The 56,629-nt window shown below is 66.2% G+C and carries 52 protein-coding genes and 2 tRNA genes (1 of these 54 cut by a window edge); 18 read left to right on the top strand and 36 right to left on the bottom strand.

The window, feature by feature from the left end; genetic code table 11:
• Window positions 1-672, bottom strand: the 5' portion of a protein-coding gene (locus B0G62_RS28745; RefSeq protein ID WP_103707560.1) for a M48 family metallopeptidase. 591 nt of this gene lie to the left of the window's left edge; the window shows 672 of its 1,263 coding nt (coding positions 1-672); it begins with the start codon at window positions 670-672; its stop codon lies off the left edge, out of view.
• Window positions 673-823: 151 nt separating this feature from the next.
• Here B0G62_RS28745 and orn point away from each other — a divergent pair, with 151 nt between their 5' ends.
• Entirely contained in the window at window positions 824-1,468 is a 645-nt protein-coding gene (gene orn, locus B0G62_RS28740; protein WP_103707559.1) for an oligoribonuclease, read from the top strand.
• A gap of 81 nt (window positions 1,469-1,549) precedes the next feature.
• On the opposite strand, the gene mog is transcribed toward orn, so the two are convergent.
• Entirely contained in the window at window positions 1,550-2,185 is a 636-nt protein-coding gene (gene mog, locus B0G62_RS28735; protein WP_103707558.1) for a molybdopterin adenylyltransferase, read from the bottom strand.
• Window positions 2,172-2,783, bottom strand: a complete 612-nt coding sequence (gene yjgA / locus B0G62_RS28730; protein WP_279629776.1) for a ribosome biogenesis factor YjgA — start codon at window positions 2,781-2,783, stop codon at window positions 2,172-2,174. Before yjgA ends, mog begins: the two co-directional genes overlap by 14 nt.
• 270 nt (window positions 2,784-3,053) lie before the next feature.
• On the opposite strand from yjgA, the gene pmbA reads away from it, so the two are divergent.
• Window positions 3,054-4,424 (top strand): metalloprotease PmbA, encoded by a 1,371-nt coding sequence (gene pmbA, locus B0G62_RS28725; RefSeq protein ID WP_103707557.1) that lies wholly within the window; start codon window positions 3,054-3,056, stop codon window positions 4,422-4,424.
• A 77-nt stretch (window positions 4,425-4,501) separates the two neighbouring features.
• Here pmbA and B0G62_RS28720 read toward each other — a convergent pair whose 3' ends face one another.
• The 11 genes from B0G62_RS28720 to B0G62_RS32410 all read right to left on the bottom strand — a co-directional run bounded on the left by B0G62_RS28720 (window position 4,502) and on the right by B0G62_RS32410 (window position 14,454).
• Window positions 4,502-4,864, bottom strand: coding sequence for a helix-turn-helix domain-containing protein (locus B0G62_RS28720; RefSeq protein WP_103707556.1), 363 nt, complete (start codon window positions 4,862-4,864; stop codon window positions 4,502-4,504).
• A gap of 4 nt (window positions 4,865-4,868) precedes the next feature.
• Complete coding sequence (locus tag B0G62_RS28715; protein WP_103707555.1) at window positions 4,869-5,171, bottom strand: type II toxin-antitoxin system HigB family toxin; 303 nt, start codon at window positions 5,169-5,171, stop codon at window positions 4,869-4,871.
• Window positions 5,172-5,257: 86 nt separating this feature from the next.
• Window positions 5,258-5,755 (bottom strand): dihydrofolate reductase, encoded by a 498-nt coding sequence (locus B0G62_RS28710; protein ID WP_103707554.1) that lies wholly within the window; start codon window positions 5,753-5,755, stop codon window positions 5,258-5,260.
• A gap of 193 nt (window positions 5,756-5,948) precedes the next feature.
• On the bottom strand, window positions 5,949-7,583 hold the full coding sequence (locus B0G62_RS28705) for a sigma-54 dependent transcriptional regulator (RefSeq protein ID WP_103707553.1): 1,635 nt from the start codon (window positions 7,581-7,583) through the stop codon (window positions 5,949-5,951).
• Window positions 7,584-7,600: 17 nt separating this feature from the next.
• Window positions 7,601-9,085, bottom strand: coding sequence for a hypothetical protein (locus B0G62_RS28700; protein ID WP_103707552.1), 1,485 nt, complete (start codon window positions 9,083-9,085; stop codon window positions 7,601-7,603).
• 187 nt (window positions 9,086-9,272) lie between these two features.
• The gene (locus B0G62_RS28695; RefSeq protein ID WP_103707551.1) at window positions 9,273-10,148 is read right to left on the bottom strand and encodes a peptidase C39; all 876 of its coding nucleotides are present in this window, start codon (window positions 10,146-10,148) and stop codon (window positions 9,273-9,275) included.
• Window positions 10,149-10,162: 14 nt separating this feature from the next.
• Window positions 10,163-10,882 carry a C39 family peptidase gene (locus B0G62_RS28690; RefSeq protein WP_103707550.1) on the bottom strand — a complete coding sequence of 240 codons (720 nt, stop codon included), beginning with the start codon at window positions 10,880-10,882 and terminating at the stop codon, window positions 10,163-10,165.
• A 94-nt stretch (window positions 10,883-10,976) separates the two neighbouring features.
• On the bottom strand, window positions 10,977-12,560 hold the full coding sequence (locus tag B0G62_RS28685) for a beta strand repeat-containing protein (RefSeq protein WP_103707549.1): 1,584 nt from the start codon (window positions 12,558-12,560) through the stop codon (window positions 10,977-10,979).
• 27 nt (window positions 12,561-12,587) lie between these two features.
• The gene (locus B0G62_RS28680) at window positions 12,588-13,199 is read right to left on the bottom strand and encodes a hypothetical protein (RefSeq protein ID WP_103707548.1); all 612 of its coding nucleotides are present in this window, start codon (window positions 13,197-13,199) and stop codon (window positions 12,588-12,590) included.
• Window positions 13,196-13,705 (bottom strand): hypothetical protein, encoded by a 510-nt coding sequence (locus B0G62_RS28675; protein WP_103707547.1) that lies wholly within the window; start codon window positions 13,703-13,705, stop codon window positions 13,196-13,198. The genes B0G62_RS28680 and B0G62_RS28675 overlap by 4 nt, the downstream gene beginning before the upstream one ends.
• Before the next feature lie 119 nt (window positions 13,706-13,824).
• The gene (locus B0G62_RS32410) at window positions 13,825-14,454 is read right to left on the bottom strand and encodes a hypothetical protein (RefSeq protein ID WP_244193414.1); all 630 of its coding nucleotides are present in this window, start codon (window positions 14,452-14,454) and stop codon (window positions 13,825-13,827) included.
• A 625-nt stretch (window positions 14,455-15,079) separates the two neighbouring features.
• Between B0G62_RS32410 and B0G62_RS28665 the strand changes: the two genes are divergently transcribed.
• Both B0G62_RS28665 and B0G62_RS28660 read left to right on the top strand, forming a co-directional pair.
• Window positions 15,080-16,471 (top strand): sigma-54 dependent transcriptional regulator, encoded by a 1,392-nt coding sequence (locus B0G62_RS28665; protein ID WP_103707546.1) that lies wholly within the window; start codon window positions 15,080-15,082, stop codon window positions 16,469-16,471.
• 716 nt (window positions 16,472-17,187) lie between these two features.
• Window positions 17,188-18,159, top strand: coding sequence for a thymidylate synthase (locus B0G62_RS28660; RefSeq protein WP_103707545.1), 972 nt, complete (start codon window positions 17,188-17,190; stop codon window positions 18,157-18,159).
• Window positions 18,160-18,282: 123 nt separating this feature from the next.
• Here B0G62_RS28660 and B0G62_RS28655 read toward each other — a convergent pair whose 3' ends face one another.
• Entirely contained in the window at window positions 18,283-20,769 is a 2,487-nt protein-coding gene (locus B0G62_RS28655) for a DUF6600 domain-containing protein (RefSeq protein WP_103707576.1), read from the bottom strand.
• Between the two features lie 220 nt (window positions 20,770-20,989).
• Window positions 20,990-21,709 carry an ArsR/SmtB family transcription factor gene (locus B0G62_RS28650; protein WP_181315658.1) on the bottom strand — a complete coding sequence of 240 codons (720 nt, stop codon included), beginning with the start codon at window positions 21,707-21,709 and terminating at the stop codon, window positions 20,990-20,992.
• Window positions 21,710-21,905: 196 nt separating this feature from the next.
• Here B0G62_RS28650 and B0G62_RS31835 point away from each other — a divergent pair, with 196 nt between their 5' ends.
• From B0G62_RS31835 to B0G62_RS28640, 3 genes are all read left to right on the top strand, one after another.
• On the top strand, window positions 21,906-22,043 hold the full coding sequence (locus B0G62_RS31835; RefSeq protein WP_167401362.1) for a hypothetical protein: 138 nt from the start codon (window positions 21,906-21,908) through the stop codon (window positions 22,041-22,043).
• A 94-nt stretch (window positions 22,044-22,137) separates the two neighbouring features.
• A complete protein-coding gene (locus B0G62_RS28645) occupies window positions 22,138-23,169 on the top strand; it encodes a GlxA family transcriptional regulator (RefSeq protein WP_103707543.1) in 1,032 nt (343 codons plus the stop codon).
• 155 nt (window positions 23,170-23,324) lie between these two features.
• Complete coding sequence (locus B0G62_RS28640) at window positions 23,325-23,828, top strand: acyl-CoA thioesterase (protein ID WP_103707542.1); 504 nt, start codon at window positions 23,325-23,327, stop codon at window positions 23,826-23,828.
• A gap of 107 nt (window positions 23,829-23,935) precedes the next feature.
• Here B0G62_RS28640 and fumC read toward each other — a convergent pair whose 3' ends face one another.
• The 5 genes from fumC to B0G62_RS28615 form a co-directional block, all read right to left on the bottom strand.
• A complete protein-coding gene (gene fumC, locus B0G62_RS28635) occupies window positions 23,936-25,315 on the bottom strand; it encodes a class II fumarate hydratase (protein WP_244193413.1) in 1,380 nt (459 codons plus the stop codon).
• Window positions 25,316-25,545: 230 nt separating this feature from the next.
• Complete coding sequence (locus tag B0G62_RS28630; RefSeq protein WP_407671254.1) at window positions 25,546-27,204, bottom strand: phospholipase D family protein; 1,659 nt, start codon at window positions 27,202-27,204, stop codon at window positions 25,546-25,548.
• 185 nt (window positions 27,205-27,389) lie between these two features.
• Complete coding sequence (panS, locus tag B0G62_RS28625) at window positions 27,390-28,358, bottom strand: ketopantoate/pantoate/pantothenate transporter PanS (protein ID WP_103707539.1); 969 nt, start codon at window positions 28,356-28,358, stop codon at window positions 27,390-27,392.
• Between the two features lie 263 nt (window positions 28,359-28,621).
• Window positions 28,622-30,058: an MATE family efflux transporter gene (locus B0G62_RS28620; RefSeq protein WP_103707575.1), complete on the bottom strand. Its 1,437-nt coding sequence runs from the start codon at window positions 30,056-30,058 to the stop codon at window positions 28,622-28,624.
• A gap of 215 nt (window positions 30,059-30,273) precedes the next feature.
• A complete protein-coding gene (locus B0G62_RS28615) occupies window positions 30,274-30,495 on the bottom strand; it encodes an RNA-binding S4 domain-containing protein (RefSeq protein ID WP_027817334.1) in 222 nt (73 codons plus the stop codon).
• 326 nt (window positions 30,496-30,821) lie between these two features.
• Between B0G62_RS28615 and B0G62_RS28610 the strand changes: the two genes are divergently transcribed.
• Both B0G62_RS28610 and B0G62_RS28605 read left to right on the top strand, forming a co-directional pair.
• On the top strand, window positions 30,822-31,241 hold the full coding sequence (locus B0G62_RS28610; RefSeq protein ID WP_103707538.1) for a hypothetical protein: 420 nt from the start codon (window positions 30,822-30,824) through the stop codon (window positions 31,239-31,241).
• A 227-nt stretch (window positions 31,242-31,468) separates the two neighbouring features.
• Window positions 31,469-33,616 (top strand): ATP-dependent helicase, encoded by a 2,148-nt coding sequence (locus tag B0G62_RS28605; protein ID WP_244193412.1) that lies wholly within the window; start codon window positions 31,469-31,471, stop codon window positions 33,614-33,616.
• A gap of 92 nt (window positions 33,617-33,708) precedes the next feature.
• Here the strand turns inward: B0G62_RS28605 and B0G62_RS28600 are convergent, their stop codons facing one another.
• The 8 genes from B0G62_RS28600 to fdxA form a co-directional block, all read right to left on the bottom strand.
• Window positions 33,709-34,461 (bottom strand): DUF4088 family protein, encoded by a 753-nt coding sequence (locus tag B0G62_RS28600; protein ID WP_103707537.1) that lies wholly within the window; start codon window positions 34,459-34,461, stop codon window positions 33,709-33,711.
• Window positions 34,462-34,637: 176 nt separating this feature from the next.
• The gene (locus B0G62_RS28595; protein ID WP_103707536.1) at window positions 34,638-34,961 is read right to left on the bottom strand and encodes an AzlD domain-containing protein; all 324 of its coding nucleotides are present in this window, start codon (window positions 34,959-34,961) and stop codon (window positions 34,638-34,640) included.
• Window positions 34,958-35,704 carry an AzlC family ABC transporter permease gene (locus B0G62_RS28590; protein ID WP_103707535.1) on the bottom strand — a complete coding sequence of 249 codons (747 nt, stop codon included), beginning with the start codon at window positions 35,702-35,704 and terminating at the stop codon, window positions 34,958-34,960. The genes B0G62_RS28595 and B0G62_RS28590 overlap by 4 nt, the downstream gene beginning before the upstream one ends.
• Window positions 35,705-35,903: 199 nt before the next feature.
• The gene (locus B0G62_RS28585) at window positions 35,904-36,758 is read right to left on the bottom strand and encodes an AraC family transcriptional regulator (RefSeq protein WP_103707534.1); all 855 of its coding nucleotides are present in this window, start codon (window positions 36,756-36,758) and stop codon (window positions 35,904-35,906) included.
• A gap of 52 nt (window positions 36,759-36,810) precedes the next feature.
• Window positions 36,811-37,236: a CreA family protein gene (locus tag B0G62_RS28580; RefSeq protein ID WP_244193417.1), complete on the bottom strand. Its 426-nt coding sequence runs from the start codon at window positions 37,234-37,236 to the stop codon at window positions 36,811-36,813.
• Between the two features lie 221 nt (window positions 37,237-37,457).
• A tRNA-Asn gene (locus B0G62_RS28575) sits at window positions 37,458-37,533 on the bottom strand.
• Between the two features lie 69 nt (window positions 37,534-37,602).
• Window positions 37,603-37,678 (bottom strand) — tRNA-Asn (locus tag B0G62_RS28570).
• A 170-nt stretch (window positions 37,679-37,848) separates the two neighbouring features.
• Window positions 37,849-38,172, bottom strand: a complete 324-nt coding sequence (fdxA, locus tag B0G62_RS28565) for a ferredoxin FdxA (RefSeq protein WP_027817327.1) — start codon at window positions 38,170-38,172, stop codon at window positions 37,849-37,851.
• A gap of 377 nt (window positions 38,173-38,549) precedes the next feature.
• Here fdxA and pncB point away from each other — a divergent pair, with 377 nt between their 5' ends.
• The 5 genes from pncB (at window position 38,550) to B0G62_RS28535 (ending at window position 44,515) form a co-directional block, all read left to right on the top strand.
• On the top strand, window positions 38,550-39,752 hold the full coding sequence (pncB, locus tag B0G62_RS28555) for a nicotinate phosphoribosyltransferase (RefSeq protein ID WP_103707532.1): 1,203 nt from the start codon (window positions 38,550-38,552) through the stop codon (window positions 39,750-39,752).
• 107 nt (window positions 39,753-39,859) lie between these two features.
• The gene (locus B0G62_RS28550) at window positions 39,860-40,531 is read left to right on the top strand and encodes a LutC/YkgG family protein (protein WP_103707531.1); all 672 of its coding nucleotides are present in this window, start codon (window positions 39,860-39,862) and stop codon (window positions 40,529-40,531) included.
• Window positions 40,532-40,534: 3 nt separating this feature from the next.
• Window positions 40,535-41,959, top strand: a complete 1,425-nt coding sequence (locus tag B0G62_RS28545) for a sodium:proton antiporter (protein ID WP_103707530.1) — start codon at window positions 40,535-40,537, stop codon at window positions 41,957-41,959.
• 64 nt (window positions 41,960-42,023) lie between these two features.
• Entirely contained in the window at window positions 42,024-43,013 is a 990-nt protein-coding gene (locus B0G62_RS28540; protein ID WP_103707529.1) for a 2-hydroxyacid dehydrogenase, read from the top strand.
• Window positions 43,010-44,515 carry a DNA recombination protein RmuC gene (locus B0G62_RS28535; RefSeq protein ID WP_103707528.1) on the top strand — a complete coding sequence of 502 codons (1,506 nt, stop codon included), beginning with the start codon at window positions 43,010-43,012 and terminating at the stop codon, window positions 44,513-44,515. Before B0G62_RS28540 ends, B0G62_RS28535 begins: the two co-directional genes overlap by 4 nt.
• 74 nt (window positions 44,516-44,589) lie before the next feature.
• Here the strand turns inward: B0G62_RS28535 and B0G62_RS28530 are convergent, their stop codons facing one another.
• From B0G62_RS28530 to B0G62_RS32555, 7 genes are all read right to left on the bottom strand, one after another.
• On the bottom strand, window positions 44,590-45,087 hold the full coding sequence (locus tag B0G62_RS28530) for a GNAT family N-acetyltransferase (protein WP_103707527.1): 498 nt from the start codon (window positions 45,085-45,087) through the stop codon (window positions 44,590-44,592).
• A complete protein-coding gene (locus tag B0G62_RS28525; protein ID WP_027817320.1) occupies window positions 45,087-45,362 on the bottom strand; it encodes a DUF3566 domain-containing protein in 276 nt (91 codons plus the stop codon). Before B0G62_RS28525 ends, B0G62_RS28530 begins: the two co-directional genes overlap by 1 nt.
• Before the next feature lie 101 nt (window positions 45,363-45,463).
• Window positions 45,464-46,789 carry a molybdopterin molybdotransferase MoeA gene (gene moeA / locus B0G62_RS28520; protein ID WP_103707573.1) on the bottom strand — a complete coding sequence of 442 codons (1,326 nt, stop codon included), beginning with the start codon at window positions 46,787-46,789 and terminating at the stop codon, window positions 45,464-45,466.
• 118 nt (window positions 46,790-46,907) lie between these two features.
• Complete coding sequence (gene mobA, locus B0G62_RS28515; RefSeq protein ID WP_103707526.1) at window positions 46,908-47,537, bottom strand: molybdenum cofactor guanylyltransferase MobA; 630 nt, start codon at window positions 47,535-47,537, stop codon at window positions 46,908-46,910.
• A gap of 62 nt (window positions 47,538-47,599) precedes the next feature.
• Window positions 47,600-48,718 (bottom strand): GTP 3',8-cyclase MoaA, encoded by a 1,119-nt coding sequence (gene moaA, locus B0G62_RS28510; RefSeq protein ID WP_103707525.1) that lies wholly within the window; start codon window positions 48,716-48,718, stop codon window positions 47,600-47,602.
• A gap of 223 nt (window positions 48,719-48,941) precedes the next feature.
• Entirely contained in the window at window positions 48,942-52,286 is a 3,345-nt protein-coding gene (locus B0G62_RS28505; protein ID WP_103707524.1) for an Rne/Rng family ribonuclease, read from the bottom strand.
• Between the two features lie 880 nt (window positions 52,287-53,166).
• A complete protein-coding gene (locus tag B0G62_RS32555; protein ID WP_279629777.1) occupies window positions 53,167-53,295 on the bottom strand; it encodes a hypothetical protein in 129 nt (42 codons plus the stop codon).
• On the opposite strand from B0G62_RS32555, the gene B0G62_RS28500 reads away from it, so the two are divergent.
• The 4 genes from B0G62_RS28500 (at window position 53,248) to B0G62_RS28485 (ending at window position 56,514) form a co-directional block, all read left to right on the top strand.
• Window positions 53,248-54,186 (top strand): RluA family pseudouridine synthase, encoded by a 939-nt coding sequence (locus tag B0G62_RS28500; protein WP_244193415.1) that lies wholly within the window; start codon window positions 53,248-53,250, stop codon window positions 54,184-54,186. The genes B0G62_RS32555 and B0G62_RS28500 overlap by 48 nt on opposite strands.
• A gap of 208 nt (window positions 54,187-54,394) precedes the next feature.
• Entirely contained in the window at window positions 54,395-55,054 is a 660-nt protein-coding gene (locus tag B0G62_RS28495; RefSeq protein ID WP_103707522.1) for an HAD-IA family hydrolase, read from the top strand.
• Between the two features lie 14 nt (window positions 55,055-55,068).
• Window positions 55,069-55,479: a Rieske (2Fe-2S) protein gene (locus B0G62_RS28490; RefSeq protein ID WP_103707521.1), complete on the top strand. Its 411-nt coding sequence runs from the start codon at window positions 55,069-55,071 to the stop codon at window positions 55,477-55,479.
• Window positions 55,480-55,506: 27 nt separating this feature from the next.
• Window positions 55,507-56,514: a S49 family peptidase gene (locus tag B0G62_RS28485; protein WP_103707520.1), complete on the top strand. Its 1,008-nt coding sequence runs from the start codon at window positions 55,507-55,509 to the stop codon at window positions 56,512-56,514.
• Window positions 56,515-56,629: the final 115 nt, after the last annotated feature.

Genomic DNA, 56,629 nt, shown 5'->3' with positions numbered 1-56,629 from the left:
CATCAGCGCCTCGATGCGCGAGCGCAGCGCTTCGTCCTTGAGCGGCTCGAACTTGTTGAAGAGCGGCGCGATGAAAGTGGGGTAGAGCACCAGCACGAGCATCTGGAAGCCGACCCAGACCACCCACGTCCACAGCCACCACAGGCCGCCGGCCTGCTTCATGAGCCACAGCACGACGAACAGCAGCGGAATGCCGAACGCCGCGCCGATCACGAGCCCCTTGAGCCGGTCCATGAAGAAGATGCGCTTCGTCATGCGATTGAAGCCGAAACGCTCCTCGACCACGAACTGGCGGTAGTAATCGAGCGGCAATTCGATGATGCCGCTCACCGCGAGCACCGCGCCGATCAGCGCGATCTGGCCGACGTAGCCGCGCCCGAGCAGGTCGGAGATGCCCAGATCGAGCGCCTGCACGCCGCCGAGCAGCGTCAGCGCGATCAGCACGACGGCCGACAGCACGATCTCGACCATGCCCAGACGCGTGCGCGCGACGGTGTAATCGGCGGCGCGCTGGTGCGCGGTGAGGGCAATCGTGGCCGCGAACTGGGCGGGCACCGCATCGCGGTGGGCCGCGACGAAGCGGGTCTGGCGCGAGGCCAGCCACAGTTTGGTCGCGACCATCGCCAGCACGGCGACCATGAAAAGCGCGCTGAAGCTCAGCGCGGGGGACATCAGGGGGGGCATATCAGGCATCCGGGAGGTCCGTGGTATCTATGCGACAATTATATGTTCTTGGCGGCCCGCTCATGGCATCCCGGCGAACAGCCTACGCGGCGCAGGATCGCAAACGCGCGCCGCCTTCTTACCGTTTCAGGCGACATTCATGACAGACATCACTTCTGCCGACCCGGCGGGCCAGGCGACTCCGGCAATGGAGCGCACCGACATGAACCTGATCTGGCTCGACATGGAGATGACGGGTCTCGACCCCGATAACGATCGCATCATCGAGATCGCCGTGGTGGTGACCAACTCGACGCTCGACAAGCTCGTCGAAGGGCCGGTGCTGGCGATCCACCAGCCGGAGTCGATCCTCGACCGCATGGACGAGTGGAACCGCAACACGCATGGCCGTTCGGGTCTGACCGAGCGTGTGCGCGCCTCCACTGTCACCGAAGAAAGCGCCACCGAGCAGATCATGGCCTTCCTGGCCCAATACGTACCGCCGGGCAAGTCGCCGATGTGCGGCAACTCGATTTGCCAGGATCGCCGCTTCATGGCGCGCTGGATGCCCACGCTCGAACGCTTCTTCCACTACCGCAATCTCGACGTGAGCACGCTCAAGGAACTGTGCCGCCGCTGGCAGCCCGCCATCTACAAGGGCTTCCAGAAGCGCGCGATGCACACGGCGCTGGCCGACATTCACGAGTCGATCGACGAGCTCAAGTACTACCGCGAGCATTTCCTGATTCCGTCGGCGCCGCTTGCCGGCTCGACGCAACCGGCCGCGGGCGGCGACGCGAAGTAAGGCGCGCGCAGCTTGCTGTGAAAAACGGCGCCTTGGGGCGCCGTTCTGCATTTTTGGCCTTGTGCACCCGCCTGGGTAACTTCAGGCGCGCGGCGGGCGCTGGGCGTTTTTCGGCCGGAACGCGGCCACGATGGCCGGATCGGTTTCGATATACGGACCGCCGATCAGGTCGATGCAGTACGGCACCGCCGCGAAAATGCCGGGCACCTTCGTCTTGCCGCTCTCGTCGCGCAGGCCTTCCAGCGTTTCCTTGATCGACTTCGGCTGGCCGGGCAGGTTGATGATGAGCGCCGCGTGGTCTTCGGTTTCGCGGATCACGGCGACCTGGCGCGAGAGAATCGCCGTCGGCACGAAATTCAGGCTGATCTGGCGCATCTGCTCGCCGAAACCGGGCATTTCCTTCGTGGCGACGGCCAGCGTCGCCTCGGGCGTGACGTCGCGACGCGCGGGGCCGGTGCCGCCCGTGGTCAGCACCAGATCGCAGCCCAGACCGTCGACGAGCGCCGTGAGCGTCGCCGAAATGGTGGCCGCGTCGTCGTGAATCAGGCGCGTTTCGGCGCGCCACGGCGATTTGAGCGTGGCGCCGAGCCATTCCATCAGCGACGGAATGCCCTTGTCCTCGTAGACGCCCGCGGTCGCGCGGTCACTGACCGACACGAGGCCGATCACGAGTTCGTCGCGCGGTTCGTGCGATCCGCTGCGCTCAGGCTTCGTCATCGTCGCGGTCCTCGCCGGCGTCGTGGTCCGCTTCATCGGCGTCCTCGTCGCCCTGGCGGCTCACGTCCTTGATCCACTGGAACAGCTCGCGGAAGTATTTGGGCGGCTTGGCCTGCTGTTGCTCGCGGCGTGCGTTGCGGATCAGCGTGCGGCCTTCCTGCGGGTCGGCGGCCGGATATTCGCGGATGAAGGCGGTGAGCGCCTCGTCGTCGGCCAGCAGCTTCTCGCGCGTGCGCTCGATCCAGTGCAGGCGCGCCGTGGCGGCCTTGTTCACGCCGCGATGCTCTTCCATCGCCTTGCGCAGCGCGGCGACTTCGGTTTCGGTCAGGCCGCGCATCATGCGGCCCACATACTGAAGCTGGCGGCGCTTGCCTTCGTGGTCGGTGATGCGGCGGGCCTGGTGGACCGCGTCCGCGAGGTCTTCCGTCATCGGCATGCGCTTGAGCGCGTCCTTGGGCAGCTCGACGAGCGCCACGCCCAGCTGCTGCAGGGCTTCCATCTCGCGCTTGAGCTGCGATTTGCTCGGGCGATCGTAACCGTTGTCGTCGACTTCGGCGACAGCGTCGTTCATGGGTTGAATGCGGGTTTTGCGTTTCATGACGCATATTGTAACGTGCGCACGCGAGCCGATCGGACTGGATGGGCGCAGCCGACGTTCTTGACGCGCTTGCGTCATGCGGCGCTGCGGCATGCTCGCCCTCGGTGCGCGCGCGCATACCTTGCTATGATCGCGAAACGCGTCTGACGTAAAGACGCACTATGCATGCCGCTATATCGGCAAATGCGAGCAAACGCGAGCATGCATCGCACGACACCTCCGACACACGACAAGCGGGCCGCACCGGCCCAAAACCGGACCGTAACGACAATGGCAGCAGACATCGAAGCCCGGCAGCGTTTTTTTCCGCATACCCAGGACGAACTGAAGGAGATCGCGTCGGACATCCTCCGCCACGCGAAGACGCTTGGCGCGAGCGACGCCGCGACCGAGATCTCGGAAGGCGACGGTCTTTCGGTGTCCGTGCGGCGCGGTGAAGTCGAAACCATCGAGCACAACCGCGACAAGATGGTCGGCGTGACCGTCTATATCGGCAACAAGCGCGGCAACGCGAGCACGTCGGACTTTTCCGCGCAGGCGCTCAAGGACACCGTGGCGGCGGCCTACAACATCGCGCGTTTCACCGCCGACGACGACTGCGCCGGCCTCGCCGAGCGTGAGCTGCTGGAAACCGCGCCGCGCGACCTCGATCTCTATCATCCGTGGGGCGTCACGGCCGACGAAGCCGTGGAAATCGCGCGCCGCGCCGAAGACGCCGCCTTCGCCACCGACCGCCGCGTGACCAACTCCGAAGGCGCGAGCGTCTCCGCGCAGCACTCGCAGTTCGTGCTGGTGACTTCGAGCGGCTTCATGCACGGCTATCCCTACTCGCGCCACTACATCGCCTGCGCGCCCATCGCGGGCAGCGGGCGCAGCATGCAGCGCGACGACTGGTACACCTCGCGGCGCAGCGCGGCCGAGCTGGCCTCGCCCGAAGCCGTGGGACGCTACGCCGCCGAGCGTGCGCTCTCGCGCCTGAACGCGCGCGGCCTCGACACGCGCAAGGTGCCGGTCCTGTTCGAAGCGCCGCTGGCGGCCGGGCTGCTCGGCGCGTTCGTGCAGGCCACGAGCGGCGGCGCGCTGTATCGCAAGACTTCGTTCCTCGTCGACAGCCTCGGCAAGCCGGTGTTCGCGCCGCACATCCAGATCGTCGAAGATCCGCACGTGCCGCGCGCGGCGGGCAGCGCGCCGTTCGACGAAGAAGGCGTGCGCACGCAACGTCGCGAAGTCGTCAAGGACGGCGTGGTGCAAGGCTATTTCCTCTCGTCGTATTCGGCGCGCAAGCTCGGCATGCAGACGACGGGCAACGCGGGCGGCTCGCACAACCTGCAACTGCAAAGCTCGCTCACGCGGCCCGAGGACGATTTCGAGGCCATGCTGAAGAAGCTGGGCACCGGTCTGCTGCTGACCGAGCTGATGGGGCAGGGCGTGAACTTCGTGACGGGCGATTATTCGCGCGGCGCGTCGGGCTTCTGGGTCGAAAACGGCAAGATCCAGTATCCGGTCGAGGAAATCACGGTGGCGTCCACGCTTCAGGAGATGTTCCACCACATCGTCGCCGTGGGCGCGGATACGCTCGCGCGCGGCACGCGTCAGACGGGCTCGGTGCTGATCGAGCGCATGACGGTGGCGGGGCAGTAAGCCGCGCGGGTGTTACACCGGCTGGAAATGCGAACGGCACGCTTTGGGCGTGCCGTTTTGCGTTGGGGGGGAAAGCGTCAAGCCGTTCCGATGAGCACTTCGGCGGGAATCTGCAGCCCCGCGTGCAAACGGCGAATCATCGCGAGACTCAACGCGCGTTTGCCGGCCAGAACTTCATAAACCCGGTTTGCGTTGCCGATATAAGGCTGCATGTCGGGCACCGAGAGCCCTTGCTGTTCCATGCGGAATTTGATCGCCTCAATCGGATCAGGGCTGGGAAGCGGAAAATGTTCTGCTTCATAGCGCTCCACCAGGATCGATAGAATCTCGAGTTCGTCACCTTCGGGTGTGCCAGGTTCCGGGTCGGCGTCGACGAGTTTCGACACGATCCCAAGCGCGGTCTCGTAGTCTTGCTCGGTGTGCAGCGGACGGATTTCCATTCCCTTACTCCAGTTCCACATTTGCCGCGTCGATTTTGTCGTACTCGGCATGCGTTCCAACGAATTTGATATAGACGACGCCAATCCGGTACGCGACCGCGACGATCAATCGAAAATCATTGCCTTTGATGTTGAACACCACGCGGTTCTTGCCGACGAAACTCGCAGACGCATAGTGCGCCTTGATGTCCTGTGGCGTCTGCCAGCTTGCCTGGCTGGCTTCCGCATACCACGCGAGTAGCGATTGTTCGGCCTGAGCGTGGTTTTTGATGAATTCCAGCAGGGGCTTCCTGGCAATGATTCGCATGGAGTGGATATTAGTCCCATTTTGGGACTAAGTAAACCTGGGACAAAAGGGCCGTCGAATGCGGCCTGACCGGGCAAGCTCGCGCCTCAATCCCGCCGCTCGTAGGTCACGAAGGCGAAATCGAAGTCATTCGGCGCGTTCGCGTGCAGCGTCTCGCGTGCGGTCTCGCGCCAGATCGTCGCGTCCGGCGCCGGGAAATGCGCGTCGCCTTCGAAATCGGCGGCGATTTCCGTGACGATCAGTTTCTGTGCGAGCGCGATGCCCTCGGCGTAAAGCTGCGCGCCGCCGATCAGGAAGGCTTCGGGCGCCTGGTCCTCGCCCGCGAGCGCGAGCGCCGCTTCCAGGCTGGTTACCGTATCGCAGCCGGGAAAGCGCTTGCCGGCGTCGCGCGTGACGACGATGTTGCGCCGCCCGGGCAGCGCGCGGCCGATCGATTCGTGGGTCTTGCGGCCCATCACGATGGGCGCGCCCATGGTGGTGCGCTTGAAGAAAGCAAGGTCTTCGGGCAGCCGCCAGGGCAGCTCGTTGTCGCGGCCGATCACGCCGTTTTGGGCGCGAGCGACGATCAGGGTGAGCGTCGTCATCGAGTGTGTCGGAGAGAGTCGAATTGCGATGGAATTGAAAGGTCGAATCCATCGATTCTACCCGACGGCGCGCTTTGAACCGCCCCACTGCCAGGCGTCGCCCATGCCGGCTTCAACGCCGGATCGACGCCGGCTTCGACGCCACATCAACGCAAAAGCCGGTCCACGGCGGCGTGCCTGGCGCGTTTCTGCTTCACCCGGCGGGGTCGGCAGGATGCGACGGACTGGCGGCGTTTTCCGCGTGGCTTTCTGCCTGATTCTCGGCGTCGCCACCGAAGATCGTCTTTTCGTCGCGCAGACCGTGCGAGCCCATCAAACGATACAGCGTCACTCTTGAGATGCCGAGATCGGCCGCCGCCTCGGTTAAACGATGACGGTGGCGCAGCAGCGCCGCCTCGATCGCGCGCTTTTCGGCGGCCTCGCGTGCCTGCGCGAGCGTGACCGTCTGCTGCTCGGTGAACTGGCCGAGATCGAGATCGTCCGCCGAGATCAGCTTGCTTTCGGCCATCACGATCGCGCGGCGCACGCGGTTGATCAGCTCGCGCACGTTGCCGGGCCAGTTGTAGTTGTACATGGCTTCGATGGCGTCGGGCGTGAAGCCGCGAATCTTGCGCGCGCTGTCCATCTTGAACTTGTGCAGTACGTGATGCGCGAGGATCTCGATGTCCTTGCCGCGCGCGCGCAGCGGCGGCTCGTCCACGCGCAGCACGCAGAGGCGGTGAAACAGGTCCGCGCGGAAGCGCCCGTCGCGCATCGCCGCTTCGAGATCGACGTGCGTGGCCGAGATGATGCGCACATCCACGGAAATCTGCTCGTGGCCGCCCAGGCGCTCGATCTTGCCTTCCTGCAAAAAGCGCAGCAGGCTCGCCTGGCTTTCCAGCGGCAAATCGCCGATTTCGTCGAGAAACAGCGTGCCGCCGTTAGCCGCTTCCACGCGGCCGATCTTGCGCTGGTTCGCGCCCGTGAAGGCGCCGCGCTCGTAACCGAATAGTTCGGATTGCAGAAGATGGTGCGGAATCGCGCCGCAGTTGATCGGCACGAACGGGGCCTTGCGGCGCGGCGAGCGTTCGTGGATCGCGAGCGCGGTCAGCTCCTTGCCGGTGCCCGACTCGCCGGAGATGAACACGGTTGCGTCCGTGTTCGCCACCTTGCGGATGGTGCGAAAGAGCTGCTGCATCGCTTCGCAGGTGCCCACCATTTCGTCTTCGTCCTGACTCGTCGCCGAGGCGGGCGCATCGTCGAGTTCGTACAGCGTCACCATGCCGAAGGCGTGGCCGACGAGATAGTCGAGCGTCGCCGGCGCGACCGGCAGATGCACGTAGTCGAAGCAGTAGTGGCGGATCAGGCGACGCACTTCCGGATCGGTCAGGCGCTGCGCGTCGATGAGCGCGATCCAGCCGACCTGTTGCAGGCGCAGCACGGCTTCGAGCCCGGCCAGATCGCGTGTCGCGAAGCCGGTCAGATCGATGATGCCCGCGCAGGTCGGCTCCTGTTTGACGAGACGCGTCGCTTCGTGCGCGGACTTGGCCGTGACGACTTCCCAGCCGCGGCTTTTCAGATACGCGCCGAGTTGCGTGTCAGGCGTGCGGGCGACGTAGAGCAGCATGCGGTCGATGTCCGCAATCGGCCGGCCGTCGCCGGACTGGGCGGCCTTGGCGGCGCCGGGCGCATCGAGATTGCGCGCCGGTGAAGATGCAGCACCCGCCGTACCTTCGGCCGACGCGTGCGCCTGCAAGGCGGCGCGCGGCGCCTGTCCCGCCGCGGCGAGCCGCTGGCCCGCCCCGGCGAACGACGTCACGTTGGCGCTCAGATGTGAGGATTCGCGCACGATTGACCTCGTATTCATCAGAAGGTGTAGGGGAACCGCACGCCGACGACGAAGTTCGGCGCATCGGGCGTAAGACCGACCGAGACAGCGCCGTTGATCGTCAGGTGCTTGTTGACCACGTGATTGAGCCCGAAGTTGAGCACCGAGGCGGTCGTCTCGCTGCCCGGCACGCCGGTCCAGCTGCCGCCCGGCGCCTTGGTCTTCGATTGCGGCTCGATGGCCATGGTGTACGAGATGCTGGCCGAATCCTTTTCCGAGAAGGCGAGCGCGACGCCGCCGCCGAACTGGATGATGTCGCCGAGCTTCACGTCGGCCGGCTCTGTCTGCCCGATGACCGACGAGATGTCGGAGAACGAGCGCGAAATGTTGTACGTGTACGAGAGGCTGCCGAACAGCACGACCGGGTCATAGGTCTTCAGCACGGACAGACCGGCCGTGACGTTCCAGAAGCCGGTGCCGGTGGGCAGCTTGGAGGGCGCGACGAGGTTGGTGTTGTCCTGCGAGATCTGCTGAACCTTGATGCCGAACGGCGAGGTGCCGGTCGGCGTCTTCACGCGCAGGCTGCCCACCACGTCGGGCAGGTTGTTGGTTTCCTTCAGGAACTGGTAGTAGACCCCGAAGTTGACGTCGCCGATCGCGTTCGAATTGACCGACGAATCGGACAGCGAACTGGCCGAGCCGCCCGCGCCGCCCACGATGAAGCTGCTGTGGCGGTAGATATAGGGCACGTCGATGTCGATGCTCATGCGGTCGGTCAGGCCGTACCGCGTGTCCAGATCGGCCATGATCTGGTGCGACTTGGTTTCGCCCAGATTGATGTTGCCGAGGAAAATCGCATCGAGCGCGAGGAAGCCGGAGAGCTGCAGCTGGCGGCGATCGTAGTAGGTGTCGCTGATGCCCCAGTCGAGCGTGAGCTTGTGGTCGAAGAGCGGCGCATGCTCGCGCTGCACGACGGCCTGTTCGGCCTGGGTGCGCTCGGGCTCGGCGTTCTTTTGCGTTTCGCCGACGGTCGGGTTGTTGGGATTGACGCCGACGGGCGCGCCCTGTTGCGGGCCGCTCGCGGCCGACGTGCCCGTCGCGGAGCCGCTCGGGCCCGCATCGGGCGAGGGCGGGTTCACCGGCACGCCGGTGGCGGTGCCCGTGAGCGAGCCCGGAGCGGTCGCGCCTGGCAGCGCCTGCGCGAGCGGCGGCAGCGGGACGGGCAAGCCGTCCGCGCCGGGTTGCTCGGCAACGCTCGTGCCGGAGGCGGCGTCGGGCGCACCGGCGCCCGGCATGCCGCGTCCGCGCTCGGACATTTCCAGGTTCGTGACCTGGCGCTCGAGTGACTGGATCTGGCGTTGCTGCTCGTCGACCACACGCATGAGCGTGTTGACCCGATCTTCGAGCGACTGGCCTTGCAGCGCCTGCGCGTGGGCGGATTGCGCGAGCGTGAAAAGCAGGACTGCTGCTGGAATGGCGGCCAGCGTGAGATGCGGCGCGGCCGTCTTCAATATCGTCTTCATTTTTCTTCCCCCGGATCGAAATCGCACGCATGACCGAACCCCCTGGTTCCGTACCGCGTACGTCGATTCACCTCCTCGATACGTCATGCAGCTATGTGTACTGTTCCCCCTCTTTCAGTCTCCTTCTGATCCAGTGCCGTCCATGGCGGTGGGCGGCGCGCGTTGATTGGCGGGTTGTCAGCGGTTGTCAGCGGATGTTGCGCAAAGCCTGTAATACGCCGGCCTGCCGGATCATTTGCGCGCTCATCTGCTGTGTTTGCAGGCTGAGTTGCAACTGGTTGGCGACCTGCTGGTTATTGCCCGCGACCTGGAGCAGCTGGGCGATCGAGCCCGCCTGCGCCGCGTTGCTCGGCATGATGTTTTGCGTTGCGATGCCGGCGGGTGTTTGCAACGTGACACTGATGCCGTTGCCGCCGAAGGCGATGCCGGCGCGGATCGTGCCGTTCGCGTTCGAAGCGGACGCGCTCGGCGTGTTCGCGAGGCTCGTGAGCTGCGAGCCGCCGCCGCCGCCGCCGCCACCGCCACTGCTGTTGGCGTAGTCGATGGCCGCGGCATTCGAGCCGACGTTGTTGTTGCCGGCCACCTGGGTGACCTGCGAGACGCCGTTGACCGACACGTTCTGGCCGCCCGAGGCCGATGTGTTCGGTGTAGCGCCGCTGTTGGCCGTGGTCGTGCCGCCCGCGACGGGGTCGGTGACCTTGGCGCCGGTCTGCACGCTGGCGCTCAGCTGGTTGACCGTGTTCTGCACGACCGTGAGCGCGCCCTGGGCGGTGGCGGTGGCGCCGTTGGGCAGTTGCCATTGCGAGATGACGTTCAGGACCAGGCCCGAAATCATGTCGCTGCCGGCGTATTTGCCGGTTTGATGTGCGAGGACGTCGTCGTCGACGGCTTCGACTTCCACGGGGTGCGCGTCGGCGCCCCCTGCGGAGAGAAATGCGGGTGCAAGGGGCAAAGGCGGTTGCGTGGCGGCGAGGCTCTCGGCGGCGCAGGCGCCGTTCGAATAAGCGCAGGCGAGCGCGCAGATACCTGCAGCGATGCCAGTCTGTGAGAGGTTGCGATTCATGACTCTTGTGTACTTCAGAACATGACGGCCTTATCAAGGCCGTATTCGAAGAAGGGAGTCGCGGCGGTGCCGTTGAGCAGGGCGTTCTCGCGCAGCTTCAGCGCGAGCGACTCGTTGTTCTGCAACAGCGGAGAGTCCTCCAGGAACGGTCGACCGAGTACCGCGAAGACCAGCCCATTCCAGGTCTTCGCGAAGTCGTCCTCGGCCACGATTCGGTTGCCGAGCGCGGGGTCCGCAATAAAGACGCGGCCGTTCTCGGCGTGCTTGACGATCACGAAATGCTCGTAGCCATCGATGTTCATCAGCACGAGCACGGGAATCTGCAGGTGATACAGGGCATCGGTGTTGACGCGGAAGCCGCGCCCGCGCAGGCCGATCGTTTCGACGAACTTCTTCATGTCGAGCATGGAGAAGCCGTTCTTCACGACGACCTCGGGCGTGGAGTACACCATCATCCGGCGGATCAGTTCCGGTTCGGGGATGTCGATGCCGTAGCCATACTTGAGCAGCGTAGCGAGCGCGGCGGCACCGCAGCTGTAGTCGTATTGCTGGCTGACGATGCTGCTGTACCGGATATCGCGCATCGAATGAATCGGCTTCTTGATCGGCACGCCGATCAGATTGGCCCCATCGATCATCGATTGCGCGTGGACAGGCACGAAAGCCGCGGTGGCGACCAGCGCCAGCGCGACAGCACACGTCCTTGCCGCCGGGGACGATACGAACCCGGACATGGTGGTCTCCTGCTTCTGGTTCACGCACCGGCCGCGTGTGGCGGCGGCCGGCGCGCTGAGGTACAGCCCTGGTTTGCTGTGACTTCCGGACTGCTTAGTGGCCGTTGCTGATTGCTGCGATGGCCAGGCCGTTGTGTTGCAGGTTGCCGATACCGCCGGCGATGTTCACGCCGATGTTGCCGCTGGCGTTGGCCAGAGCGCCGGCGCCGAGGCTAGCCGTACCCTGGAACTGGCCGGAGGCGGACATCGCGGCGTCCTGCACGTTGTTGTCGGTCGCGACCATTGCCGTCGTCGAGGCGGTGCCGGCGTGGCTGGAGGTCGTCACGGAGCCGGCGAGGCTGTTGTTCTGCGCGTTGCCGATACCCGACGCCACGTTCACGCCCACGTTGCCCGAGACGCTGGCGAGCGAGCCATCACCCACCGACGCATTCAGGTTGAAGTTTTTCACGTTGGCGTAGCCGCCCGAAGCCTGAGTGTTGAAGATCTGAGCGTTACCGAACACATTGCCCACATCGACCGACGCGAGGGCAACGTTGTTGCTCTGTGCGTTGTTGATGCCTTCGGCGATGTTCACGCCCAGGTTGCCCGTGACACCCGTTGCTGCGTCGCTGCCCGTGGTGGCGTTCAGCGTGCCGGCGGTTTGCGTGTTGTAGTGCTGCGTGACCGAACCGGTCGTCGTTTCGTTGACCGTGGCCAGCGAGTCGCTCACGTTATAGCCCCACGACTTGCTTGCCTGCGTCGCCGTCGCGTACGAGCTTGAGGCCGACTTCGAGCCGCTGCTCGATTCGCTGGACGAGCGGCTGGCCGACTTGCTCGAACTGTTCGACTTCGAGCTTGCGCCGTTCACGGCCACCGACAGCGCGGCGCTGCCCGTGCCGTCCGCGTAGGCGCTGTTCGAGTTCGACGAATTGTGGGTCGAGCTCTTGTTGTCCGAGGACGTCCAGGCAACGCCGGCGGCCGTATTGTCCGTGTCGTTGTGCGAGTTCGTCTTCGTGTGCGACGTTGCTTCGTTGCCCGCGATGCCCACGCCAGCCTGACCGTTGTGCGAGTTGCCGCTGCTGTTCCACGACACTTCCACGCCGGCATTGCCGTTGCCGCTTTGCGACTTCGTCGACGTGTTGTTGCCCGTGCTCGTGTACGACGTTGCGACGCCCTTGTCGCCCGTGTTGCTGTGCGAGCTGGCCGACGTCGAGTTGCTTGCGCCGCCGCTATCCGTGGCGACGTGGTAGTCGCCCGAGATGCCGGCGTTCAGGCTCTTCGAGAAGTTCGAACTGCTCGACGAGGACTTCGACGACGACGACGAGGCGCTGCTCGACTTCGACTGCGAGTGCGACGAGGACGACTGGTCAGCCGTCGCGAACGACGAGTTGGCGTAGGTCGAATTGTTGCCGGTGCCGGTCACGCTCCACGTGTTGTTGTTGTACGTGGTCGTCACGTTGCCGGTGACATAGCTCTGTGCCTGGGGCAGGAGGGTGCCGCCCGACGTCGTCTGCGAGTTGTTGATGACCGCGCCTGCCGTGCTTGAGACAGCGACGCAACCGAACAGGCTGACCCAGCCTTCGATGCCGACCTGTTCACCCACTGCCGTGTAGTTGAACAGGTACGCCGAGTTCGAGGCTGCGAACGACGACGTGGCTGCCGATGCGAGGACTGCCGCTGCGATGAGGGTGCGCTTCATGTTTCGCTCCGATACTTGAGTGGTCAGTTAGAAAAGAGTGCCCGCCGGGGGACGGAGCACAAAACTGTTCGCCGTTGCATTACCGGCACCGGCCGTCTGGTTCACCTGCACGAGGCCCGTTGCATTCCTGAAGGTCGCACCATCGATGCGTACCTCACGAATGCCGCCTGCCTGGCCTGCCTGGCTTGCCTTGTTGCCGTTCTGAGCGGTGACCGCGGACAGTTCGCCGTCCGAGAGCATCGCGACTCCGAACGCCCCAGTGCCGATCTGCGCACTGTTGCGCTGGATATTGCCCACGCCTGCCGCCTGGTTGATCATCATGGCGCCGGACGTGTTGGAGAAAGCCCCCGAGCCGATGAGCGCGCTGGCGTTGTTCAGCCGCGCGCGGGTCGAGGTGCTTTGGTCATCCAGATTCAGATTGCCGACCGAGCCGCCCGTGGCGATGGTCAGCTGATTGCCTTGCGCGTTGTCGAGTCCGGCCGCTTCGTTCACGGTCAGCGCGCCCGTCGTCGAGGTCGCGGCATTCGGCGCGATCACGGCGATGGCGCCGACGGTGGCCTGCGCGTGCGCGCTGGTTGCGAGCGCAACGGAAACGGTTGCGAGCGCAAGCGTGGCCAGAAGTTTTGGACGACGAATCATTTCACTGCTCCAAGGGAACCGAGTGCGCTGGTGAGCGGCGCCAGTGCGCCGGTGACGGTGCTGGAAATCGTGTTGCCGATACCGCCTACCGCCGTTGCGCCGCCGCCCGCGCCGAGCGCGTTGTTCGAGCCGCCTGCCGCGTTGCCCACGAGGATCCGGTTGATGGCCTGCACGCCCGCGGCTTCGCCTGCTATCGCGCCGCTCGTGTTCACACCCGAGTTGCCGTGGGCGTTGGTCAAATCCGTATCGTTGACGAGCGTGGCCATGGCCGGGTCGAACGAGTTCTTCGGGAACGTGGTGGCGCGCACGAGTACCGGGTCCTGGCTCTTCGGAACAGTGGCGAACGCGCTGCGCGGCGTGATGTCGCGCTCGACGATGATGTCGCCGGGGTTGGTCACCTGCGCGCTGACGCCTGCCGCGAGCGTCGCCGCGCACACACCGCTCAGGACCGCTGCGATCCGCGCGCAACGCCGGCGCACGCCTGGCGTCGTAAAGCGAACATTCATGTTGGTCTCCGTCTTGCCCTCGGGGCGGCGACTGTTCGTCCTCCGCTCCCGAACCGCGCCGCTTGCGACGCGGGTCCTGTCTCTGGATTGCTGCGTATGTTCGACCGCGTTAATCTGTTTCACTTACGGGTGTAGCTGGCGATGTTGCCTTGCGCCGCCTGACCGCTATCCACTGGAATCGGCAGCGGGGCGGGCGGGGCGATTTCGTCCCAGAGCGTCACGCTGTTGCCGCCGCGCATGAGCTGCGGGGTGGCGGCCACCATCAACATGCCGATCGCGCCGCCGCGCTGATGCGAGAGCGTCTGGTCGTCGATCGAGCCGACGCCCGCGATCACCGGTTCGTCGCCGGCGGGGCCCGGATCGGCGGCGAGCGGCGCGGCGGCGCTCAGGTTTGCGCCGTTCGCGTCGTTCGTGCCGTTGTTCATGCCGTCGTCGGCGCTTTTGTCGACGGCGGCGGCCGTGCTGGCCGTGCTCATAATCAGCGTCGCCGGTTGCATTCCCGCTTCGATGCCGGCCTGCACGCCGGCATCAATCGCCGGGGCGCTCAAGGTGCTGCCTGCTGCAGTTGTTGCAGGAACGACATCGGCGTTCACGCTCGCCGTGACGAAGGAGGCGCTCGCCGCATCCGTGGCGGTTTGCGCATACACCGACGGCGCGACAGCGAGGAGCGCAGCGGGAATCAGCACGGCCACGAGAGCGGTGGCGCGACTGACTGCGCTGAGCTGGACGTTCGAAGGAATGAGTCGCATGGCGTGTCTCCTGGTGCGAAGACATTTAGCGAAACATGTGCCATGTCCCGGAAACCGTTGACAGGACGGGGCCGTCGATATTTTCTGCGGGCTTTGAATCGCGGATATTCAAGAAAATGTTTCAGCGCTGAAACGTTAGCCTCTTTTAACCACTGAATTTCGTTCGGGAGTTTCAGAGGAGAACGTTTGCGCGATTTTTTTGTTACGTAATGACGTTACGTAATGATCGGCGGCGGGAACGCTGCGGGAACGCAGATAACGGAAATGTCCGTAATCATTTTCTTCTTATGATTCAGGTGAATTCGGGAAGATTCGGTGAGAAATGCTAATGGAAACCTTTCCATCGTACCCTTATCCATTCACGCCGCATATTTTCTATCCAAGCCCCGGGCGTATATAGTAAGCTTCAGAAAAAAGCGTAAAGCCGAAAAACAAAAAAGCCCGGCCACGGGCAGGTTGTTGACATACACACGTCGCAGCTCGGGGATTCACTGTCAGCAAAAGCTATTGTGTCGTCTGGTCCATCGGTGCCGGACGCACGGTGCGTTTGCTGCGTGTCTGTACATCAGGACATCAGGAGCGTGCCGTCATTCCGCAACCATGTGTTGGCAAGAGGATCTGAATAATGGAATCCGCAACGCGGCAGTTGGTTTACGTGACACGCAGTCCCAACGAAGCGCTGAACGAGCGGTTCCACGAGCGCGGCTGGCAGGTCGAGATCGTCGGCAATGCCCGGGACGCGCGGCGCGCGCTGCGCGCGGGCATGCCCGCAGGCGGTCTGCTCGACCTGTCGAGCCAGTTCCATCTGCATGAGATCGGCGCATTCGAGCCTTGCCTGACGTTGCCGAACGTCGGCTGGGTCGCCGCGACCACCACGGGCCAGTTGCAGGACGCCAATCTGCGCCGTCTGGTGCGCGATTACTGTTTCGATTACGTAACGGTGCCGTGGAGCGGCGAGCGCATCGTCGATTCCGTCGGTCACGCCTATGGCATGGTTTCGCTGGTCGAAGCCGCCTCGAACGACACCACGGGCGGCGCCGAAGGCGAAATGGTGGGCTCGTGCGAGGCGATGCTCGCGCTGTTCCGCTCGATCCGCAAGGTCGCGATGACCGATGCGCCGGTATTCATCTCGGGCGAGTCGGGCACCGGCAAGGAACTCACGGCGGTCGCCATCCACGAGCGCTCGTCGCGCCGCAGCGCCCCTTTCGTGCCGATCAACTGCGGGGCGATTCCGCCGCATCTGCTGCAATCCGAGCTGTTCGGTTACGAGCGCGGCGCCTTCACCGGCGCGAGCCAGCGCAAGATCGGCCGCGTCGAGGCGGCCAACGGCGGTACCTTGTTTCTCGACGAAATCGGCGATTTGCCGATGGAAAGTCAGGCCAGCCTGCTGCGCTTTCTGCAGGAAGGCAAGATCGAGCGTCTGGGCGGCCATCAATCGATGCCGGTGGACGTACGCATCATCTCGGCGACGCACGTGGACATGCGCGCGGCGATGGTGGAAGGGCGCTTCCGGCAGGATTTGTACCACCGCCTGTGCGTGCTGCAGATCGATGAGCCGCCGCTGCGCGCGCGCGGCAAGGATATCGAACTGCTCGCCCGCCACATGCTCGAACGTTTCAAGAAAGACGGCGCGCGCCGCCTGCGCGGCTTCTCGCCCGACGCTATCGCCGCGCTGCATAACTACAGTTGGCCCGGCAATGTGCGCGAACTGATTAACCGCGTGCGCCGCGCCATCGTCATGTCGGAAGGGCGCGCCATCGGGGCGCGCGATCTGGAACTGGGCGATTACGTCGAAGTCGTGCCGGTGTCGCTCGCGCAGGCGCGCGAAGCGGCGGAGCGCCAGGCGATCGAACTGGCCTTGCTGCGCCATCGCGGCCGTCTGGGCGACGCGGCGCAGGAACTCGGCATTTCGCGTGTGACCTTGTACCGGCTGCTGTGCTCGCATGGCATGCGGCATATGGAAAGCGACCCGCTCGCGCCGCATCCGGGCGGACTGGTTTCGGGGGGCGGAGCCTGAACCGGGCTTCGTAAGAGGGGGACCAAATAGCGGCCACCAGCGATCCCGATCGGTGGCTGGCTGGATGTTGAAGCGTTCGTAGCGGTCGTAAGCTTTGATATAAGCGCTGACGAAGAGCCTGCAGAGGCCATGAGGGTGTCAGGGGTGCAAGCGGGCTGGCGCGGGGGCGCGGCTCGTGCGGGTGGGCGGCTCGCGGGTGCGGGCCGCCTGGTTCGCGATATCGGGTTTTCCTGTTCTTTTCTGTTCATTCCCCAGTTTTAATTTTTTCGTGCGCACTATGCCGCGAAGCCTCAAAAGGCTTGTGCCGCGCGCGAGTCACGTCCGATTGCCGATTTATTTTCCGCATAATTTTTCATGACTTTTAAACGAATACGCCCGTAGTGGTTTGTACGGGATTGTCATTATTTCAGGCCGATTTTCGCTGATTAATGCTACTGCAATTACCGGCATTATTTTCCGCTTGAATGGTTTCTGGAGGCTTTGCCGGTAAATCGAGCAAAATATGTTCCCATACATACGGATGTTCCCGAATTGTGTTCCGTAACATCGGGCATGCCGACCTTAATCACGTATTAGCCGTCTTGCCCGCGTTCCGGTAAAGTGCCGCGCGCCGCTCCCCGGCGCCGAAATGGCCCTCGATCAGCGATCGCCGGCTTGCTATAGAATCTCGCTTTTGACGCCGCACGGGGCATTCGCACCTCGTTCAGGGACTCCGCATGAAACAGTATCTCGAGCTCGTCCGCTCGATCCTCGACACCGGCAGCTGGCAGGAAAACCGCACCGGCATCCGCACGATCAGCATGCCGGGCGCGATGCTGCGCTTCGACCTCCAGCAGGGCTTCCCGGCTGTCACGACCAAAAAGCTCGCGTTCAAGTCGGCCGTGGGTGAGCTGATCGGCTTTATGCGCGCCTCGCGCAGCGCCGCTGACTTCCGTGCGCTCGGCTGCAAGGTCTGGGACGCCAACGCCAACGACAACGCCCAGTGGCTCGCCAACCCGTACCGCCAGGGCACGGACGATCTGGGCGACGTCTACGGCGTGCAGTGGCGCCAGTGGCCGGCCTACAAGGTGCTCGACGCGAGCGCGACGGCGCGGATCGCCGACGCTGAATCGCGCGGTTACGCGCGCGTGACCGAATTCAGCGAGGACGGTCAGCCGAAGGTGCTGCTTTACAAGGCGATCGACCAGCTGCGCCAGTGCCTCGACACCATCATGAACAATCCCGCCGACCGTCGGATTCTGTTTCATGCGTGGAACCCGGCCGTGCTCGAAGAGATCGCGCTGCCCGCCTGCCACCTGCTTTACCAGTTCCTGCCGAACCCGGCGAAGCGCGAAATTTCGCTCTGCCTGTACATCCGCAGCAACGACGTGGGCCTCGGCACGCCGTTCAATCTGACCGAAGGCGCCGTGCTGCTGCATCTCGTCGGGCGTCTGACGGGCTATACGCCGCGCTGGTTTACGTATTTCATCGGCGACGCGCATATCTACGAGAACCAGCTCGACATGCTCAACGAGCAGTTGCGCCGCGAGCCGTTCGAGAGCCCGCGCCTGGAAATCGCCGATCGCGTGCCCGATTTCGCGAAAACGGGCGTGTATGAGCCGGAGTGGCTGGAGAAGGTCGAGCCGTCGGACTTTTCGCTGGCCGGTTACCGGCATCACGAGCATTTGAGCGCGCCGATGGCGGTGTAACGTTTGTGATGCGCCGGATTGAAAAAGCCCGCGAACGGTGACGTTCGCGGGCTTTTTGCTTCCGTGCCACCAGTCGGTGGTCTGGCTGGCGGCGACTTCTTTAGGCCCTGGCCCCTTAACCCTTTAGCCGTGGTGATGATCGTCGCGGTTGCCGCCCGCGTGTTCCTGCGGGTGCGGCTGGGGTTGCGGACGCGGTTCCACGCGCGGCTGCGGTTGCGGCTGAGCTTGCGGCTGTGGGTGGAATTCCGCGCGCTGTTGGGGCTGGGGCTGCGCGCGCGGTTGCGGCTGCGAATGGAATTCCTCGCGCGCCTGCTGCTGCGGGCGGGGTTCCGCGCGCGGCTGGGCTTGCGCCTGCGGGTGGAATTCCTCACGCGGCTGTTGGGCCTGCTGCTGCGGGCGGATATCCGCATGAGCCTGCGGTTGCGGTTCCGGGCGCGGCTCCGCGCGTTGCTCCGGGCGGGCCTGGGCTTCGGGTGCGCGCTGCGGCGCGGCCTCGCGCGGTTGCTGCGTGGCAAGCGTCTGCCCGCGGCCCGCTTCGTTCGCGCCCGGCTGGCCGCGCATCGCCATCGGCGTATGGGGCTGGGTCCATTCGGGCTGATGCGCCTCGGCTTGCGGACCGGCTTGCGGCGCACGGCCGCTCATCGCCGCCTGCGGCTGACCGGCTTCGGGATGGCCCGCGAACTGCGGCGGGCGCGGCACGCCATGCGCTTCGTTCGGCTGCGCGCCGGCCGGAGCGTGACCGCCTGCCGCCATCGCGTTGGCATTGGGCGCGAAGTTCGGTTGACCGTGCTGGCCCATCGGCTCGTTCGGACCATGCACCGTGTTCTGCATCGTCATGCCAGGCGCGCGCGGAACATCCTGCGCTCCCGGCGCGCCATTCGGACGTCCCGACGCGTTGATTTCAGGCGAGCGGGGCGCCACGACGCGCACGTTCTGCTGCGGCCATCCGCCATGCGACGCGTTCGAGAACGGTGCGAACGACGCATGCGCCGGCGCCGACACGCGCACGACCGGCGCACCCGCGCCCGGCACCGTGCCGCCGCCATGGGCAAAGCGTTGCGCCAGGTTGTCGTGGAACGCGGGCGGCGCGACCGGCGCACGCGTCGCCACGACCTGACGCTGGTTGAGCGAGGCAGGCGGCCGATAGTCGGCGCGGCGCATGTTTGCACCGAAGCTGCCCTGGACCGGCGCGATGCCAGGCGTGCCCGGCTGGATACGCGCGTTTTGCCACTGACGCGGATCGACGTGCTGCGCGAAGCGCGCGGTGGGCTGGCCGTGCACGAAGGCGGTCGCGGGAACGGCCGTGACGGCGCCCGGCACGCGGTAGTTGATGTAGGTGTTATGAACGTTGACGTTCTGGCGGTAGTTGTTGACCACCACCGTCTGGTTGACGCGCTGATAGTAGTGCGGGCTCCAGCCGCCCCAGCCCGGATGCCACGCTTCGCCCGGCCCGAGCGCGAACCACGCGACGCCGGCCGCCGCCGCGCCGCCGATGGCCAGATTCACACCCCAGTCGCCTCCGCCACCCGGGCCGCCGCTACCCACGAAGGCGACGAGCGCCGGCGCATAGACCGGCGGCGCGCTTTCGACGATCGGCCCCGGCACCCACGCCCATGAGTCGTCGACCTGCGCCCAGCGGCCATAGTGATAGGGCGCGAAGCCCCACGGCGCGTCATCGACCCACGTCCAGCCCCACGGCGCCTGCCAGACCCAGTGACCGTCGTGATAAGGCGCCCAGCCGGTCGGTTCGGCGTTCGGCACCCACACCTCGCCGTACTGCGGGCTTTCGCGCCACGTGCCGTTGGCGTCCAGATCCTGATAGCCGGGAATGTCACGCGAAACGTAGCGCGCCGACACCGAGCGGTCTTCGGCCTCGTCGCGCGCGAGCGCCCACTGGTCGAAGGCGTCGGGCGGCGGGGCCGCAACGCTCGCAACCTGCTGCAGCGCGGTGCCCGCGAAGCGGATCTGCTGGCCGGCCTGCATCGGCATCTGGCCGTTTTCGCCGTAGACGGTCACGCTGCCGCTGCGCACGGTCACGGTGGTGGCGCTGCCGTCGGGCGCGACGTCCACGCGATAGTCGCCCGGACCGTTCAGGCCGAGCGCGAGATTGGGCGTATCGATTTCGTACGAGGCACCGGCGGGCAACGCGCGCACGCGCGTCGAAAGCGTGCCTTGGGCGACTTTGAGCTGCGCACTCGCGTCGTCGAGATTGAGCACGTCGAGGCTCGTCTGCGGCCCCAGGCGCACGGCCGTCGAGCCGATGTGCATCTCCGAGCGCGCGTTGCGGTCGTTCCACAACTGGTCGCCGGTCGTGAGCGGGCGGTTCAGTTGGGCATAGGACCAGTCGGTCGCGCCGGCCGGCTCGGTCGTGACGTCGCCGGCCATGTAGTCGAGACGCGCGACGCGCGAGGGCGGGTCGCCCACCGGATTGCCCACCGGAGCCGCGCCCGGCGCGGCTTGCGGCGCGGACTGCGCGAGGGCATCGGTGCCGGCGAGATTGAACGCGAAGGCGGCGAGCACGGCGCCCGCGATGAGCGTGCGGCGCGCGAGGCTGTGGTAGCCGTTGCTGGTCGCGGTTTGGGTCGCGACTTTGGTCGCGTATTGGGTCATTTTCACGGTGTAGTTCTCCGGCGCGGTGCAGAGCATGACTTGCTGATGAAATGTCGCGTAGCCATGCGGGGCACTTTATCCATCGCGCGTGTTTCCGGGCTCATGGATTTGTTAAGGCTTATGCACCATCTGTAACAGAACGTGTGATGACGACCTAAAACACGGATTTTGGTGGTGATTTGAAGGGGGTTGTTGGGTATTTGTCAGAATTCTGGCGGCTTCAGGCCCGCACGAACGCATCGAATTCGCGCTGCCCGAGCGGCGTGATGCGCAGCACGCGCGGGCGGCTCGTGCGCTCGACCCAGCCGTTCGACGTGAAGCGTTCGAGCAGCGCCGCGCCGAGCGCGCCGCCCAGGTGCGCGCGCCGCTCGCTCCAGTCCAGGCAGGTGCAGGCAAAGCGCCGCCGCCGCGCGCGCAGTGCGCCGACATCGATGCCCCAAGCCTTGAGCCGGGCGGCACCGGCCTCGGTCGGTTCGAGATCGTTACCCGGGTCGCTACCTTTTAGCGTGAGCAATCCGCCCTCGACGAGCCGGTCGAACACGCGCACCGCGACCTCGCCCGCCATGTGGTCGTAGCAGGTGCGCGCGTGGCGCATCTCCACGGGCACGGTGCGCGCGGGCCGCGTCGTCGGCCGGACTGGCGCGGTGGCGTGAGCGACGTTCATGAGGGCTTCGATGGTCTGGGCGATTTCAGGCGTGGCGATGCGGAAATAGCGGTGCCGCCCGCGCACTTCGGCGGCGAGCATGCCGCCTTCGGTGAGCCGCGCGAGGTGGGCACTGGCCGCGGACGGCGAGAGGCCCGCGATCAGCGTGAGTTCGCCCGCCGGACGGGCGCTGCCGTCCATGAGTGCCCAGAGCATGGCGGCGCGGCCCGGATCGGCGAGCAGCGCGGCGACGCGCGCGAGACCGGGGAAATGGAGGGATTCGTCGGCGGTGGGCAGGGGCATGATCGGCTCTCGGGTTTCGGCACGTCTGGCGCGGCGGCTCATGGCGTTACTGTAGCGATACGCGGCATTCGACGTTTCAGTATGGCGTGAAACGTCGCGTGCAACCGCGTATGCCGCGCTGCCCCCGAATCCGCGAGGCAAGGGGGCGTCGCGCTAAAATAAGCTTCTTTCTGGAAGCACACAGGCAGTCATGAAACGCATTCTGGCCCTTGCAGCGCTCACGCTGCTTTGCGCGGCCTGCGCCGGCGGCACGCCGCCATCAGGCAGCAGCGCAAGCGGTATCACCATGTACGGCACGATCGACGAAGGCATCTCGGTTCATAAATAACCGCGCGTGGCAGGAATTGGCGGCAGATTGACCCGGCTGCCAGTCTCGCGCGTGCGAAGATGAGCGGCTCCGGTTCCGAACGCCTGCCGCTCTTATGACTGCCGACACCCAACATGCGCACCCCATCGCGCGCCACATCGTCTTTGCGGTTGCGCCCGATCTCGTGCTGCTCGACGCCTGCGGCCCCATCGAGGCATTCTGGCGCGCCGAACTCACGATACGCGGGCAGACGCCGCCATCGTCCGCTCACAGCGCGTATCGCGTCACGCTCGCCTCGATCGAGGGCGGCGTGCTGCCCACCTTCGCGGGCTTGCCCGTGGTCGCGGAACGTCTCGACGCGCTCGATCCCGCCGCCATCGACACGCTGATCGTCCCCGGCGTCCCCATCGACGACAACACCGTCCTGCAACCCGAACTGGTCGCCTGGATCGCGGCCCATGCGCCGCGTGCCCGGCGCGTCGCCTCGGTGTGCACGGGCGCGTTCTATCTGGCCGCAGCCGGCTTGCTCGACGGGCGCCGCGCGGCCACGCACTGGCGCAACGCGGCGCAGCTCGCGCGGCGCTTCCCCCAGGTCGAAGTCGACGACGAACCGATCTTCATCCGCGATGAGCGTGCTGGTCGCGTGGTCTGGACCTCGGCGGGCGTGACGGCCGGCATCGATCTGGCGCTGGCGCTGATCGAAGAGGATTGCGGCCATGCCGTCGCGATGCAGGCCGCGCGGCGTCTCGTCGTGTTCATGAAGCGCCCGGGCGGCCAGGCGCAGTTCAGCGAGGCGCTGGCGGCGCAGAGCGCGGCGGGTGGTGCATTCGATGCGTTGCATGGCTGGATGGCCGCGAACCTGCACGTCGAGCTAAGCGTCGAGCGCCTCGCACAAGCCGCCTGCATGAGCCCGCGCACCTTCGCGCGGCGTTACGTGGAAGCGGTGGGGCGCACGCCCGCGCGCACCGTCGCGGCGATGCGCGTCGAAGCCGCCGCGCACGCGCTCGCGCAATCGCGCCTGCCGGTCAAGCGCATTGCCGCCGACTGCGGCTTCGGCACCGAGCAGAATCTGCGGCGTGCGTTCGAACGGCGCTATGGCGTGCTGCCCGGCGACTATCGCGCCCGTTTCTCCGCGATGAACGCCTGATGTGTGACCGGTGTGTGACCGGTGCAAGATGGCCGCGAAAGCGCCGGTGGGGACGGCGCTGTGATCGACATGCCGCGCTCGTATAATCGACGGCACCTAAAACGATGTCCTCGCCCGTGTGCGCGAGGCGCACAACCTCACGAGCCGGAGCCGATATGAATACGCCCTCGCAGCCTCTCGAGCGTTCGGAAACGACGTTCCGTTTCCTTGCCGAGCCGAACTCGGTGAACTTCGGCGGCAAAGTCCACGGCGGCGCGCTGATGAAGTGGATCGACGAAACGGCCTACGCCTGCGCCGCGGTCTGGTCGGGCCGCTATTGCGTGACGGTGAGCGTGGGCAACATCCGCTTTCGCCGGCCGATCCAGGTCGGCAACATGGTCGAGCTGCGCGCGCGCGTGGTGGCGACGGGCCGCACGTCGATGCACATCCACATCACCGTGCACGCGGGCGACCCCAAGAGCGGCCAGTTGCGTCTGACGACCGACTGCCTGATTGTGTTCGTGGCTGTCGACGAAAACGGCAATCCGATTCCCGTGCCCACTTTCACGCCCGAAACGGAGGAGCAGAAGCGCCTCGCGAAATATGCGCTCGACGTGAAGGAAGCGCTCGACGCGATCGTTGACCTCAAGCCCGAGGAAGTCGCGCGCGGGCAAGTCTGACGCAATCGCGTCACACAAAAAAACGGGCGGCGAGGATCGAATCCTTGCCGCCCGTTTTGCGTTTCAGCCCTTGTTCAAGGGCATTTCATGGCGACGTTATGGCGACGTTATTTGGAGTTGCCCACCATCTCGCCGGGCTTGACCCATTCGTCGAACTGCTGCTCCGTCACATGGCCGAGCGCGAGCGCGGCGGCCTTGAGCGTCGTGCCTTCCTTGTGCGCCTTCTTGGCGATCTGCGCGGCCTTGTCGTAGCCGATGTGCGGATTGAGCGCCGTCACCAGCATCAGCGATTCGTTGAGCAACGTGTCGATGCGGGCGTGATTCGGCTCGATGCCCACGGCGCAGTGATCGTTGAACGAGAGCGCGCCGTCCGCGAGCAGACGGATCGATTGCAGCACGTTATGCGCGATCATCGGGCGGAACACGTTGAGTTCGAAGTTGCCACTCGCGCCGCCCATGTTCACGGCCACGTCGTTGCCGAACACCTGGCAGCAGAGCATCGTCACTGCTTCGGACTGCGTAGGGTTGACCTTGCCTGGCATGATCGAGCTGCCCGGTTCGTTCTCGGGAATCGAGAGTTCGCCCAGGCCGCAGCGCGGACCGCTTGCGAGCCAGCGCACGTCGTTGGCGATCTTCATGAGGCTCGCGGCCACGGTCTTGAGCGCGCCGTGCGCGAACACCAGCGCGTCGGCGGCGGCCATCACTTCGAACTTGTTGGGCGCGGTGACGAAGGGCACGCCCGTGAGCCTGGCGATGGTTTCGGCCACTTTCTGCGCGAACTGCGGATGGGCGTTCAGACCGGTGCCCACCGCCGTGCCGCCCTGTGCGAGTTCGTAAAGATGCGGCAGCGACGATTCCACATGCTTGATGCCGTGATCGAGCTGCGCGACGTAGCCCGAGAACTCCTGGCCGAGCGTGAGCGGCGTGGCGTCCTGCAGGTGCGTGCGACCGATCTTGACGATGCCGGCGAACTGCTGCGATTTGGCGGCCAGCGTTTCGCGCAGCGTCTTCAGCGCGGGCACCAGATGCTTGACGATGGCCACCGCCACCGCGACGTGCATGGCGGTCGGGAACACGTCGTTGGACGACTGGCCGCGGTTCACGTCGTCGTTCGGATGGATCTTGCGCGACTCGCCGCGCTCGCCGCCCAGAATCTCGCTCGCGCGGTTGGCGATCACCTCGTTGAGGTTCATGTTGGTCTGCGTGCCGGAGCCGGTTTGCCAGACCGCGAGCGGGAATTCGCCCGCATGTTTGCCTTCGACGATTTCGTCGGCGGCCTGCACGATGGCGCGCGCCTTGGTCTCGTCGAGCACGCCGAGCTGCTGGTTGACTTCGGCGGCGGCGCGCTTGATCCATGCGAGCGCGGTGATCAGTTCGGGCGACTGCTTCTCGGTTGAGATGCGGAAGTTCTGCAAGGAACGCTGCGTCTGCGCGCCCCATAGCTGCGCGGCCGGCACGGCGATTTCGCCGAACGTGTCGCGTTCCATTCGGACATTCTCATTGCTGGCGGTCATGTTGACACTCCGATGTGAAAGCGGCGCCGGTGTTTCGGCGCGGCGCCGCGTGTGACGGGTCGGGTCCGCGAGGTGGCTGGACGGCGGCGCAGCGAGGCGGCGCCTCGCGTGAGCGCCGGCGAACGTGCCGGCAAGGCTCACGCCTGAGCGATATCTGGCTGGATGGCGGACTTTCGGGTTGCCTCGGTCGGCGGCGCAACGGACTAAAGCTGGCTATCGACCGGCAACAGCAAGAATAGCCCGGTTAGCAGATTCCGGTAAAAACCCGCGCCAGGATCGAGGTTGTAGGTACGGATCAGGCCGTTCTCCTCGTCGGTCCAGATGAGCGGCGAGTTCGTCGCGGTGCCGCGCTGCTTCGCAAGCTGTTCGGGCGTCGCGAGGGTGACGCGATAGCTCACCTCGGGCGAGGTCGCATGCGCGAAATAACCGGTGACTTCGTGCGCGATCGGCTGGCTGTCGATCATGAGCGCGAGTTCCGTGTTCAGGCGCGCGGAACGCGGATCGAGATTGAGCGAGCCGATCACGAGCGTGCTGTCGTCGATCACATAGGCCTTCGCGTGCAGGCTCGCCCGCGAGCGCGAGCCGGTAATGCCGAAGCGCCGCGAACCTGTGCCCTCGGGCTGCGTCGGCTTGAATTCGTAGAGATCGACGCCGGCTTCGAGCAGCGGCACGCGGTACGGGCTGTAGCCGGCCTGCACGGCGACGGCGTCGGTGGCCGCGAGCGAATTCGTGAGGATCGCCACGCGCACGCCGCGCGCCGTGAGCTTGCGCAGTTCCTGCACGCCCGCGTCGTGCGGCACGAAGTACGGCGAAAACACCAGCACGTTGCTCTTCGCCGCGCGAATCCGGTCGAGCAGCGAGCGCATCGCGTCGCCCAGCTCGCCTTGTTCCGCGCCGCCGATCTTGCCCGGCGCATCGGCCACGAACTGCCACTTCGCCCAGATGAGGCCGAGTTCGTTGCGCGTGATCTGCTGCGCGAGCGGCGTGGCGTTGAGCGGCTTCGCGTTGTAGGAATCGGCGCTCTCGCGCCAGTGCGTGCGCAGATCGTCGCGCGCGGCGTCGAGATCGTGCGCATCGAACTTCTGGTGGTTGAGCACGGCGAGCGGATACGAGACGCTGCTGTTCCAGTACCCGTCGAAACTCGCGGACACGCTGGCCGCGACCGGACCCGCGCCCAGCACGTCGAGGTCGCGGAACTGCAGCGTCGGACTCGCGCTGAAGTATTCGTCGCCGAGATTGCGCCCGCCCACGATCACCAGCTCGTTGTCGACGATCGTCGACTTGTTGTGCATGCGGCGCGTGAATTGATCGACGTTCGAGAAAAAGTTGCGCGTGCGCAGGTACACCGATTCGCCCGTGCTGCCGTATGGGTTGAACACGCGGATCTGGATGTTCGGATGGCTGTTGAGGGCGGCCATCAGGCGGTCGATGTCGTGGAAGTTCAGGTCGTCCACGAGCATACGCACGCGCACGCCGCGATCGGCCGCGTAGAGCGCCGCGCCGAGCAGCAGCTTGCCGGTCGCATCCTCGTTGGCGATGTAGTACTGCATGTCGAGCGTCTTCGTCGCCGCGCGCGCGAGCGCGACGCGCATCTGCAGCGAGTCGGTGCCGGTGGCGAGCAGCCGGAAGGCCGATTCGCCGGGATGCGCCGACTCGGGGGCGACCAGCGCGGCGCCCAGCGGCGTGGCGCCGGCGTCGGCGCTGCGCAGTGCGGAGGTGGATTCGCGCGGGTAGTCGGTCGCGGGCGGGCGCGTGGCGCAGGCCGCGACGAGCGTGACGCACAGAAAGGCGAGGCAGGCGCGCCGCAGCGCCTGGAGGCGGGCGCTGCGGCGGGACGCGTTCGGAACGATGGGGGCGGGCAAGCGGATTCTCCTGAGCGTGTGGCGCTGGCGTCCTCGGTCGTCCTCAGTCGTCCTTTAGCCTGTCGTTCGTCCGCAGGTCGGGTTCGCTGGTTCGCTTACGTTGCGCGCCGTCTTTAGCCGATTCTATCGGCAAGCGGCGCGACGTGATCCCCAAGGCGGGCGCGCGATGCGCGAGCGCTGAACGTTCAGGCGCGCGGAGCCGACGACGCGCTGGCGCGCGCCTCGTCGGCGTCGCGTTCGCTGCCGCGCGCGGGCTTGCCGGCCCAGTACCCAGCAAGCAGCGATCCCGAGAGGTTGTGCCACACCGAGAACAGCGCGCCCGGCAACGCCGCGAGCGGCGAGAAGTAGAGCTTGCCGAGCGTCGCGGCGAGCCCCGAGTTCTGCATGCCGACTTCGATTGCCAGCGTGCGGCACACGGATTCGTCGAAGCCCAGCAGTCGTCCGCCCCAATAGCCGCCCAGCAGGCCGATGCCGTTGTGCAGCACCACGCCGAGCGCCACGATCGGCCCGACCGTGGCGATGCTCGCATGGGTGCCGCCCACCACGGCGGCGATGATCGCGAGAATCGACACCATCGACACGAGCGGCAGCACCGGTTCGACGCGCCGTATGAGGCCGCCCGCAAGACGGTTGACGATCAGGCCGACGACGATCGGCAGCGCGACGATCTGCACGATGCTCATGAGCATCCCGTGCACGTCGACGACGATCGAGGCGTCCACGTAGAGGCGCGTGAGCAGCGGTGTCGCGAACACGCCCACGAGCGTTGACAGCGCGCTGATCGTCACCGACAGCGCCACGTCGCCGCGCGCCAGATAGATCATCACGTTGGACGCCGTGCCGCTCGCCACGCTGCCGACCAGCACCATGCCGGCGGTGAGGTCGGGGCTCATGTGCAGCGCATGGGCGATCGCCCATGCGGCCAGCGGCATCACCAGATAGTGCAGGACGATGCCGGCCAGCACGGGCGCGGGGCGCGTGAAGACGCGGCGGAAATCGGCGAACGAGAGCGTCACGCCCATCGCCAGCATGATGATCGTGAGCAGCGTCGTGACGTGAGGCGCGACGGGCGCGACCGCGCCCGGATTGAAGTAGGCGAACAGCGATACGAGGACGGCCCAGAGCGGGAACAGTCGGGTGATCGGGGCGAGCATGGGCAGTGAGAGTCCGAAAAAGAGGGCGTTCCAGTCGTTCTGATCGTTTGGATGGCAGACGGTGTCGGGCGGCGGCGCGCGCGGCCGGGATGGCCGGCGGGGCGCGGGCTCGCGCGCTGTCGTGCGGTGTTGCAGCGGTTCTGGTCTGTCGGCGCCCTCGTGGGACGGCTGGCGGACGCCCGGTGTCGGGGCCTGCCAGCCGCGTATTCTAACCGCCCGCCGCGAGGTGCCATGGCGCCCCGGCTGCGCCGCGTTAGCCCTGGTTAGTCCTGGTGCGTGGGCGCTTCGCGCTGCGCGCGACGGCTGATGTGATGGAAGCGCCAGGTCATGAGCACGGCCACGCTCGCCAGACCTGCCGCGAGTCCCCACCAGAGTCCGAGCGCGCCCAGCCCGAAATGGAAGGCGAGCGCATAGCCGAACGGAAAACCGATGCCCCAGTAGCCGAGCGTCGCGGCCAGCATCGGAATACGCGTGTCCTTGAGGCCGCGCAGGCAGCCCGAGCCGACCGTCTGCATGCCGTCCGCGATCTGGAAGATCGCCGCCACGCCCAGCAGCGTTGCCGCGAGCGCCACGGTCTGCGCATTGGCAGGGTCGTCCAGATGCAGATAGAGGCCGACGATCCAGTGCGGCGCGAGCACCATCACGAGCGCCGACATCGACATGAAGCCCACGCCCAGCGCCAGCGCGACGAAGCCCGCATGGCGCGCCGCGCCCGGCTGGCCCGCGCCGACCCAGTAGCCCACGCGCACGTTGGCCGCCTGGCCGATCGACAGCGGCACCATGAACATCACCGAGGCCACGTTCAGCGCGATCTGATGCGCGGCAAGCGGCGTCGAGCCGAGCAGGCCCATGACGATGCCGGTGGCGAGAAAGAGCGTGGCTTCCACGGCGAAGGTGATCGCCACGGGCCAGCCGATCGTGAATAGCTCGCCCATCAGCGGCGCGGTGGGCCGGCGCGCGACCACGAAATGCTGGTGCGAGGGCCGCAGGTGCAGCAGCGCCATCAACAGGAGCGTCGTCAGCCAGATGGTCACCGCCGTGGCCGCCGCCGAGCCGAGAAAGCCCAGATGCGGCAGGCCCCAAACGCCGTGGATCAGGCCGTAGTTGAGGAAGCCGTTGAAGAACACGCTGCCGATCGACACCCAGAGCAGCCGTTTGGCCGCGCCGATGGCGGGCAGAAACGAGCGCATCAGCCCCACGCCGATCAGGCTCGCGGGCGCGCCCCAGCGCAGCACGGCGGCGTAGTCGCCCACCTGATGCGCGAGCACGGGCGGCTCGCCGAGCGCGAGCAGCAGCGGCGCGGCGAACGACAGCAGCGCGAACGCGGGCACGGCCAGCAGCAGCGAGAGCGCGAAACCGGTCCAGTAGATGTGCGGGACGCGGTGGAGATCGTCGGCGCCGCGCGCCTGCGCGACGCTCACGCTCACCGAGGTCAGCACGCCCTGCAGCACCGTCACCACCACGAAGAACAGATTCGCACCGAGTCCACCGGCCGCGAGCGCGCCCGCGCCCAGCGAGCCGAGCAGCACGGTGTCGGTCACGCTCATGGCCATCTGCGAGAGCTGCGCGATGGCGAGCGGCGCGGCGAGGCGCGCGGTATCGGCGGCGTGGCGGCGCAGCGAGGGTGGGGCGAAGGCGCGGCGCGGGTCCTGGTTGCGCGGGTTGCGTTGAGCGCGCGTGGAGGCGGTGGATCGGGTCATAAAAGCGGACGCGGCGCGAATCATCGCGCCGCGTGTCCTGTGTTTGCGTACCGGTTGTGGGCTTGCAGGAGCTGAAAGCCTATGGCGAGATTACGCTTGTTTCGGACAAAAAGCACCTATATGGTGCATTTTCTTTCGGAAGCGTTTCGTTTTGGCGAGCTTTCGTGGCTTTTGAACCCGGTACGTCGACGCGAATCGATGCGAATCGAGGTGCGCTACTGCGCCTCGTGAATCGCGATGCGCGTGTCGCCCAGCAGCACCGACTGACCCGCGCGAATCTTGCAGGTCTTGCGCAGCTCGACTTCGCCGTCGACCTTGACGGCGCCGGAGGCGACGATCACCTTCGCCGAGCCGCCGCTGTCCGCGAGGCCCGTGATCTTCAGGAGGTTGTGGAGTTCGACGTAGTCGCCGGTCAGTGTGAAATCGAGATTGGGCATGGCAAATCGGGAATCAGGAGCGCGCCACGCGGGCCGCGCGAAAGGGTGAGCATGATAAGCGATCCCCGGCTCGCGGGCCGCTGATCCATCTCGGGGCCAGATGTTATGAAATCGTCAGAAAGTGAAACGGTGAGTAACGTTGCGGGACTTCACGGGCTTCCTCAGACAAAAATGGATCCACCCCAGCCGAGAGAACCGCCTCCCGAACAGGATACGCAAGGCACCGCATACCTGTTCGGCGAGGCGGCTTCATCGAGCGGGAGCGCGCCGCGACGGGCATGTCTGTTGCGAAGCCGTTCCCGGAACTACTGCAAAGAGGATATGCCATGACTCAGATTCGCAAGCTGCTTACCGGTACCGCTTTCGCCACCGCCGCGCTGTTCGCGCAAGGCGCGTTCGCCCAGACTGCTGAAGCTCCGTCGGCTGCGCCGAGCCAGGCGCCAGCCGCCGCCGGCATCGCGCAACCCGCGCCGGCTCCGCAGAACCTGACGGCGCCGACCTCGACCGATCCGCTGGTGCAGAAGCGCGACGCCAACGCCCAGGCCAGCGCCGAGTACCGCAGTGCGAAGAAGTCGGCCAACGCGCAATACAAGGACGCGAAGAAGCAGGCCAAGTCGGACTACAAGTCGCAGGTCAAGGACGCGAAGATCAACCGCAAGGCGGACCGTCAGGTCAACAATTCGGAAATGAAGGATCAGATGAACGGCCAGTCGGCCCAGCAGCAGAGCGGCACGACCCAGCCGTAAGTCTCGCAGCGCGTGTGAGCCGTTGAGTTGTAAGTAGAAGCGGCGGCGTCCGGAAGCGGGCGCCGCCGCTTCTATTTTTGGGCGCTTGAAGCGCGTCGCGCGACGATCGCGTATAAATATCGCCAGATCACGGCAGGATCGGCGCTTGCGGGCGTAAGGTGTATGGATATACAGTGTGTGTCGCCGCGTCATGGAAGACGCGCTATCTACCTCTGCCATCCGCCGCCGTGTCCACTGTCACTCTCGCCGATTCCCCCCAAGCCGAAGCGGGCCTGCCCGACGTGGCGGCCTACCTCGCGAAGCTCAACGATGCCCAGCGCGCCGCCGTGGAACATGGCGGCCCGCAGGCCTTTGCACCCGGCGCCACGCTGCCTGAACCGCTGCTTGTGATAGCGGGGGCCGGTTCCGGCAAGACCAACACGCTCGCACATCGCGTCGCGCATCTCGTTGTCAACGGCGTCGATCCGCATCGCATCTTGCTGCTAACGTTCTCGCGTCGTGCCGCGCAGGAAATGACGCGGCGGGTTTCGCGGATCGCCGCGGGCGTATCGGGCGCGGCGGCGACGCTGGCGCAAGGGCTCACCTGGGCGGGCACGTTTCATGGCGTCGGCGCGCGGCTGCTGCGCGAGTATGCCGAGCAGATCGGCCTGTCGCCCGCATTCACGATCAACGACCGCGAAGATTCCGCCGATCTCATGAATCTCGTACGTCATGAGTTGGGATTGTCGGCGAAAGAGAAGCGATTTCCCGCTAAATCGACGTGTCTGGCGATGTACTCGCGCGTCGTCAACACGGGCGATTCGCTGGCGGAGGTGCTCGCGCGCTCGTTCTCGTGGTGCCTCGAATGGGAGCCGCAATTGCGGGCGCTGTTCGCCGCCTACACGGACGCCAAGCAAAAGCAGAATGTGCTCGACTACGACGATCTGTTGCTATATTGGGCGCATATGTCGGCAGAACCGGCTATTGCCGCCGATCTGGCCGCGCGCTTCGATCACATTCTCGTCGACGAATATCAGGACACGAATCGCCTGCAGGCCTCCATTCTGCTCGCGCTCAAGCCGGACGGGCGCGGGCTGACCGTCGTTGGCGACGATGCGCAGGCCATTTACTCGTTTCGGGGCGCAACGGTGCGCAACATCCTCGATTTCCCCGCGCATTTCGACCCGCCTGCGCGACAAGTGACGCTAGAGCGCAACTATCGCTCGACCGCGCCGATCCTCGCGGCCTCGAATGCCGTGATGGACGCCGCCACGGAGCGCTACACCAAGAACCTGTGGACCGACCGCGCCTCGCAGCAGCGCCCGCGCCTCGTCACGGTCGCCGACGAGGCCACCCAGGCGCGCTATGTGGTCGAGCAGATTCTGGAGGCGCGCGAGGGCGGCATGACACTCAAGCAGCAGGCCGTGCTGTTTCGCGCCGCGCACCATAGCGCGACGCTCGAAATCGAACTCGCGCGCCGCAATATTCCGTTCGTGAAATTCGGCGGTCTGCGTTTTCTGGACGCCGCGCACGTCAAGGATGTGCTGGCCGTGCTGCGTTGGGCCGAAAATCCGCTCGACCGCGTGGCGGGTTTTCGCGTGACGCAGTTGATGCCCGGCGTCGGGCCGGCCACGGCCGCGCGGCTGCTCGATCAGGTCGCGGCCTGCACGGGCGCGTACCGCGCCGCGCAGGCGCTCGCCGCGTTCGCGCCGCCGCCGCGTGCCGCCGAGGATTGGCCCGCGTTCACCGCGCTCATCGACAACATCGGCGCGCGCGCGACGCCCTGGCCCGGCGAGTTCGAGCGCGTGCGGCGCTGGTACGAGCCGCATCTGGAGCGCAATCACGAAGACGCCCAGGTGCGCATGGCCGATCTGCTGCAGATGGAAAGCATCGCGAGCACCTATGCCTCGCGCGAGCGTTTTCTGACCGAACTGACGCTCGATCCGCCCGACGCCACCAGCGCCGAATCGGCCGATCCGCTGCTCGACGAGGACTATCTGATTCTCTCGACGATCCACTCGGCCAAGGGGCAGGAGTGGCGCAACGTGTTCGTGCTCAATGGCGTGGACGGTTGCATCCCGTCGGATCTGGGCGCGGGCAGCGACGAGGAACTCGAAGAAGAGCGCCGTCTGCTCTACGTGGCGATGACGCGCGCGAAGGAAGACCTGCATATCGTCGTGCCGCAGCGCTTCTATGTGCACAACCAGGCGGCGTCGGGCGACCGGCATGTCTGGGCGTCGCGCACGCGCTTTATCGGCGCGCAGATGCTGCCGCTGTTCGAAGGGTGTGCCTGGCCGGCGCCGCCCGTGGTCAGCGCGCCAAGTGCGGCGGGGCTGGCCGCCGCGGCGCGCGCGAAGGTCGAGATCGGCGCGAAGCTGCGCAAGATGTGGGAGTAAGCGGGGGAAAGCGAGGAATAAGCGAGGAATAAGCGAGAAATAAGCGCGGGCGGGGACGCGGCCGCGAGGGCCGCGTCTGCCGGAGAGCGGTTTTAGCGCGGCTGGTTTCTTGGCGTTGGCGGCACGAAGAAGTTGCGCAGCCAGGCGGCGAGTCGCGTGAAGACGTCGTCGGGTTCCTCGACGAAGATTTCAGGCTTCAGAAGACGCAGATATTCCATGATCTGCTGCGCTTCCTGCTTCTGGAACGTGCCGTGCGTGATGCCCATGCGCAACAGGCCGCGCAGTTCGCCCAGACGCTCGCGCGCGAGACTGCCGCTCGCCTGCTCGCAGCCGATTTTCGCTTCATAGACGCGCTGGCGCAGCGACTCCGCGAGACGCCAGGCAGGCGTCTGCATCTTTTCCTCCAGCGCCTGGATGTCCTCCACGCCCGATTTGATCTGCGCGGCGAGCGGGTCGATCAGCGTTTCTTCGGCCTGGGCCTCGTGGACGATCGCCGCCGCCCACTCGCGGCATTGCTTGGCCAGTTCCTCGGGCGTCCACTCGGCGCGCGAGGCGAAGCCGAAGCCGAATTCCCCCGCATGGCGCATCAGCATCGACACGACTTCCGGAAACTCCTTGTCAAGCGTGCGCTTGGCCCAGGCGTACTGGCCGCCTTGAAGAAGACGCTGCACCGCCTGCTCGGTGAGCGGCGTCATGTTGTCGAGCAGCTTTGCGCGCAGGAAGTCCTCAAACGACGGCGTCAGAAACTGCGGGTCGAGCTTGAGCGAGACGCGCAGGAACGCATCGAAGTCCTTGCGCAGCGACGCAAGCGTTTCTTCCTTGAGATTGAGGGTGATGTGCCCCATTGTGGTTGCCCCGGTGTATTCCTGGCGGTGCCTGAGTTCGCTTGGCCTGCATTGGCCCGCATTGGTCGGATGGCGCCAATGCAGGCCTCGACGGTTTAACGGCGCATGGGGGCGAAACTTGAGCGGCGCGGGCTGAGTCCGTCCTCGAAACCTGCTGGAAACGCGGCGCGCACGGGCTAGCGCAGCACCACGCCTTGCCAGAAAAAGAACACGCCCAGACCGACCGCGATGGTGAGAAGCGGGCGCTTCGTGAGTGCGCTCACGCCGATCGCCGCTAGCGCGCCGACGAGCTGCGGATTGCGCCAGCTCAGCTCGGCGTGCTGGCCGTGCGGCGAGACGGCCATCGGCACGATGATCGCGGTGAGCACCGTGACCGGCACGAAGCCGAGCGCCGTGCGCACGAGCGGCGGGAACACCAGACGCTCGCCCAGCACGAAGACGGCGGTGCGCACGAGCAAGGTGATGGCAGCCATGCCGAGGATCAGGACGACGTAGTTCATTGGCGGCCTCCGGCAATCGCGTGTTGGTCGTGTTGATCGCGTTGGTCATGCTGGCGATGCGCGCGCAGCGGCTGTTGTGTATCGGCATCGGCTGCATCGCGCGGCTTGCGCGGCCGCGACAGCACGACGCCCACCGCCACGCCCACGAGCACCGCGCCGAGCAGCCCGAGCTTGTACGGCCACGCCTGCCAGAAAAACGCGAGCGCGCCCGCCGTGACGGCGGCGGCCAGATAGCGCAAGGCCACGAGTTGCGGCACGACGATGGCGATAAAGGTTGCGACCATCGCGAAGTCCAGCCCGAGCGACTGCAGCCCCGGAAACGCCGCGCCGAACAGCAGGCCCGCGGCGGTCCAGAACTGCCAGTTCAGATACATCGAAAGCCCCGAGCCGAGGAAGTGCCACGGCGAGACATCGCCCGGCGCATGGCGGCGGAAGTAAGCCCAGGCGACGGCGAACACCTCGTCGGTGAGCAGGCCGCCGAGCGCGAGACGCCAACGCAGCGGCAGGTGCGACACATAGGGCGCGAGCGTCGCGCTATAGAGCACATGGCGCAGATTGACGATGAGCGTGGTCGCCCAGATCACGGCGAAACTCGCATTCGAGGCGATCAGCCCGAGCGCGATGAACTGCGCCGAGCCGGCAAACACGGCGAGCGACATCAACTGGCCGTGCCAGAGCGCGAGCGGTCCCGTGGCGACGAGCGTGCCGAAGATGATGCCGAAGGGCGCCGCGCCGATCATCATCGGCACGGTGTCGCGCGCGCCGGCGACGAGTTCCTTGAAGCGATGAGGGTGCGGGGGAGGTTGCAAATGAGGTTGCGAATGAGGTTGTGTAGCCAAGCCGTTCTCCTGATACGGAGGGTCAGCTTAGCCGGGCGTTTGGCGTGCGGCTTGTACGTTCTTGCGCTTTGGCCGTGCTTCGGGTCGCGAATCACGCCACGATTCACGCCATCTGCCAGCGCCCCGGCGGCACGCCGAACATGCGGCGGAAGTGGCGCGTGAAGTGGCTCTGATCCGTGAAGCCTTGCGCGGCGGCGACATCGGCGACCGCAACGCCCGCGCGCAACGGCGCGAGCGCGCGCTGCAGCCGCAACTGCGTGCGCCAGGCGTGCGGCGGCAGGCCGGTCGCGTGGGTGAAGAGGCGCGTCGCGTGGAACGGCGACAGGCCGATGGCCTGGGCGAGATCGGCCACGCGCAGCGGCGCGGTGAGATCGGCGGCGAGCAGCGCCTTCATGACGTCGACGCGCGGTTCATGCGGCGCGGCTGCAAGCGGCGTGGCGCGCGTGCGGCCATGGCGGGTGAGGAGCGTCGAGAGGGCGTCGATCAGCGCGTCTTCGGCGGTCAGCGGATCGGCGGGTGTCGCCGTCAGGCCGTGGGCGGCGTGCGCTTCCATCAGGCGGTGCGCGCGCGAGAGGCGACGGGCGAGATCGAGATCGCGGATGACTTCGGCATCGAACCACGGCAGCGGTTGCGGGCGGTCCGCGATCCCGTTCGCGAGGGCATGGAGATAGTCCACCGGCACGTACATGACGCGATAGCGCCAGCCCTCGTCCACGGCGCGCGCGCCCGTGTGAAGCTCGCCGGGATTGATGACGGGCACGCTGCCGGCATCCGCGACATGGTGCGCGCCGCTGTAGCGATAGCACTCGGCGCCTTCCTCGATCACGGGGACCGTATAGGCGTCGTGCCAGTGCGCGGTGAACTCGTGATCGTGATATTCGGCCGTGAGCAGTTCCGCGCCGGGCAACAGCGGCGAGCGCCAGTAACGGGCCGAATCGCGAAACGTGGAGCGGGTCATGGCGCGGGGCGAGAACCGATGAGGCGCCGAAGCGGCGGCGAATCCTTGCAGTTTAGCGCACGGGGATGGTCGTGCCGGCGGGCATCGGCACGGCGGTGACACTGTTCTTCGCGCTGCCGCTCACGACGCGGTCGCTGTAGGTCAGATAGACGAGCGCGTTGCGTTTCGTGTCGACCACGCGGACCACGTGCAGCGTCTTGAAGAGGAACGACATGCGTTCGCTGAAGACATCGGCCTGCTGCTTGAGCGGGGAGGGGAAGCTGATCGGGCCGACCTGGCGGCAGGCGATGGACGCTTCGGTCGGGTCTTCGGCGATACCTAGCGTGCCTTTGACACCGCCGGTGCGCGCACGGGAAACGTAGCAGGTGACGCCTTGCACCGCGGGATCGTCGTAGGCTTCGACGACGACCTTGTCCGAGCCGGTCATGCGGAAATTGGTGTTCACGCTGCCGATCTGCTCGGCGTGGGCGGCGCCCATGACGAGCGTGCTCGCGCAAAAGGCCAGCGCGCAGCGCAGCCGGACGGCGTAGCGGGTCGATTTCATGCGGATTCCCGAGAATTGGTGTAGCGGTATTATCGGGCAGGGTGGGGGATGCGACTAATAGCCGGATTCGCGTTGATGCCTGAAGGCCAGCAGCGCATCTTCCGTCGCACCAAAAGAAAAAAGCCGTTGCGCAAAAACGCAACGGCTTCATATTTTGGCTCCCCGACCTGGGCTCGAACCAGGGACCTACGGATTAACAGTCCGGCGCTCTACCGACTGAGCTATCGGGGAACAGCAGTACAACTACAGCTATTAACTTCTTCAAAAAGACCGTTTTGATTAACGGGCTTTTGCGAATCCTGGCTCCCCGACCTGGGCTCGAACCAGGGACCTACGGATTAACAGTCCGGCGCTCTACCGACTGAGCTATCGGGGATCAACAAAAGCAGAGAACGAGATTCTATGGGGTGTGGCGCAGTCTGTCAACACCTGATCGCCATCTTATTTTCATTCCCGTCGAAAAAACGATCGGGAGGGCGATGACAAGGCCGCTGACGACGCGCCAGCCCGCTCGCTTCCAGCGTCGCTAACGTGTGTAACGTACGTTTAGCGAGCCAGCAGCGCGAGCTTGTCCTTCACGTCCTTGAATTCTTCGGCTTCCGGAAGTGCCGGCTTGGTCTTGGTGATGCTCGGCCAGTTCTTCGCCAGATCGGCGTTCAGCTCGATGAACTGTTGCTGGTCGCCAGGCACGTCTTCTTCAGCGTAAATGGCATTCACCGGGCATTCTGCGACGCAAACAGCGCAGTCGATGCATTCGTCCGGGTCGATCGCGAGGAAGTTGGGACCTTCGCGAAAGCAGTCCACCGGGCACACATCGACGCAGTCGGTATAGCGGCACTTGATGCAGCTTTCGGTCACAACGTGGGTCATTCAGGCAGCTCCTGCAGCTTTTGTATTGGGGATGGCGCTGGGGTTGGCCGCGCCAAAAGCGGTATTGTAACTGAATGGGAAATTCCCCATCCACACCCTCGCGGCACTGTTTATATCGTTTCGTGATTAGTTTATGCGGTGCGCCATGGGCTTGAACCGGGCCTGAATGAGCTGGTGCAATCCGTGGTTTTCTTGCTCGATATCCATGCGCTCGCCACGGTCGTGCGGGCATCGCCGCGTCGGAATGCCGCATTCGGGTAACATGGGCGCACCGCTGAAGCCCGCCGCCCGCCGGCTTCGCCGTATGCCTCACGAGGCGCGGCGCAGGCTCGGGAAGCACGGCGCGCCCCCTCCGATTGCAGTCCGGCTCGTCAATCATGGTCATAACTTCGCTGCTCGATACCGATCTGTACAAATTCACGATGATGCAGGTGGTGCTGCATCATTTCCCCGCGGCCAACGTGGAATACCGTTTCCGCTGCCGCACGCCGGATGTCGATCTCGTGCCTTACGTCGACGAGATCCGTAGCGAAATCTCCAAGCTCTGCCGCCTGCGCTTCGCCGACCCCGAGCTTGAGTATCTGCGCAAGATGCGCTTCGTGAAGGGCGATTTCGTCGATTTCCTCGCGCTTTTCCATCTGAACGAGAAGTACATTTCGGTCACGCCGTCGCCCAAGGGCAATGGCGAGATCGATATCGAGATCAAGGGGCCGTGGCTGCACACGATCCTCTTCGAGATCCCGGTGCTCGCGATCGTCAACGAAGTCTATTTCCGCAACACGCAGCATCATCCGCAATACGAAGAGGGCCGCGAGCGCCTGCGCCGCAAGATCGAGCTGCTAGGCGCCAGGCCCGAATTCGCCGACTGCAAGATCGCCGACTACGGCACGCGTCGCCGCTTCTCGAAGCGCTGGCACGAAGAGGTGATCCTCACGCTCAAGGACGATCTGGGCGAGCAGTTCACGGGCACGAGCAACGTGTACTACGCGATGAAGCACAACCTCACGCCGCTCGGCACCATGGCGCACGAGTATCTGCAGGCCTGCCAGGCGCTCGGGCCGCGCCTGCGCGATTCGCAGATCTACGGCTTCGAGATGTGGGCGAAGGAGTATCGCGGCGACCTCGGCATCGCGCTGTCGGATGTCTATGGCATGCAGGCCTTCCTGCGCGACTTCGACATGTACTTCTGCAAGCTCTTCGACGGCGCGCGTCACGATTCGGGCGATCCGTTCGACTGGGGCGAGCGCCTGCTCAAGCACTACGAAGACAATCGTGTCGATGCTCGCACGAAGACCATGATCTTCTCGGACGCGCTCGACATTCCCAAGGTGCTGAGTCTTTACGAGCGCTTCAAGGACCGCTGCCGTCTTGCGTTCGGCGTGGGCACCAATCTCACCAATGACCTCGGTTATCAGCCGCTGCAGATCGTCATCAAGATGGTCCGCTGCAATGGCCAGCCGGTCGCCAAGCTGTCCGATTCGCCGGGCAAGAACATGTGCGACGACAAGGCGTATCTGGCCTATCTGCGCCAGGTGTTCGGCATCGAACAGCCGACGGAAGAGGAACTCGCGGCCCACTAGGCGCAGCATCTTCGTCACGCGCCAGGCGGCAAAACGCAGGGCGGCGCGCCGGTATAATCGGCGCGCCGCCTTTTTCTTTGGCCTTTCTTCATTCGACGAGGACGTTCATGGATACCACGGCCGCCCGCCGCAGCATACTCGCGCGCATTCGCGCGGCCCAGGGCCGCGCCGTGACGTCGCCCATGCCCACGCCGCACGAGCGCGAAGCCGTCGCCGACTACCTCGCGCGTCATCCGCAAGGTCCGCGCCCGCCGCTCGAAGGCGATCTCGTCGCGCGCTTCGTCGAGCAGGCCCGGACCATGGCCAGCACCGTCGATGAAGTCGCGCAACTGGCGGACGTGCCTGCCGCCGCGGCGCGTTATCTCGCTTCGCTCGAACTGCCGACGCAGGCCGTCGCCTGGCAGACGCTCGAATCGTTCGACTGGGCGGCGGCAGGCTTGAGCGTCGCGTTTCGCAAACCCGAGGATCGCGATCTCGTCGGCCTGACCGGCTGCTTTTGCGCGACTGCCGAGACCGGCACGCTGGTGCTGCTGTCAGGCCCGCAAACGTGGGCCTCCGGTGCCTTGCTGCCCGAGACGCATATTGCCGTGGTGAGCGCATCGCGCATCGTCGCGGGTCACGAGGACGCCTTCGCGCTCATGCGCGCCGAACGCGGCGAGCTGCCGCGCGCGGTGAACTTCGTGTCGGGGCCGTCGCGCACGGGCGATATCGAACAAACCATCGTGCTTGGCGCGCACGGGCCGTATCGCGTCCACGTCATCGTCGTGCATGGCGCGTGACGCGTGACGTTCCGACACATCCTGAAAGGCTGCGGCGCGGCGCTCGCGGCCTGCGCGGCGCCGTGTGCCCACGCGGCCAGCGTGGACGGCGCGACGCTTTGCGCGACCTGGAGCCTGCCGTTCGCGCTCATGCTGCTGTCGATCGCGCTCTTCCCGATGTTCGCGGCCAGCTTCTGGCATCGTCATTTCGGCAAGATTTCGGCGTTCTGGGCACTCGCGTTCCTGTTGCCGTTCGCCGCGACGCACGGGGTATCGGCCACGTATCCGCTCTTCGTGCATGCGCTGATCGACGAATATGTGCCGTTTATCGTGCTGCTCGGCGCGCTCTATACGATCGCGGGCGGCATCTGCATCTACGGCAATCTGCACGGCTCGCCGCGCACCAATACGACGATCCTGTTGCTGGGCACCGTGCTCGCGAGCGTGATGGGCACGACCGGCGCGGCCATGCTGCTGATTCGCCCGCTCCTGCGCGCCAACGACAATCGCCGCCACAACGCTCACGTCGTAGTGTTCTTTATCTTCCTCGTCGCGAACGCGGGCGGCTCGCTCACGCCGCTCGGCGATCCGCCGTTGTTTCTCGGCTTTCTCAATGGCGTGAGTTTCTTCTGGACTACGCAGCATCTCGCCGTGCCGATGCTGTTCGTCTGCGCCGTGCTGCTCGCCGCGTTCTGGCTGCTCGATTCGTGGTACTTCCGTCGCGAAGGCGAGGCACGCGCGGCCGCGCTCGATCCGACGCCCGACACCGGGCGCATCGTGATCGGCGGCAAGTTCAACTTCGTGCTGCTCGCCGGCGTGATCGCGCTCGTGCTGATGAGCGGCGTCTGGAAGCCGGGCATCGGCATCGATCTGCCGGGCGCACGGCTGCAATTGCAGAACCTGGTGCGCGACGCGGGCCTCGTCGTGCTGGCGGCGCTCTCGCTGTTCTGCACCTCGCGCACGGCGCGCGCCGACAACGGTTTCGACTGGACGCCCATCGCCGAAGTCGCGAAGCTCTTCGCGGGCATCTTCGTGACGATCACGCCGGTCATCGCGATGCTGCGCGCGGGCGAGCAAGGCGCGTTCGCCGCGTTGATCCAGGTCGTGAACGCGGCGCCCGGCCGCCCCAACGACGCGCTCTACTTCTGGGCGACGGGCCTGCTTTCGTCGTTCCTCGACAATGCGCCGACCTGGCTCGTCTTTTTCAATCTCGCGGGCGGCGACGCGCCCACGCTCATGACGAGCGGCGCGCGCACGCTCGCGGCGATCTCGGCGGGCGCCGTGTGGATGGGCGCGATGAGCTATATCGGCAACGCGCCGAACTTCATGGTCAAGGCCATCGCGCAGCAGCGCGGCGTGCGTATGCCGGGTTTCTTCGGCTATCTTGGCTGGTCGTGCGTGGTGCTGACACCCGTGTTCGCCGTGGCGACCTGGCTGTTCTTCGTCTAGGCGCGCGCCGGGCGACAATGTCGTCCAGGTCAGCGATTCAACCCCAGCAGTGTGGAGAGCAACGATGCAAAAAATTCTCGTGGCGCGCCCGATCTTTCCGGATGTGATCGACCGGCTCAAGCAGTACTTCGATGTTGACTGGAACAACGGCGAGATGCTGTCCGCCGACGCGCTCAAGGCGCGGCTCGCCGACAAGGACGGCGCGCTCACCATGGGCGAGCCGATCGATGCCGCCGTGCTGGCGGCCGCGCCGCGTCTGCGCGTGGTGTCGAACATGGCGGTGGGCTACAACAATTTCGACATGGCGGCCTTCAACGCCGCCAACGTGCTCGGCACCAACACGCCGGACGTGCTCAACGAAACCACGGCCGATTTCGGCTGGGCGCTGATGATGGCGGCCGCGCGCCGCATCACCGAATCGGAGCACTATCTGCGCGCGGGCAAGTGGCAGAAGTGGTCGTTCGACATGTTCCTCGGCGCCGACATCCACGGCGCGACGCTCGGCGTGATCGGCATGGGCCGCATCGGCCAGGCGCTGGCGCGGCGCGCGCGCGGTTTCAACATGCGCGTGATCTATCACAACCGTTCGCGCGTCGCGCCCGAGATCGAGCGCGAACTGAACGCCGAATACTGCTCCAAGGCGGATCTGCTCAAGCAGGCCGACCATATCGTGCTGGTGCTGCCGTACACGCCGGAGAACCACCATACGATCGGCGCGGCGGAATTCGCGCTGATGAAGCCCACGGCCACGCTCACCAACATCGCGCGCGGCGGCATCGTCGACGACGCGGCGCTGGCCGAGGCGCTGCGCACGCGCCGCATCGCCGCGGCGGGGCTCGACGTGTTCGAGGGCGAGCCTGCCGTGCATCCGGCGCTGCTCGAAGTGGACAACGTGGTCCTCACGCCGCACATCGCGAGCGCGAGCGAAGGCACGCGCCGCGCGATGGCCAATCTCGCGGCCGACAACCTGATCGCCGCGTTGGGAGAAGGCCCGCGCGCGGGCCAGCCGCCCAATCCGGTCAATCCCGGCGTGCTGGGGAAAGCCCGTTCATGAGCGTCGAGTCGTTGATGGCGCTCGCCCTGCTGCTAATGGCAATCGCGCTGGCCGTGGCGATCGTCGCGTTGTTGCGCGCGCGTCAGGGCGCGCACGGTCATGAGGTCGCGATGCTCGACGCGCTCGATCAGCTTAGCGACCGCATGGCCGGCGCGAGCGAAACGCAGGCGCGCGCGGCCGAGCGCATCGAGCGCGAACTGCGCAATGAGATCGCACGCACGGCGCAGGCGTCGCGCAGCGAGTTCGGCGGCGGCTTTGCGCAGGTGCAGCAGGCGCTCGCGGCGCATCTCACGAGCATCGCGACCGTGCAGAACAGCCAGCTCGACAGCTTTGCGCAGCAGCTCGCGAAGCTCACCGAAACCAACGCGCAGCAACTCGACGCCGTGCGCCAGAGCCAGCAGTTGCAGGCGCAGCAGGCGCGCGACGAGCAGGGCGCCGCGCTGCGTCACTTCGGCACTTTGCTAGGCCAGCAGGTCGCGCAACTGATCGAGTCCAACGACCGCCGTTTGACCGAGGTGCGCGCGACGCTCGAACAGCGCCTGAAGGACATCGAGGCGAACAACGCGGCCAAGCTCGAAGAGATGCGCCGCACGGTCGACGAAAAACTGCACGCGACGCTGGAGCAGCGTCTGGGCGAGTCGTTCAAGCTGGTCTCCGACCGCCTGGAGCAGGTGCATCGGGGGCTCGGCGAGATGCAGACGCTGGCGGCGGGCGTCGGCGATCTGAAGAAGGTGCTGACCAACGTGAAGACGCGCGGCACCTGGGGCGAAGTGCAACTCGAAGCGCTGCTCGAACAGATGCTCACGCCCGAGCAGTACGCGAAGAACGTGGCGACCGTGCCGGGCCGCAGCGAGCGCGTGGAGTTCGCGATTCGCCTGCCGGGGCGCGGCATCAAGGCGGGGGCGAATGACACGGACAGCGCGCCGGTGTGGCTGCCCGTGGACGCCAAGTTTCCGCGCGAGGACTACGAGCGGCTCGTCGATGCGCAGGAACGTGCCGATCTGGCGGGCATCGAGGAAGCCGGGCGTGCGCTCGAAGCCCGCGTGCGCGCCGAGGCTCGCGCCATCGCCGAGAAATACGTGGCGCCCCCGCACACGACCGATTTCGCGCTGCTGTTCCTGCCGACCGAAGGACTGTATGCCGAGATCCTGCGCCGTCCTGGACTCACCGATCAGCTGCAACGCGATTTCCGCGTGACCATCGCCGGACCGACCACGCTCACGGCCTTGCTCAACAGTCTGCAAATGGGCTTTCGCACGCTCGCCATCGAAAAGCGTTCGAGCGAAGTCTGGCAGGTGCTCGGGGCGGTCAAGACGGAGTTCGGCAAGTTCGGCGACGTGCTGGCGCGCACGAAGACGCAACTGGAAACGGTGACGCGCTCGATCGAAGCCGCCGAAGTGCGCACGCGCGCGATGAACCGCAAGCTGCGCGACGTGGAGGCGCTGCCGGGCGAGGACGCCTCGAATCTGCTCGGCGATGCGCTGGGCAATGTCGACGAGTAGCGCTGCGCGCTCGCATTCCAATGCAAAGGGCCGTCCGCATCACTGCGGACGGCCCTTTTTTCGAGCTACGTCGTTTAGCCGATCACCGGTTCGACCGGCGCCGCGAGCTTGTCGAGCGCGTCGCCCGTCACGCGCACGATGCGCCAGTCGGAATACACGGTCGCGCCCATCTTCTCGTAGAAGCGGATCGCAGGTTCGTTCCAGTCGAGCACGCTCCATTCGAAGCGCGCGCAGTTGCGCTCGACGGCGATGGCCGCGAGCGCGCGCAGCATGGCGGTGCCAAGGCCCGTGCCGCGCTGCGTCGGCTGCACGTAGAGGTCTTCGAGATAAAGCCCGCGCCGCCCGAGAAAGGTCGAGTAGTTGTGGAAGAACACCGCATAGCCGACGATCTGGCCCGCGTCTTCGGCGACCAGCGCTTCGGCGGCGGGATGCGCGCCGAACAGCGCGTCGGCGAGCAGTTCGGGCGTGCCGGTGAAGAGATGCGTGAGCTTTTCGAATTCGGCGAGTTCGTACATCAGCGCGTGAATCGCGCCGACATCGGCGGGCGTGGCTGCGCGGATCGTGGCGGCCATCACGCTTCCTCTGGAACGTCTGAGAGATGAATCTCGATGCCGCCGAAACGCGAGGCGACCCAGTTGTACAGATGGCAGGCGATCCACAACAGCACGAAACCGACGATCGCGTTGAGGATCAGCGCGCTGAACACGGTGCCGAGTTCGAAGGTGCCGTAGCGGAAGAACGCGACCACGGCGACGAGCAACACCACGGGCACGCTGAAGGTGAGGTACACGAGGATGAGCGCCTTGGCGGTTTGCCCCGCGGCAATGAACGAGATCTGTTTTTTCATGTGAGTCGGTCCGTAGGTCGAGTGGACGTAGCGCGATGTGGGTTGAGCGTTGACGGGTAAAAACGGATAGGCGGCTGGTTAATGGCGGTGCGGGTGGTGCGTCAGACGAGTCCGTCGAAGAGCATGACGTCGACGGTGTCGCCCGCATCGAGATCGGCGGCCTCATGGGCGAGCACGATAAAGCAGTTCGCCTCGCTCATGGTGCTCAGCGCACCGGAACTTTGCGATCCGGTCGGCGTGACGCGCCATTGGCCCCGCGCGTCGCGTTCGGCGATGCCGCGCTGGAATTCGGTGCGGCCCGCGCGCTTGCGGATCGGCGCGTCGCAGCGCGCGGGAATCAGCGGCACGGGCTGCGGCGTCGCGCCCGACATCGCAATCAGCGCGGGGCGCACGATCTGATAAAAGCTGACCATGGTGGCGACCGGATTGCCCGGCAGGCCGAACAGCAGCGCCGCGCGGCCCACGCCCGCACGGCCGCCCGACCAGATGCGGCCGAACGCGAGCGGGCGGCCCGGACGCATCGCCAGGCCCCAGAAGGCCACGTCGCCGAGCGTCTGCAACTGGGTGCGCGTGAAATCGGCTTCGCCGACCGAGACGCCGCCCGAGGTCAGCACCACGTCGGCGCTTTCGGCGGCCTGACGCAGCGTGGCGGCGAGCGCCTCGGGATCGTCGCGCACGCGGCCCAGATCGATCGGCTCGACGTCCAGGCGCCGCAGCATCGCGCCGAGCGTGTAGCGGTTGCTGTCGTAAATGCAGCCGGCATCGAGCGGCTGACCGGGCGAGCGCAGTTCGTCGCCGGTCGAGAAATAGGCCACGCGCAGCCGCCGCTTCACCTCGACATCGACCAGACCCAGCGAGGCCATCAAGCCGATGTCGCTGGCGCGCAGCACGCGGCCGGCACGCAGCGCCACGCCGCCGCGCGCGAGGTCTTCGCCCTGACGGCGGCGATTCGCGCCGGGCGCGAGCGCGTCGGCGGGGAAGGTGATCGTGGCGGTGCCGTCGCTGGAATCGGCCGCCTGCGCGGCGACGCCCTCCTGCGGCACGACGGTGTCGCAACCCGCGGGCATCGGCGCGCCGGTCATGATGCGCACGCAAGCACCCGCCGGCACCGTGCCCATGAACGGGTGGCCCGCGAAGGCCTTGCCGGCGACCGTCAACGTGAGCGTGCCAGCGTGCCGCGCGAGCGCGGCGCCGTCGAACGCGTAGCCGTCCATCGCCGAATTGTCGTGCGCGGGCACGTCGATCGGCGAGATCACGTCGGTGGCGAGCACGCGCGCGAGGGCGTCGCGCAGCGGCACGCGTTCGCTTTGCGCGAGCGGCGTGACCCATTCCAGCACGATGGCCTGGGCGGCGCTGACGGGCAAGGCTTGAGGATCGAACTGGGTGAGGCTTCCGGCGCTCGCGGAGAAAGTGTTAGGCGTGGTCATGGGGTGGCGAAGCGTCGCATCCGCACGCATTTGGCAAAAGCGCTGCGGCGATCATCCTGGTGAGGTGCCCGAGGCCGGCGCCATGCGAAGGGCATGGAGCGGCGGTCGGCCGTGCCCGTCAGGCACGGTCGAGGTCGGCGAGTTCCTGCAGGGAGTTGACATTGTAAAACGCACGTTCGTCGGCAAAGCTCACTTCGGCCGCCGTGTGGCGCGCGTACCACGCGCGCACCTTGCGCTCGCCCGCGTCCAGAAAGGCTGCGAGGTCGTCGGCAAGCGAGGTGTGCAGCAGCGCGAAGACAGGATGCAGGCTGACTTCGCCCGCGGCGTTCGTGGTCGTTGCCGTGGCGATGGCGACGCCCCGCGCGCGCGACGCTTCGGCCAGACGGGCGCCGAGGTCGGCGGGCAGCCACGGTGAATCGCAGGGCGCGCTCAGCAGCCATTCGGTGCGCGCGGCGCGCAGTCCGGCGAGCAGGCCCGCGAGCGGGCCGGGATAGTCGGGCAGGGTATCGGCGAGCACGCGCGCCTGCCAGGGCGCGCCGAGCGTCGCGTAGATCTCGTGGTTACGGTTCGCGCTGATGGCGATCGTGCCGACCTGCGGCGCGAGACGCGCAAGCACGTGGGCGGCGAGCGGCTGGCCATGCAAGGTCTGCAAGCCCTTGTCGGCGCCGCCCATGCGCTGGCCGCGCCCGCCCGCGAGCACGAGGCCGGTGATGTCGGAGGCAGGGATGGCGGCGGGGAGATCGGGCATCGGCGTGGCGCAAGGCGTGAGCGGGGTGGAGCGAGGTGGAACGGTTGTGCGCCGGCGGCGGATCAGCCGCCGATATACGACATTTCGATACGCCGCTCTTCGCCCGTGGCCGGCGCAGCGGCGCTGCCGCGCAGTTGCGAGTAGCGGTCGGCGCGCTGTTCCCAGATCTGCGCGATGGCGCTGGAGATGGCGGCGTCGCTGGCTTCGCCGCGCACGAGCGCGCGCAGGTCGTAGCCCATCGACGCGAACAGGCACAAGTACAGCTTGCCTTCGGTGGACAGCCGCGCACGCGTGCAATCGCCGCAGAACGCACGCGTGACGCTGGAAATGACGCCGATTTCGCCTGCGCCGTCGGCATAGCCCCAGCGCTGCGCCGTTTCGGCGGCGCTGTGCGCTTCGAGCGGCACGAGCGGGAACTGTGCGGTAATGCGCGCGACCACGTCGGCGGAGGGCAGCACTTCGGCCATGTTCCAGCCGTTGGTCGCGCCCACGTCCATGTATTCGATGAAGCGCAGCGCCACGCCCGAGTTACGGAAGTGGCGCGCGAGCGGCACGATCTCGCCATCGTTGGTGCCGCGCTTGACGACCATGTTGACCTTGAGCGGCGCGAGGCCAACCGCCTGCGCGGCGGCGATGCCGTCGAGCACATCGGCGACCGAAAAATCGGCGTCGTTCATGCGGCGGAACAGGGCGTCGTCGAGCGCGTCGAGGCTCACGGTGACGCGCGTGAGCCCCGCGTCGCGCAGCGCGCGCGCCTTGCGGGCCAGCAGCGAGCCGTTGGTCGTGAGCGTGAGGTCGAGCGGCGTGCCCTCGGGCGTGCGCAGCGCGGCCAGCCGCTCGATCAGGAATTCGATGTTCTTGCGCAGCAGCGGCTCGCCGCCGGTGAGGCGAATCTTGGTGACGCCATGCGCGACGAAAAGCCGCGCGAGACGTTCGATTTCCTCCAGCGTAAGCAGGGAGGCGTGCGGCAGGAACGGATAGTCCTTGTCGAAGACCGCGCGCGGCATGCAATAGACACAGCGGAAATTGCAGCGATCCGTCACCGAAATCCGCAAATCGCGCAGCGGCCGCGCGAGCGCATCGAAGACCTCGCCGGACGGCGCGCGCGCGGACGCCGCCGCCGGCTGGAGGCTGGGCGGCAGTGAGCGGGCATCGGCAACGGGGATGATGCGTCGGGACATGGTTTCTATGTTTTGCGTACTTCGGTCCGCGTACTTCGCGCGATATTTTGATTTTAGCCGAACCACCTGCCGCTCACCGACGAGGGTGAACGCTGATATATCAAAAAAAAGCCCGCCGATATGTGGCGGGCTTTCTTGCTGCGGTGCGGTAATGCGCACAGCCATTTTGAACGGGCACCGGAAGTGTTCGTGAGAACGGATCCGGTGCCGCAACGCGTCAGGTTTAGCCCTGACGGGTCGTTTCCACTTGCTGCATCGGCGCTGCGTCCGCCGGCGGCAGCGGCTTGCGCTCGCGCGGCACGCGCGCGGGCTTGACCACTTGAGCCGCTGCGTCCTGCGCGGCGCGCAGTTTGGCGGTGTCGGTGTTCACCCACACGAGGCCAGCCGATTCGAGCATCGGAGCCAGTGCTTCGCCGCTCGCGGCTGCCGTTGCCGGGGCCGGAGTGGCTGCCGCAACAGCGGGCGCTGCAACCGGTGCCGGTGCGGCGGTTTCCACTGCGGTTTCCACTTGCGCCAGCGCCGGTTCAGCGGCTTCGACACGCGTTTCAACCGGAGCGGGTTGGGCTACGGCTGCCGGTGCGACTTCGGCTTGCGGTGCTTCGACGCGGTCTTCACGCGCCACCGGAAGTTCGGCGGCGGGGGCTTCGACCGGTGCAACAGGCGCTTGAGCGGCCGGCTCGGCGGCCAGTGCGGGCGCTGCCTCGACCGGTGCTGCCGGAGCCACTTCAGCAACCGGCTCGACTGCCGGAGTCACGGCTTCGATCGGCGCGGCCGGAGCGGCCGTTTCCACCGCAGCCGCAGCCGCGGTTTCGACCGGGGCAGCAGGTGCAACCGGCGCTTGTGCCACTGGCTCGGGCTGGGCCGCTTGCGTGGCTTGCGCTGCCGCCACTGCTGCGACCGGCAGGGCCGTCACGACCACGGCTTCTGCGACGGAGGTGTGCACGACGGTTTCCGAAACCGGCGCTTGCGGAGCCTGCGCTTGCGCGTGGGCTTCGGTTGCGGCTTCGTCCGAACCTTCGCCTTCCGTGCCTTCTGTACCTTCCGCGCCTTCGAGTGCTGCCGAACCTTCTGCATCGCGCTCGCGACGACCGCCACGGCGGCCGCGGCGGCGGCGGCGGCGCTCTTCACCTTGCGGTGCTGCACCGTCTTCGTCGAAACCGGCCTGGTTCACGCCATCGGTGAGGGCGGCCTGGGCGGCGTCGGCGGTTTCCGCGTCGGTACCTGCGCTAGCGGCGTCGAGACGGGCCTCCTGTGCCTCGGCGGCTTCGCCCGGCTGCTGACGACGGCGCTCACCACGCTCACCGCGTTCACGGCGCTCGCCACGTTCCGCGCGTTCCTGACGCTCGCCGCGCGGTGCGGCTTCCGCTGCCTCGCTGCGTTCCTGGCCACGCTCGACGCGCTCGATGCGCTGCTGCTCACGCGGTTCGCGCGGTTCACGCTCGGCACGCACTTCGCGGCCTTCGCGTGCTTCGCGCGGCTCGCGTTGCTCACGCGGTGCGCGCGGCTCACGGGCCTCACGTGCTTCACGCGGCTCACGACCTTCGCGTGCCTCGCGCGGCTCACGGGTTTCGCGTGCTTCACGGGGTTCGCGGGGCTCACGCGGCTCGCGGGCTTCGCGTTCCGGACGGCCCTGGCCCGTGCGCGTGCCGGTCGCGGCTTCGCCACGGCCTGCCGCGTCGCGCCCGCCGGTGCGGCGGTTGCGGTTGCGCTCGCCCGCAGCGGACTTGTCGCCACGTTCACCGCGCTCCGTACGTTCGCCACGCTCGGCGCGCGCCGGACGGGCCGCCTTGTCCTGCTGCGCGACCGGTGCCGGTGCGGGTGCCGCGGCCGGTGCGCCGCCAAAGAGGCGCTTGATGAAGCCGAACAAACCCCCGCCGGCCGGCGCTGCCGCGACCGGTGCGGCCACGGGGGCGGCTTCGACGGTCTTGACCGGTGCGGACGGCGCCGGACGCTCCGGCGTGATGCCCTTCACCGCGGCTTCCTGCTTGGGCTTGGCTTCGGCGTTGCGCTTGCTGTAACCGGTTTCCGATTCCAGTTCGCGAGCCGCTTCCTCGGCCATCTTCCAGGAGGCGCGCGGGTCGTCCAGACGCGCATCGTCGTGACGCAGACGCTCGAGCTTGTAGTGCGGCGTTTCCAGATGCTTGTTCGGGATCAGGACGACGCCGACCTTGAAGCGCGACTCGATCTTGTTGATCTCCGAGCGCTTTTCGTTCAGCAGGAAGGCGGTCACTTCGACCGGCACCTGGCAATGAATCGCCGCGGTGTGTTCCTTCATCGCTTCTTCCTGGATGATGCGCAGGACCTGAAGCGCCGACGATTCCGTATCGCGGATATGGCCCGTGCCGTTACAGCGCGGGCAGGTGACGTGGCTGCCTTCCGAGAGGGCCGGGCGCAGACGCTGGCGCGACAGCTCCATCAGGCCGAAGCGCGAGATCTTGCCCATCTGCACGCGCGCACGGTCGTGGCGCAGTGCGTCCTTCAGGCGTTGCTCGACTTCGCGCTGGCTCTTGGCCGACTCCATGTCGATGAAGTCGATCACGATCAGGCCGCCCAGGTCGCGCAGACGCAACTGGCGCGCGACTTCGTCGGCGGCTTCGAGGTTGGTGCGCGCGGCGGTTTCCTCGATGTCGGCACCCTTGGTGGCGCGCGCCGAGTTCACGTCGATGGCGACCAGCGCCTCGGTGTGGTCGATCACGATCGCGCCGCCCGAGGGCAGCGGGACGGTACGCGAGTAAGCCGTCTCGATCTGGTGCTCGATCTGGAAGCGCGAGAACAGCGGCACGTCGTCGTGATACCGCTTCACCTTGTTGACATTGTCCGGCATCACGATATCCATGAAGGCGCGCGCCTGGTCATAGATTTCGGTGGTGTCGATGAGGATTTCGCCGATATCGGGCTGGAAGTAGTCGCGGATCGCGCGGATCACGAGGCTTGATTCCAGATAGATCAGCATCGGCTGACCGCTCGTGCCCGCCTTCGAGGCGGCTTCGATCGCGTGCCACAGTTGCAGCAGGTAGTTCAGGTCCCACTGGAGCTCTTCGGCGGAGCGGCCGATGCCGGCCGTGCGCGCGATGATGCTCATGCCTTCCGGCAGTTCGAGCTGCGCCATGGTTTCGCGCAGTTCCTGACGGTCATCGCCCTCGATGCGGCGCGAGACGCCGCCGCCGCGCGGGTTGTTCGGCATGAGAACGAGGTAGCGGCCGGCGAGCGAGATGAAGGTGGTCAGCGCGGCGCCCTTGTTGCCGCGCTCTTCCTTCTCGACCTGAACGATGAGTTCCTGGCCTTCCTTGAGAGCGTCCTGGATACGCGCGCCGCGCATGTCCACGCCGTCGCGGAAGTACTGGCGGGCGACTTCCTTGAACGGCAGGAAGCCGTGGCGGTCTTCGCCATAGTTGACGAAACAGGCTTCGAGCGATGGCTCGATGCGGGTGACGATGCCCTTGTAGATGTTGCCTTTACGCTGTTCGCGCCCGGCGGTTTCGATGTCGATGTCAATCAGCTTCTGTCCATCGACGATGGCGACGCGCAGTTCTTCCTGCTGCGTCGCGTTGAACAGCATTCGTTTCATTGAACGACTCCAGTGCGGCTTCGCGCGCCACCCTTGACACCCTGGAAGCGCCGGCGCTTCGCCGGACGGCACAGGGGTGGGCAGCGGCAGGCCGCGCCTTATTGTGATTTCACAAGCACGCTGGAGCGGGAAGGATGGCGGGGAGAATTGCCGTTGAGGCGGCCGGTCCGGCGTTGTGTTGCCTGGGACGGGCCGCGTGGGCACATGCGAAATACGTCTTCAAGAAGCGAAGAGACGTGCCGGCGGGGCACGGATGTCCTGCGCCTCCAATGATCCGTCTGTTGCGTGCGCCGGCGGCAAACTGCGCCACGCACGACCGCAACAGGAAACGGGCCGCAGCCGCGAACTGCGCGCGCTGCTGGCTGGATCTGCTTCGCGGCCTTCGCTGTCTGCTGAAGGGCCGCGCACGGGAAGCTAACAGGAACGCCCGTCTTCCCCCTCGGGTGTCTCGCCACTTTTGACGTCGCCATGTCCCGCACGTTGCCGGGACGAATCGGGCGCTCGCCGTATTTTCGCCACCGTCGCGTCGTACCGCGGCCGCATCGAAATCGCTTCGGGCGCGCGGCGCGACGCGCCGGATGAATTCTTTGTACCAACCTTCCGTTACCGTCGGAGCCCGGTGCGACCGAACGTGCCTGTGGGCGCCGTCCCTGCCGTCGGGTGTTCCGTGCGTGCAACTCGTTGCTTCTCTTCAAACAGGGTGAGCAACCATCCCCGGGCGCAAGTAAAATAACGGTTTATCGCTTGCCGCCTGCGCGTTCCGCGTGGTCCCCGTTCCCATTGATCCCCCTTGGATAGCCATCGGGCGGATCAGGAACTTTATGGCCGTTGGGCCAACCTTCGCGTCTGCGTTGGGCAAATTATATTCAGAATGAAAGGGTTAGGCAAAATATCCCAGAATCAGGTCGCAAGTGACCAGGTTTCCCTTGTCGAAATCGACGACGGCGCCGCCGGTCAGCGGATCGACAATTTCCTCCTGCGCGTCTGCAAAGGCGTGCCGAAAAGCCACATTTATCGCATTTTGCGCAGCGGCGAGGTCCGTGTGAATAAGGGCCGGGTCGATGCGCAGTATCGGCTGGAGCTGGGCGATCTCGTGCGCGTGCCGCCCATCCGTATCGCCGAAAAAACCGCGCCTGAGTCGGCGCCCGTGCCGCCCGCCCATTTCAACGTGCTCTTCGAGGACGAAGCGATGCTGGTGATCGACAAGCCGGCGGGCGTCGCCGTGCATGGCGGCAGCGGCGTGGCGTTCGGCGTGATCGAGCAGTTGCGCCAGGCGCGTCCGCAGGCCAAATTTCTGGAACTCGTGCATCGGCTCGACCGCGAAACCTCGGGCGTGCTGATGCTGGCGAAAAAGCGTGCGGCGCTCGTTGGCCTGCACGAACAGATGCGCGACAACAAGACGGACAAGCGCTACTACGCGTGTGTACACGGCGAGTGGGCGAGCGACTGGGGCCGTCGCCGCGCGGTCAAGGAGCCGCTGCACAAGTATCTGACCCCGGAAGGCGAGCGTCGCGTGCGCGTCCAGCCGGACGGCCAGCCGTCGCACACAGTCTTCAATCTCGTGGAGCGCTGGCCGCAGTACGCGCTGCTCGAAGCCGAACTCAAGACCGGCCGCACCCACCAGATCCGCGTGCACCTGGCGCATCTGGGTCTGCCGATTGTCGGCGACGCCAAGTACGGCGATTTCGCGCTCAACAAGGCGCTTGCGCGCACCCATGCGAAGCCGGGCGTCAAGCGCATGTTCCTGCATGCGCACCGGCTCAAGCTCACTCATCCGATCACGGGCGTGCCGCTGCAGTTCGAAGCGCCGCTGCCGCCGGAGTTGCGCCGCTTCGTCGACGAACTGCGCACGCAGCGCGACGCAGCAGGCGAGGACTACGCCGCGCCGCAACCGGAGTGAGGGCGGGAACATCTGGCGGCCGCATTGTCTGATGAATGGGCACAATGCGGCCCGATGAACGCAACGCACCACGCAACGCACCACGCAACGCACCACGCAATGCACCGCGCAATGCACCGACTACACCGACTACACCGACGATATAGTCCGGCGAACCGCGCCGGGTTCCCGCCGGACTCAAGAACCACAGTGTTTGGAGAAGGACCGTATGGCCCGACAGCAATTTGACCTGATTGTGTTCGACTGGGACGGCACGTTGATGGACTCGACCGCCCACATCACGCGCAGCATCCAGGCCGCCTGCCGCGACCTGAGCCTGCCTGTGCCCGGCGACGAGGCCGCGAGCTACGTCATAGGCCTTGGCCTGCGCGAGGCGCTGCAGATCGCCGCACCCACGCTGGACCCGGCCGACTACCCGCGCCTCGTGGAGCGCTACCGCGTCCACTATCTGCTCAAGGATCAACAGACCGAGCTGTTCAAGGGCGTGCGCGAGATGCTCGCGGAACTGCGCGACACGGGCTATCTGCTTGGCGTGGCGACCGGCAAGAGCCGCGTGGGCCTGAACCGCGCGCTGGCGGACGCCAACCTCACGAGCCTGTTCGACGGCACGCGCTGCGCCGACGAAACCTTTTCGAAGCCGCACCCGGCGATGCTTCACGAACTCACGCGCGAACTGGGGCAGGATCTGGGCCGCACCGTGATGATCGGCGACACCACGCACGACCTGCAGATGGCCGCGAATGCCGGTGCGGCCGGCGTGGGCGTGGGCTATGGCGCGCACTCGGCGGCCGCGCTGGAAGCGCTTGAGCCCCAATTCATCGCCTCCGACGTGGCGGCCCTCGCGGCGTGGCTGCGGGAGCACGCATGAGCGAGATCAGGCAAATGAGCAGGCAAGCGAGCGAGCAGGGAGGCGCTCACGCTCCCGTGCGCGTGTGCGCCGCCGGCGATCTGGTCGAAGGCGGCGCGGGCGTGCGCATGAACGCGACTTACGCGGGCGGCCCGGCCGTCGTGTTTTTCGTGCGCTTTGGCGGCGAGGCCTATGGCTATCTGAACCGCTGCGCCCACGTGCCGATGGAACTCGATTGGGTCGAAGGGCAGTTCTTCGAGTCGTCGGGGCTGTATCTGATGTGCGCGACGCACGGCGCGATCTATCAGCCCGAGACCGGCAAATGCGTGGGCGGACCCTGCCGTGGCGGGCGTCTGCGCCCGGTGCGCGTCGAGGAACGCGACACGCCCGATGGCCGTGCGGTATTCTGGCTGCCGGACGACGATCTGCTTCCGACCCCGACCTGATTTTCTCGCTGATCCAATCACCTACGCATGTCAGACAACCCGACACCCGATTCGAACGAGCCGCCGCGCCCCATGCATTCGGGCAAGGTGGAAGCCGGCAATGGCGGCTGGGAGCGCGATGCGCTCGAACGCATCGCCATGGCCGCCATCAACGAGCAGCGCGCGGCGCGGCGCTGGAAGATCTTCTTCCGCTTCGCGTTCCTGGCGGTGTTGGTGCTGATTGCGTGGAGCGTGTTCGATTTTTCGGGCGCGCGCGTCGAAGGCGGCGGCCGTCATACGGCGCTGGTGTCGCTCGACGGCGAGATTTCGTCGGATACGCCCGCCAATGCCGAAGACATCAATAGCGCCCTCGACAGCGCTTTCGACGACGACGGCACCGCTGGCGTGATCCTGCACATCGACAGCCCGGGCGGCTCGCCCGTGCAGGCCGGCATCATCAACGACGAAATCCACCGGCTGCGCGCGAAATATCCGGCCATCCCGCTCTACGTGGTGGTGGGCGACATGTGCGCCTCGGGCGGTTACTACGTCGCTGCCGCCGCCGACAAGATCTACGTGAACAAGGCCAGCATCGTCGGCTCGATCGGCGTGCTGATGGACGGATTCGGCTTTACGGGCCTGATGGACAAGCTCGGCGTCGATCGCCGTCTGCGCACTTCGGGCGAAAACAAGGGGTTTTACGATCCGTTCTCGCCCGATACGCCGAAGATGGACGCGCACGCGCAGGAAATGCTCGACCAGATTCACCAGCAGTTCATCGACGCCGTGAAGGCGGGTCGGGGCCAGCGTCTGAAGGATTCGCCCGATATCTTCTCGGGCCTGTTCTGGACTGGCCAGAAGAGCGTGGAGCTGGGTCTCGCCGATGGTTACGGCGACACCGATTTCGTCGCGCGCGAAGTCATCAAGGCGCCGGATGTGGTGGACTACACGGTCAAGCAGGGCATTTCCGACCGCCTGGCGAAGCGCTTTGGTGCGAGCGTGGGCTCTGGGGCCATGCATTCGCTGATTTCGGGCGCGAAGCTTTCGGTGCGCTAATTAGTCGCACTGCTGTGGGCGTGTCAAGTCCTGGAATAGGTTGACACTATTTTGCGTCCCTGAACGCCCGATGCACCGCATCGGGCGTTTTGTATTGAAGGGCGGTGTGTGGCCG

It is taken from the genome of Paraburkholderia eburnea, from assembly GCF_002917095.1.
GTDB lineage: Bacteria > Pseudomonadota > Gammaproteobacteria > Burkholderiales > Burkholderiaceae > Paraburkholderia > Paraburkholderia eburnea.
This window is presented reverse-complemented; position numbering and strand designations above follow the sequence as displayed.

Excerpts from the sequence above, each read along its gene's own strand:
- orn (WP_103707559.1), top strand. The coding sequence starts at position 824 with ATGACAGACATCACTTCTGCCGACCCGGCGGGCCAGGCGACTCCGGCA.
- mog (WP_103707558.1), bottom strand. The coding sequence starts at position 2,185 with ATGACGAAGCCTGAGCGCAGCGGATCGCACGAACCGCGCGACGAACTC.
- yjgA (WP_279629776.1), bottom strand. The coding sequence starts at position 2,783 with ATGAAACGCAAAACCCGCATTCAACCCATGAACGACGCTGTCGCCGAA.
- pmbA (WP_103707557.1), top strand. The coding sequence starts at position 3,054 with ATGGCAGCAGACATCGAAGCCCGGCAGCGTTTTTTTCCGCATACCCAG.
- B0G62_RS28720 (WP_103707556.1), bottom strand. The coding sequence starts at position 4,864 with ATGGAAATCCGTCCGCTGCACACCGAGCAAGACTACGAGACCGCGCTT.
- B0G62_RS28715 (WP_103707555.1), bottom strand. The coding sequence starts at position 5,171 with ATGCGAATCATTGCCAGGAAGCCCCTGCTGGAATTCATCAAAAACCAC.
- B0G62_RS28710 (WP_103707554.1), bottom strand. The coding sequence starts at position 5,755 with ATGACGACGCTCACCCTGATCGTCGCTCGCGCCCAAAACGGCGTGATC.
- B0G62_RS28700 (WP_103707552.1), bottom strand. The coding sequence starts at position 9,085 with ATGAAGACGATATTGAAGACGGCCGCGCCGCATCTCACGCTGGCCGCC.
- B0G62_RS28695 (WP_103707551.1), bottom strand. The coding sequence starts at position 10,148 with ATGAATCGCAACCTCTCACAGACTGGCATCGCTGCAGGTATCTGCGCG.
- B0G62_RS28690 (WP_103707550.1), bottom strand. The coding sequence starts at position 10,882 with ATGTCCGGGTTCGTATCGTCCCCGGCGGCAAGGACGTGTGCTGTCGCG.
- B0G62_RS28685 (WP_103707549.1), bottom strand. The coding sequence starts at position 12,560 with ATGAAGCGCACCCTCATCGCAGCGGCAGTCCTCGCATCGGCAGCCACG.
- B0G62_RS28680 (WP_103707548.1), bottom strand. The coding sequence starts at position 13,199 with ATGATTCGTCGTCCAAAACTTCTGGCCACGCTTGCGCTCGCAACCGTT.
- B0G62_RS28675 (WP_103707547.1), bottom strand. The coding sequence starts at position 13,705 with ATGAATGTTCGCTTTACGACGCCAGGCGTGCGCCGGCGTTGCGCGCGG.
- B0G62_RS32410 (WP_244193414.1), bottom strand. The coding sequence starts at position 14,454 with ATGCGACTCATTCCTTCGAACGTCCAGCTCAGCGCAGTCAGTCGCGCC.
- B0G62_RS28665 (WP_103707546.1), top strand. The coding sequence starts at position 15,080 with ATGGAATCCGCAACGCGGCAGTTGGTTTACGTGACACGCAGTCCCAAC.
- B0G62_RS28660 (WP_103707545.1), top strand. The coding sequence starts at position 17,188 with ATGAAACAGTATCTCGAGCTCGTCCGCTCGATCCTCGACACCGGCAGC.
- B0G62_RS28655 (WP_103707576.1), bottom strand. The coding sequence starts at position 20,769 with ATGACCCAATACGCGACCAAAGTCGCGACCCAAACCGCGACCAGCAAC.
- B0G62_RS31835 (WP_167401362.1), top strand. The coding sequence starts at position 21,906 with ATGAAACGCATTCTGGCCCTTGCAGCGCTCACGCTGCTTTGCGCGGCC.
- B0G62_RS28645 (WP_103707543.1), top strand. The coding sequence starts at position 22,138 with ATGACTGCCGACACCCAACATGCGCACCCCATCGCGCGCCACATCGTC.
- B0G62_RS28640 (WP_103707542.1), top strand. The coding sequence starts at position 23,325 with ATGAATACGCCCTCGCAGCCTCTCGAGCGTTCGGAAACGACGTTCCGT.
- fumC (WP_244193413.1), bottom strand. The coding sequence starts at position 25,315 with ATGGAACGCGACACGTTCGGCGAAATCGCCGTGCCGGCCGCGCAGCTA.
- panS (WP_103707539.1), bottom strand. The coding sequence starts at position 28,358 with ATGCTCGCCCCGATCACCCGACTGTTCCCGCTCTGGGCCGTCCTCGTA.
- B0G62_RS28620 (WP_103707575.1), bottom strand. The coding sequence starts at position 30,058 with ATGACCCGATCCACCGCCTCCACGCGCGCTCAACGCAACCCGCGCAAC.
- B0G62_RS28615 (WP_027817334.1), bottom strand. The coding sequence starts at position 30,495 with ATGCCCAATCTCGATTTCACACTGACCGGCGACTACGTCGAACTCCAC.
- B0G62_RS28610 (WP_103707538.1), top strand. The coding sequence starts at position 30,822 with ATGACTCAGATTCGCAAGCTGCTTACCGGTACCGCTTTCGCCACCGCC.
- B0G62_RS28600 (WP_103707537.1), bottom strand. The coding sequence starts at position 34,461 with ATGGGGCACATCACCCTCAATCTCAAGGAAGAAACGCTTGCGTCGCTG.
- B0G62_RS28595 (WP_103707536.1), bottom strand. The coding sequence starts at position 34,961 with ATGAACTACGTCGTCCTGATCCTCGGCATGGCTGCCATCACCTTGCTC.
- B0G62_RS28590 (WP_103707535.1), bottom strand. The coding sequence starts at position 35,704 with ATGATGATCGGCGCGGCGCCCTTCGGCATCATCTTCGGCACGCTCGTC.
- B0G62_RS28585 (WP_103707534.1), bottom strand. The coding sequence starts at position 36,758 with ATGACCCGCTCCACGTTTCGCGATTCGGCCCGTTACTGGCGCTCGCCG.
- B0G62_RS28580 (WP_244193417.1), bottom strand. The coding sequence starts at position 37,236 with ATGGGCGCCGCCCACGCCGAGCAGATCGGCAGCGTGAACACCAATTTC.
- fdxA (WP_027817327.1), bottom strand. The coding sequence starts at position 38,172 with ATGACCCACGTTGTGACCGAAAGCTGCATCAAGTGCCGCTATACCGAC.
- pncB (WP_103707532.1), top strand. The coding sequence starts at position 38,550 with ATGGTCATAACTTCGCTGCTCGATACCGATCTGTACAAATTCACGATG.
- B0G62_RS28550 (WP_103707531.1), top strand. The coding sequence starts at position 39,860 with ATGGATACCACGGCCGCCCGCCGCAGCATACTCGCGCGCATTCGCGCG.
- B0G62_RS28540 (WP_103707529.1), top strand. The coding sequence starts at position 42,024 with ATGCAAAAAATTCTCGTGGCGCGCCCGATCTTTCCGGATGTGATCGAC.
- B0G62_RS28535 (WP_103707528.1), top strand. The coding sequence starts at position 43,010 with ATGAGCGTCGAGTCGTTGATGGCGCTCGCCCTGCTGCTAATGGCAATC.
- B0G62_RS28530 (WP_103707527.1), bottom strand. The coding sequence starts at position 45,087 with ATGGCCGCCACGATCCGCGCAGCCACGCCCGCCGATGTCGGCGCGATT.
- B0G62_RS28525 (WP_027817320.1), bottom strand. The coding sequence starts at position 45,362 with ATGAAAAAACAGATCTCGTTCATTGCCGCGGGGCAAACCGCCAAGGCG.
- moeA (WP_103707573.1), bottom strand. The coding sequence starts at position 46,789 with ATGACCACGCCTAACACTTTCTCCGCGAGCGCCGGAAGCCTCACCCAG.
- mobA (WP_103707526.1), bottom strand. The coding sequence starts at position 47,537 with ATGCCCGATCTCCCCGCCGCCATCCCTGCCTCCGACATCACCGGCCTC.
- moaA (WP_103707525.1), bottom strand. The coding sequence starts at position 48,718 with ATGTCCCGACGCATCATCCCCGTTGCCGATGCCCGCTCACTGCCGCCC.
- B0G62_RS28505 (WP_103707524.1), bottom strand. The coding sequence starts at position 52,286 with ATGAAACGAATGCTGTTCAACGCGACGCAGCAGGAAGAACTGCGCGTC.
- B0G62_RS28495 (WP_103707522.1), top strand. The coding sequence starts at position 54,395 with ATGGCCCGACAGCAATTTGACCTGATTGTGTTCGACTGGGACGGCACG.
- B0G62_RS28490 (WP_103707521.1), top strand. The coding sequence starts at position 55,069 with ATGAGCAGGCAAGCGAGCGAGCAGGGAGGCGCTCACGCTCCCGTGCGC.
- B0G62_RS28485 (WP_103707520.1), top strand. The coding sequence starts at position 55,507 with ATGTCAGACAACCCGACACCCGATTCGAACGAGCCGCCGCGCCCCATG.